At 47.8% G+C, this 57,160-nt stretch carries 58 protein-coding genes and 3 pseudogenes (1 of these 61 cut by a window edge); 33 read left to right on the top strand and 28 right to left on the bottom strand.

Annotation, left to right across the window (positions count from 1 at the left end; all coding sequences use genetic code 11):
• From ACYIA1_RS00305 to ACYIA1_RS00265, 9 genes and pseudogenes are all read left to right on the top strand, one after another.
• On the top strand, positions 1–537 hold the final stretch of the coding sequence (locus tag ACYIA1_RS00305) for a bi-domain-containing oxidoreductase (RefSeq protein WP_008675159.1). Its footprint begins 1,584 nt before the window's first position; 537 of the gene's 2,121 nt are visible here — the last part of the coding sequence; its start codon lies beyond the left edge, outside the window; its stop codon occupies positions 535–537.
• Between the two features lie 53 nt (positions 538–590).
• Positions 591–2,141: an alginate lyase family protein gene (locus ACYIA1_RS00300; protein WP_258919573.1), complete on the top strand. Its 1,551-nt coding sequence runs from the start codon at positions 591–593 to the stop codon at positions 2,139–2,141.
• Between the two features lie 8 nt (positions 2,142–2,149).
• Entirely contained in the window at positions 2,150–3,340 is a 1,191-nt protein-coding gene (locus ACYIA1_RS00295; protein WP_057088981.1) for a glycosyltransferase family 4 protein, read from the top strand.
• A gap of 17 nt (positions 3,341–3,357) precedes the next feature.
• Entirely contained in the window at positions 3,358–4,518 is a 1,161-nt protein-coding gene (wecB, locus tag ACYIA1_RS00290) for a non-hydrolyzing UDP-N-acetylglucosamine 2-epimerase (RefSeq protein ID WP_008675163.1), read from the top strand.
• A gap of 7 nt (positions 4,519–4,525) precedes the next feature.
• A pseudogene (locus tag ACYIA1_RS00285) lies at positions 4,526–5,020 on the top strand (hypothetical protein); the annotation flags it as partial.
• A pseudogene (locus ACYIA1_RS00280) lies at positions 5,020–5,196 on the top strand (YjbH domain-containing protein); the annotation flags it as partial. The pseudogenes ACYIA1_RS00285 and ACYIA1_RS00280, both read left to right, overlap by 1 nt.
• A gap of 570 nt (positions 5,197–5,766) precedes the next feature.
• Positions 5,767–8,028, top strand: coding sequence for a Helicase associated domain protein (locus ACYIA1_RS00275; RefSeq protein WP_057088983.1), 2,262 nt, complete (start codon positions 5,767–5,769; stop codon positions 8,026–8,028).
• Positions 8,029–8,357: 329 nt separating this feature from the next.
• A complete protein-coding gene (locus ACYIA1_RS00270; protein WP_480333991.1) occupies positions 8,358–10,733 on the top strand; it encodes a hybrid sensor histidine kinase/response regulator in 2,376 nt (791 codons plus the stop codon).
• Entirely contained in the window at positions 10,678–11,982 is a 1,305-nt protein-coding gene (locus ACYIA1_RS00265) for a sigma-54-dependent transcriptional regulator (protein ID WP_258919569.1), read from the top strand. The genes ACYIA1_RS00270 and ACYIA1_RS00265 overlap by 56 nt, the downstream gene beginning before the upstream one ends.
• 5 nt (positions 11,983–11,987) lie before the next feature.
• Here ACYIA1_RS00265 and ACYIA1_RS00260 read toward each other — a convergent pair whose 3' ends face one another.
• The 4 genes from ACYIA1_RS00260 to mobA all read right to left on the bottom strand — a co-directional run bounded on the left by ACYIA1_RS00260 (position 11,988) and on the right by mobA (position 16,429).
• The gene (locus ACYIA1_RS00260) at positions 11,988–12,482 is read right to left on the bottom strand and encodes a dihydrofolate reductase family protein (protein ID WP_008675170.1); all 495 of its coding nucleotides are present in this window, start codon (positions 12,480–12,482) and stop codon (positions 11,988–11,990) included.
• A 222-nt stretch (positions 12,483–12,704) separates the two neighbouring features.
• On the bottom strand, positions 12,705–14,741 hold the full coding sequence (gene mobC / locus ACYIA1_RS00255; protein WP_258919568.1) for a conjugal transfer protein MobC: 2,037 nt from the start codon (positions 14,739–14,741) through the stop codon (positions 12,705–12,707).
• A 33-nt stretch (positions 14,742–14,774) separates the two neighbouring features.
• On the bottom strand, positions 14,775–16,022 hold the full coding sequence (gene mobB, locus ACYIA1_RS00250) for a conjugal transfer protein MobB (protein ID WP_008675173.1): 1,248 nt from the start codon (positions 16,020–16,022) through the stop codon (positions 14,775–14,777).
• Positions 16,007–16,429 (bottom strand): conjugal transfer protein MobA, encoded by a 423-nt coding sequence (gene mobA / locus ACYIA1_RS00245; protein ID WP_005789997.1) that lies wholly within the window; start codon positions 16,427–16,429, stop codon positions 16,007–16,009. Before mobA ends, mobB begins: the two co-directional genes overlap by 16 nt.
• A gap of 725 nt (positions 16,430–17,154) precedes the next feature.
• Here mobA and ACYIA1_RS00240 point away from each other — a divergent pair.
• From ACYIA1_RS00240 to ACYIA1_RS00165, 16 genes are all read left to right on the top strand, one after another.
• Entirely contained in the window at positions 17,155–17,949 is a 795-nt protein-coding gene (locus tag ACYIA1_RS00240) for a ParA family protein (protein WP_005789995.1), read from the top strand.
• Between the two features lie 8 nt (positions 17,950–17,957).
• A complete protein-coding gene (locus ACYIA1_RS00235; protein WP_025830979.1) occupies positions 17,958–18,407 on the top strand; it encodes a DUF3408 domain-containing protein in 450 nt (149 codons plus the stop codon).
• Entirely contained in the window at positions 18,395–19,063 is a 669-nt protein-coding gene (locus ACYIA1_RS00230) for a DUF4122 family protein (protein ID WP_087332122.1), read from the top strand. Before ACYIA1_RS00235 ends, ACYIA1_RS00230 begins: the two co-directional genes overlap by 13 nt.
• 257 nt (positions 19,064–19,320) lie before the next feature.
• On the top strand, positions 19,321–19,623 hold the full coding sequence (locus tag ACYIA1_RS00225; RefSeq protein WP_025830977.1) for a DUF4134 domain-containing protein: 303 nt from the start codon (positions 19,321–19,323) through the stop codon (positions 19,621–19,623).
• Positions 19,624–19,628: 5 nt separating this feature from the next.
• Positions 19,629–19,955, top strand: a complete 327-nt coding sequence (locus ACYIA1_RS00220; protein ID WP_250706595.1) for a DUF4133 domain-containing protein — start codon at positions 19,629–19,631, stop codon at positions 19,953–19,955.
• Positions 19,952–22,486, top strand: coding sequence for a TraG family conjugative transposon ATPase (locus ACYIA1_RS00215; protein ID WP_025833201.1), 2,535 nt, complete (start codon positions 19,952–19,954; stop codon positions 22,484–22,486). Before ACYIA1_RS00220 ends, ACYIA1_RS00215 begins: the two co-directional genes overlap by 4 nt.
• Positions 22,483–22,839: a DUF3876 domain-containing protein gene (locus ACYIA1_RS00210; protein ID WP_005636939.1), complete on the top strand. Its 357-nt coding sequence runs from the start codon at positions 22,483–22,485 to the stop codon at positions 22,837–22,839. Before ACYIA1_RS00215 ends, ACYIA1_RS00210 begins: the two co-directional genes overlap by 4 nt.
• Positions 22,836–23,465 carry a DUF4141 domain-containing protein gene (locus ACYIA1_RS00205; RefSeq protein WP_025017638.1) on the top strand — a complete coding sequence of 210 codons (630 nt, stop codon included), beginning with the start codon at positions 22,836–22,838 and terminating at the stop codon, positions 23,463–23,465. Before ACYIA1_RS00210 ends, ACYIA1_RS00205 begins: the two co-directional genes overlap by 4 nt.
• A gap of 2 nt (positions 23,466–23,467) precedes the next feature.
• On the top strand, positions 23,468–24,481 hold the full coding sequence (traJ, locus tag ACYIA1_RS00200; protein WP_025017639.1) for a conjugative transposon protein TraJ: 1,014 nt from the start codon (positions 23,468–23,470) through the stop codon (positions 24,479–24,481).
• Between the two features lie 125 nt (positions 24,482–24,606).
• Entirely contained in the window at positions 24,607–25,230 is a 624-nt protein-coding gene (gene traK, locus ACYIA1_RS00195; protein WP_025017640.1) for a conjugative transposon protein TraK, read from the top strand.
• Positions 25,227–25,526 carry a TraL conjugative transposon family protein gene (locus ACYIA1_RS00190; protein WP_073314212.1) on the top strand — a complete coding sequence of 100 codons (300 nt, stop codon included), beginning with the start codon at positions 25,227–25,229 and terminating at the stop codon, positions 25,524–25,526. Before traK ends, ACYIA1_RS00190 begins: the two co-directional genes overlap by 4 nt.
• Positions 25,477–26,784, top strand: coding sequence for a conjugative transposon protein TraM (traM, locus tag ACYIA1_RS00185; RefSeq protein WP_250706596.1), 1,308 nt, complete (start codon positions 25,477–25,479; stop codon positions 26,782–26,784). The genes ACYIA1_RS00190 and traM overlap by 50 nt, the downstream gene beginning before the upstream one ends.
• A gap of 49 nt (positions 26,785–26,833) precedes the next feature.
• On the top strand, positions 26,834–27,748 hold the full coding sequence (traN, locus tag ACYIA1_RS00180; protein ID WP_175331376.1) for a conjugative transposon protein TraN: 915 nt from the start codon (positions 26,834–26,836) through the stop codon (positions 27,746–27,748).
• Entirely contained in the window at positions 27,745–28,332 is a 588-nt protein-coding gene (locus tag ACYIA1_RS00175) for a conjugal transfer protein TraO (RefSeq protein WP_005789969.1), read from the top strand. Before traN ends, ACYIA1_RS00175 begins: the two co-directional genes overlap by 4 nt.
• A gap of 21 nt (positions 28,333–28,353) precedes the next feature.
• A complete protein-coding gene (locus tag ACYIA1_RS00170; protein WP_005789966.1) occupies positions 28,354–28,815 on the top strand; it encodes a DUF3872 domain-containing protein in 462 nt (153 codons plus the stop codon).
• Positions 28,812–29,291: a glycoside hydrolase family protein gene (locus ACYIA1_RS00165; RefSeq protein ID WP_005789964.1), complete on the top strand. Its 480-nt coding sequence runs from the start codon at positions 28,812–28,814 to the stop codon at positions 29,289–29,291. The genes ACYIA1_RS00170 and ACYIA1_RS00165 overlap by 4 nt, the downstream gene beginning before the upstream one ends.
• A 68-nt stretch (positions 29,292–29,359) precedes the next feature.
• On the opposite strand, the gene ACYIA1_RS00160 is transcribed toward ACYIA1_RS00165, so the two are convergent.
• The 7 genes from ACYIA1_RS00160 to ACYIA1_RS00130 all read right to left on the bottom strand — a co-directional run bounded on the left by ACYIA1_RS00160 (position 29,360) and on the right by ACYIA1_RS00130 (position 35,088).
• A complete protein-coding gene (locus ACYIA1_RS00160) occupies positions 29,360–30,514 on the bottom strand; it encodes a hypothetical protein (RefSeq protein ID WP_005789963.1) in 1,155 nt (384 codons plus the stop codon).
• A 25-nt stretch (positions 30,515–30,539) separates the two neighbouring features.
• On the bottom strand, positions 30,540–31,421 hold the full coding sequence (locus ACYIA1_RS00155; protein ID WP_005789960.1) for a hypothetical protein: 882 nt from the start codon (positions 31,419–31,421) through the stop codon (positions 30,540–30,542).
• A 12-nt stretch (positions 31,422–31,433) separates the two neighbouring features.
• The gene (locus tag ACYIA1_RS00150; RefSeq protein ID WP_480333982.1) at positions 31,434–32,663 is read right to left on the bottom strand and encodes a hypothetical protein; all 1,230 of its coding nucleotides are present in this window, start codon (positions 32,661–32,663) and stop codon (positions 31,434–31,436) included.
• A 12-nt stretch (positions 32,664–32,675) separates the two neighbouring features.
• Positions 32,676–33,443, bottom strand: coding sequence for an N-6 DNA methylase (locus ACYIA1_RS00145; RefSeq protein WP_025017649.1), 768 nt, complete (start codon positions 33,441–33,443; stop codon positions 32,676–32,678).
• A gap of 1 nt (position 33,444) precedes the next feature.
• Complete coding sequence (locus ACYIA1_RS00140; RefSeq protein WP_250706598.1) at positions 33,445–34,251, bottom strand: DUF4121 family protein; 807 nt, start codon at positions 34,249–34,251, stop codon at positions 33,445–33,447.
• On the bottom strand, positions 34,238–34,516 hold the full coding sequence (locus tag ACYIA1_RS00135; RefSeq protein WP_250706599.1) for a hypothetical protein: 279 nt from the start codon (positions 34,514–34,516) through the stop codon (positions 34,238–34,240). The genes ACYIA1_RS00140 and ACYIA1_RS00135 overlap by 14 nt, the downstream gene beginning before the upstream one ends.
• 281 nt (positions 34,517–34,797) lie before the next feature.
• Positions 34,798–35,088, bottom strand: coding sequence for a DUF4120 domain-containing protein (locus ACYIA1_RS00130; RefSeq protein WP_005789949.1), 291 nt, complete (start codon positions 35,086–35,088; stop codon positions 34,798–34,800).
• 330 nt (positions 35,089–35,418) lie between these two features.
• Here ACYIA1_RS00130 and ACYIA1_RS00125 point away from each other — a divergent pair, with 330 nt between their 5' ends.
• Positions 35,419–35,763, top strand: a complete 345-nt coding sequence (locus ACYIA1_RS00125; RefSeq protein WP_025017651.1) for a hypothetical protein — start codon at positions 35,419–35,421, stop codon at positions 35,761–35,763.
• A gap of 58 nt (positions 35,764–35,821) precedes the next feature.
• Here the strand turns inward: ACYIA1_RS00125 and ACYIA1_RS00120 are convergent, their stop codons facing one another.
• The 11 genes from ACYIA1_RS00120 to ACYIA1_RS00070 form a co-directional block, all read right to left on the bottom strand.
• Entirely contained in the window at positions 35,822–36,532 is a 711-nt protein-coding gene (locus ACYIA1_RS00120) for a hypothetical protein (protein ID WP_250706600.1), read from the bottom strand.
• Between the two features lies 1 nt (position 36,533).
• A complete protein-coding gene (locus ACYIA1_RS00115; RefSeq protein WP_025017652.1) occupies positions 36,534–37,235 on the bottom strand; it encodes a hypothetical protein in 702 nt (233 codons plus the stop codon).
• A 10-nt stretch (positions 37,236–37,245) separates the two neighbouring features.
• Positions 37,246–38,265, bottom strand: coding sequence for an LPD29 domain-containing protein (locus ACYIA1_RS00110; protein WP_005789939.1), 1,020 nt, complete (start codon positions 38,263–38,265; stop codon positions 37,246–37,248).
• A 13-nt stretch (positions 38,266–38,278) separates the two neighbouring features.
• Positions 38,279–38,488, bottom strand: coding sequence for a hypothetical protein (locus ACYIA1_RS00105; RefSeq protein ID WP_005789937.1), 210 nt, complete (start codon positions 38,486–38,488; stop codon positions 38,279–38,281).
• Complete coding sequence (locus ACYIA1_RS00100; RefSeq protein ID WP_250706601.1) at positions 38,464–38,763, bottom strand: hypothetical protein; 300 nt, start codon at positions 38,761–38,763, stop codon at positions 38,464–38,466. The genes ACYIA1_RS00105 and ACYIA1_RS00100 overlap by 25 nt, the downstream gene beginning before the upstream one ends.
• On the bottom strand, positions 38,760–39,359 hold the full coding sequence (locus tag ACYIA1_RS00095; RefSeq protein ID WP_007219083.1) for a hypothetical protein: 600 nt from the start codon (positions 39,357–39,359) through the stop codon (positions 38,760–38,762). Before ACYIA1_RS00095 ends, ACYIA1_RS00100 begins: the two co-directional genes overlap by 4 nt.
• Positions 39,360–39,406: 47 nt before the next feature.
• On the bottom strand, positions 39,407–39,904 hold the full coding sequence (locus ACYIA1_RS00090; RefSeq protein ID WP_025017653.1) for a DUF4313 domain-containing protein: 498 nt from the start codon (positions 39,902–39,904) through the stop codon (positions 39,407–39,409).
• A 50-nt stretch (positions 39,905–39,954) separates the two neighbouring features.
• Positions 39,955–40,206, bottom strand: coding sequence for a hypothetical protein (locus ACYIA1_RS00085; RefSeq protein ID WP_025082009.1), 252 nt, complete (start codon positions 40,204–40,206; stop codon positions 39,955–39,957).
• 69 nt (positions 40,207–40,275) lie between these two features.
• Entirely contained in the window at positions 40,276–41,163 is an 888-nt protein-coding gene (locus tag ACYIA1_RS00080) for a hypothetical protein (protein ID WP_025017654.1), read from the bottom strand.
• 3 nt (positions 41,164–41,166) lie between these two features.
• The gene (locus ACYIA1_RS00075) at positions 41,167–42,309 is read right to left on the bottom strand and encodes a hypothetical protein (protein ID WP_413548794.1); all 1,143 of its coding nucleotides are present in this window, start codon (positions 42,307–42,309) and stop codon (positions 41,167–41,169) included.
• Positions 42,294–42,590 carry a hypothetical protein gene (locus ACYIA1_RS00070; RefSeq protein ID WP_250706603.1) on the bottom strand — a complete coding sequence of 99 codons (297 nt, stop codon included), beginning with the start codon at positions 42,588–42,590 and terminating at the stop codon, positions 42,294–42,296. The genes ACYIA1_RS00075 and ACYIA1_RS00070 overlap by 16 nt, the downstream gene beginning before the upstream one ends.
• A 26-nt stretch (positions 42,591–42,616) precedes the next feature.
• On the opposite strand from ACYIA1_RS00070, the gene ACYIA1_RS00065 reads away from it, so the two are divergent.
• Positions 42,617–42,811: a hypothetical protein gene (locus ACYIA1_RS00065; protein ID WP_005634939.1), complete on the top strand. Its 195-nt coding sequence runs from the start codon at positions 42,617–42,619 to the stop codon at positions 42,809–42,811.
• Positions 42,812–43,002: 191 nt separating this feature from the next.
• Positions 43,003–43,410 (top strand): hypothetical protein, encoded by a 408-nt coding sequence (locus ACYIA1_RS00060; protein WP_025017658.1) that lies wholly within the window; start codon positions 43,003–43,005, stop codon positions 43,408–43,410.
• 103 nt (positions 43,411–43,513) lie between these two features.
• On the opposite strand, the gene ACYIA1_RS00055 is transcribed toward ACYIA1_RS00060, so the two are convergent.
• From ACYIA1_RS00055 to ACYIA1_RS00045, 3 genes are all read right to left on the bottom strand, one after another.
• Complete coding sequence (locus ACYIA1_RS00055) at positions 43,514–44,749, bottom strand: site-specific integrase (RefSeq protein WP_025830972.1); 1,236 nt, start codon at positions 44,747–44,749, stop codon at positions 43,514–43,516.
• A gap of 735 nt (positions 44,750–45,484) precedes the next feature.
• On the bottom strand, positions 45,485–46,870 hold the full coding sequence (locus ACYIA1_RS00050; protein ID WP_480333975.1) for a hypothetical protein: 1,386 nt from the start codon (positions 46,868–46,870) through the stop codon (positions 45,485–45,487).
• A gap of 13 nt (positions 46,871–46,883) precedes the next feature.
• Positions 46,884–47,864 (bottom strand): virulence RhuM family protein, encoded by a 981-nt coding sequence (locus tag ACYIA1_RS00045; RefSeq protein ID WP_480333973.1) that lies wholly within the window; start codon positions 47,862–47,864, stop codon positions 46,884–46,886.
• A 161-nt stretch (positions 47,865–48,025) separates the two neighbouring features.
• On the opposite strand from ACYIA1_RS00045, the gene ACYIA1_RS00040 reads away from it, so the two are divergent.
• From ACYIA1_RS00040 to ACYIA1_RS00020, 5 genes are all read left to right on the top strand, one after another.
• The gene (locus tag ACYIA1_RS00040) at positions 48,026–48,244 is read left to right on the top strand and encodes a helix-turn-helix transcriptional regulator (protein ID WP_289753371.1); all 219 of its coding nucleotides are present in this window, start codon (positions 48,026–48,028) and stop codon (positions 48,242–48,244) included.
• A gap of 127 nt (positions 48,245–48,371) precedes the next feature.
• Complete coding sequence (locus ACYIA1_RS00035) at positions 48,372–49,487, top strand: ABC-three component system protein (RefSeq protein WP_289753369.1); 1,116 nt, start codon at positions 48,372–48,374, stop codon at positions 49,485–49,487.
• Positions 49,475–49,966 (top strand): ABC-three component system middle component 2, encoded by a 492-nt coding sequence (locus tag ACYIA1_RS00030; protein WP_177592738.1) that lies wholly within the window; start codon positions 49,475–49,477, stop codon positions 49,964–49,966. Before ACYIA1_RS00035 ends, ACYIA1_RS00030 begins: the two co-directional genes overlap by 13 nt.
• Positions 49,956–51,794: an AAA family ATPase gene (locus ACYIA1_RS00025; protein WP_480333970.1), complete on the top strand. Its 1,839-nt coding sequence runs from the start codon at positions 49,956–49,958 to the stop codon at positions 51,792–51,794. The genes ACYIA1_RS00030 and ACYIA1_RS00025 overlap by 11 nt, the downstream gene beginning before the upstream one ends.
• Before the next feature lie 53 nt (positions 51,795–51,847).
• Positions 51,848–53,149, top strand: a complete 1,302-nt coding sequence (locus ACYIA1_RS00020; protein WP_480333968.1) for an ATP-binding protein — start codon at positions 51,848–51,850, stop codon at positions 53,147–53,149.
• A 202-nt stretch (positions 53,150–53,351) separates the two neighbouring features.
• Here ACYIA1_RS00020 and ACYIA1_RS00015 read toward each other — a convergent pair whose 3' ends face one another.
• From ACYIA1_RS00015 to ACYIA1_RS00005, 3 genes and pseudogenes are all read right to left on the bottom strand, one after another.
• Positions 53,352–54,674 (bottom strand): sigma-54-dependent transcriptional regulator, encoded by a 1,323-nt coding sequence (locus ACYIA1_RS00015; RefSeq protein ID WP_480333966.1) that lies wholly within the window; start codon positions 54,672–54,674, stop codon positions 53,352–53,354.
• Complete coding sequence (locus ACYIA1_RS00010; protein WP_480333964.1) at positions 54,667–56,976, bottom strand: hybrid sensor histidine kinase/response regulator; 2,310 nt, start codon at positions 56,974–56,976, stop codon at positions 54,667–54,669. Before ACYIA1_RS00010 ends, ACYIA1_RS00015 begins: the two co-directional genes overlap by 8 nt.
• Positions 56,973–57,160 (bottom strand): annotated as a pseudogene (locus tag ACYIA1_RS00005) (CatB-related O-acetyltransferase); the annotation flags it as partial. The gene ACYIA1_RS00010 and the pseudogene ACYIA1_RS00005, both read right to left, overlap by 4 nt.

The raw sequence follows: 57,160 nt of genomic DNA, 5'->3' as shown, positions 1-57,160 counted from the left end.
CCTAAAAATATCGTTGCCACGATGAATGCAGGCTCTATACCCAAAGAGATGTGGGTGCATGATATGGAAGTTGGTGGTGGTAGAATCATCGGAGAGGCTTGCCATTTCATTGATTTGTGTTCCTACTTAGCAAATAGTAGTATTGTGAGTGTCTGTATGAATGCTTTAGGAGAAAACCCACAGGAAAATACAGATAACGCATCCATCATTCTACGATATGCAAATGGTTCGAATGCCGTCATTAACTATTTTTCTAATGGTTCTAAAAGCTATGCTAAAGAGCGTATAGAGGTATACAGTAATGAACGTGTATTCGTGATAGACAATTGGCGGAAATTGACCGCTTTTGGAGTAAAAGGATTCTCAAAGCTAGCAGGAAATATGGATAAAGGGCAAAAAAAACAGTTTGCTCTTTTAAACGACCGAATGCAAAATGGAGGCGAACCGTTAATCCCAATGTACAGTATTATAAATACGACAGAAGCTTGCTTCGCTGCCATTGAATCGCTTAAGCAACACTCTTGGATTAATCTTTAACTTCTATAACTGTACTAAACCGGTTGTGTAATAAAAGGATTATTGAAAGGAACATGTCTATTTTTTCTTTATTTCATACTATTCATTATTTAAAGATAAAGCAAATTATTTTCCAGATTATATATCGTTTATATATCCCTCCATTTATACAGCGATGTCAAGTCGGTGTTTCTATGCTTTTGAAAGATGACATAAGCAAATATACCTGTAACAATGACATGTGCTTTACATTCTTGAATCTGTCATCTGATTTCAAGGGATGGAACGATATATCTAAAGGTATGCTTTGGGCATACAATCTGAACTATATGGACTGGCTCTTGCAGGAAGGGATGAGTTATGAGAAAGGGGCGGAATGGATAGACCGATTCATAAGCGATTTGCCTGGCAATCGTATCGGGCTTGACCCTTATCCGATAGCACTACGAGGAATTAATTGGATAAAGTTTATTTCCTTGCGTAGGGAAAGCATTGATGAAAGGCATCTGAAGCAATGGAATGACAGCTTGTATTCGCAATATGTGTTGCTTTCTAAAAAACTAGAGTATCATCTGATGGGAAACCATCTTTTGGAAGATGCCTATTCTCTTTTCATAGCGGCTCTTTATTTCAAAGATGACAAGTTTTACAGAAAATCAAAAAAAATGCTCTGGCAGGAATTGAAGGAGCAGATACTCCCTGACGGTGCGCACTATGAGCAGTCACCCATGTATCATTGTATCCTACTTGATAGGCTGTTGGACTGTTACAACTTTTCCTCCTACAATATACGGTTTGTTGGTCAGGAAACTTTCAATGAATGCCTGAAAGAAAAAATCGTCCTGATGTTGGGGCATTTGGATAGCATCGTGTGGAAAGACGATACAGTTCCCTTATTCAATGATTCGGCATACGGTATAGCACCGACAGTTTCCGAATTGAGAGCATACGCCAAAAGATTGAAGTTGGAATGGAAGTCCTTACTAATGAATGGATGTGGCTATAGGAAGCTTTGTTCAACACGTTTAGAAGCAGTTGTGGATGTGGGTAATATTACCGCAACCTACCAGCCGGGGCATAGCCATGCCGATACATTTAATTATGAACTGCGAATTGACGGCAGACCGTTTATTGTTGATACAGGTATTTCTACTTACAACAAGACTGCAAGAAGGCAGTACGAACGAAGTACGTCAGCTCATAACACTGTAACTATCGGTAACAAGAATTCTAGTGAGGTGTGGGGAGGTTTTCGCATAGGTAAAAGAGCTAAAGTAAAAGTACTATCCGATACCGAGAGTGAAGTTATGGCAGAACACAATGGCTTTAAGGGATATATACATCAGCGAAAGTTCGCTATTAACGATGAGGTGTTTACGATAAATGATGAAATCATCGGTAATAATACAGCAGAATGTATCAGCTATATTCATTTTGCACCCGATATTGAGCTTCTAGCCATGTCGTCAACTGAAATAAGAACCAACAGGGCTAATATTGTTGTTTCTGGTGCAATTTCTATAGATATTATAAATGATTTTGTATCAATAGAATATAATCGTCTAAAACCTTCAAAAACGATAAAAATATTATTTGACAGAAGTTTAACATATCGAATATTCTAACATAAAATATGAAGATTTTAATTGTATCGTTCTACTATACTCCTGAACTTGGGGCTGCTCCTTCCCGTATAGCCAATATGGCTGAAGGGCTGAAAACTCAGGGAGCGGAAGTGGATGTGTTAACTTGTTTGCCGAATTACCCTCAAGGACAAATATTTGAGGGTTATAGAGGTTGCTTGTCAAAAAAAGAAAAGATTAATGGCATAAACGTGTATAGATATTGGACTTATGCAACCGTGTCCAAGAATCCTTTTAAGCGAGCAGTAAGTATGATGTCATTTGCGACCATGTTATGGTTGTTTGCTTTTAAGATAAAGAAGATCCAAAGTTACGATAGGGTGATCATCCAAAGCCCTCCACTACCAGTGGCTGGTTCGGCCATCACGCTTTTCAAAAAAATATTTGGGCGCAAGATTCTTGTGAACATATCCGATTTATGGCCACTTTCTGCTGTTGAGCTTGGAGCAATGTGTGAAGGTGGGAAGATATACAATATTTTCGCATGGATTGAACGTTATATTTATCGCAATGCAGACGGTATTTTCGGTCAGTCTGAAGAGATAATCCGGCATGTGAATCAATTTCCTTCGACAAAAAACAAGTTTGTATACCGTAATTTGCAGCAATATGCGGTTGCAGCTCAACTCAAAAGAAAGCATACGCCCTTTCGCATAGTATATGCCGGACTATTAGGTGTGGCACAAGATATATATTCAATTATCGAAAATATTCCGTTTAAGTCTATTGGCGCAGAGTTCCACTTATACGGTGGTGGAAATCAGGCAGAAAAAATAAAAGAATATATAAATAAGCATCCCGATTGCTTTGTATATTATCATGGTTACGTAAAGAAAGAACAAATAGCCAAAGAGTTATCAAAATACGATGCTTCAATTGTTCCACTTACCGTGGCAATCAGAGGAGCAGTGCCATCCAAAATATATGATCTTATACCTATTGGCATACCTATACTGTATTGTGGGGGTGGAGAAGGAGCTGAAATTGTGTCGAAATATTATTTAGGAATGGTTTCACAGCCACATGATTTCAAACAATTACACAGTAATATTATCAAGTTGATTAATCTTCCTGACGAAGAATACCGCACAATATCGAAGAACTGCTTGAATGCGGCAAAAAATGAATTCGATTTTAGCAGACAGATATATCGTTGTTATGATTTTATAAAATCAGTCTGATATAAAAAAATAATTCAATGAAGAAAATAATGTTGGTCTTCGGCACCCGTCCGGAGGCAATCAAGATGGCTCCGTTGGTGAAAGAATTCCAGAAGCAGCCGGAACAAGTGGAAACTGTAGTATGTGTAACCGGACAACATCGGGAAATGCTAGACCAGGTGTTAAGAATATTCGATATTCATCCGGATTATGATCTGAACATTATGAAGCAGGGACAAGACTTGTATGACGTGACGGCTCATGTACTAACAGGTCTGCGTGACGTACTAAAAGAGGTTAAGCCAGATGTGGTGCTGGTGCACGGTGACACGACTACTTCGACTGCTTCGGCTTTAGCAGCGTTCTATCAGCAGATTCTTGTGGCGCACATCGAAGCGGGACTGCGTACGCACAACATCTACAGCCCGTGGCCGGAGGAAATGAACCGGCTTTTGACAGGACGGTTGGCAACCTATCATTTTTCACCGACTCCGTTAAGTCGCAATAATTTGATTAAAGAGAGCGTTGATGACCGTAACATCATCGTTACTGGGAATACGGTGATTGACGCACTTTATTGGGTGGTGGATAAAATCAAGAATGACAAGGTCTTAGATAGTGAATTGGTAAAGGTGCTGGTTAAAGCTGGATATGACGTAAACCGTTTGAATGGTGGTAAGAAGCTGGTGTTGATTACGGGGCATCGTCGTGAGAACTTTGGTGATGGGTTTATCCATATGTGTACAGCCATCAAAGACTTGACAAGAAAGTACCCAGATGTGGACTTTGTCTATCCTATGCATTTAAATCCCAATGTACGCAAACCGATACATGAGGTATTTGGAGAAGACCTTTCTGGTCTTGGCAATATGTTTTTTATCGAACCACTTGAATATTTATCATTTGTATATCTAATGGAAAAATCTACCATAGTATTGACCGATAGCGGTGGTATACAAGAGGAAGCTCCGGGATTGGGTAAGCCGGTATTAGTGATGCGCGACACAACGGAACGTCCGGAAGCATTGGATGCAGGAACGGTAAAATTGGTGGGGACGGATTATGACAGGATAGTAAATGAAGTATCTGTTCTGATTGACGACAAAGTTGCCTACGAAAAAATGAGCAAAGCGGTGAACCCTTATGGGGACGGTCTTGCTTGTAAACGCATTGTAAACGCATTGCTGTATAGAATATAAAATGGACATGGGGTTGAACTTGAAACTCTGTTTGCTGGCATTCGGAATATTCATAGCCTCATCGGTTTTGCATGCTCAAGAAGTGGTTGAGCCAAAAGTGGAAGTTTTTGCCGGTGCAGAACTGCATTACCGGGATATCTTCTATGGCAAGATTTATGAAGTGCTTGTAAACGTGACTCCCGGTTTGAAATGGAATATGGGCAAGCAATGGAAACTGGCCGGACAAGCAATTATTCCGGTTTATAATGACTATGGCGACCGCTACAAGAAGATCCGCCTGAACATGGCGGTACTCTCGAAGGAATGGGACTGGAACGGAAAACAATTTCTGAAAGTCAGTGGTGGCCTGTTCGGTAAGGAACGTTATGGACTGGATACCAAATGGATGTATTTGGCAAATCGCTGGCTGGCATTGGATGCACAAATGGGCGTTACGGGGTTCTGCTCGATGGCAGTCGACTGGGAATGCAGCAAGATGGAACGGGTGACCGGACAAGCCGGGGTATTACCTATCAGCCCTCTTTTCAAAAGAACCTGCGTGTGATTGCCGAATATACGGGTGATGATGTGAACGTAGGCTTCGATTGGAAATTATGGAAACATCTGTTGATACAGTCCTCCCTGCAAAACGGGAAGTATTTCTCGGGAGGAGTGTGCTTCTGCATCAACCTGCTATAAAAGATAATATTGCTGTCCAGTAAAACTTTAGCATGATAGAAACTAGACGATTTTTATCCCATATAACATGAATTTGACTAGTATAAATGTTTTCTAAAGGCTTTTTATGCTTGGTACTATCAATTTCACACATGGCTAAAAGACAACTCTCTTTTTGCAAAATTGATGTAATTTGGTGTATTTGTGCTGGATATAAGATTGTGCCGATTTTTATCGGACAGCAATAAAAAGATAACAAGGATGCCTACAGTCGTTGTACGTTTTGAACCATGCAAGAAAGATCCCGTTCGTGGTACGATTTATTATCATATCTACCAATGGTTTAACTGCGTATAAAATTCTTCTCGCCTCCGTTTGCCGGCTTCTTCTTGGGATGAAACTGCAAGGACAGTCAGGATGGATCATCCTGATTCCTGTCGCTTCCATATCCAAATAGAGGCGGATCTCCGGCTTTTGAACCGGATTATAACGGAAAATGTTACGACCGGCTGACGATGGACGATATGATAACCCTCTTTAAACAGCAAAGGACGATAATCAAATGAACCTTTTGATTTGTAAGCGAATAGAATGGTGCCGTCTTTGACAGATTGCTATCGCCGTCTAGGCTTCTGGGTAACAAAATCTAAGGACGGACTGCAGATAGGCTTCAAGCCGGAAATGGTACATGCCATCGTGAAGGAGGTCTGGAACGAACGTCCTTTGACCCGTTCGGATGCTGAAAGGTTTTATGAAAAGCTTTCTTCACTGAACAAAGAGTATCGAAATCTCTATTTCAGGATCGTAGCGCACGGCGGATTTCTGCCGGAGGCATTGGATTTTGAACTGCACGGGCTGAGCGTTTCGGATGAAAATTATATTGAAAGCCTCTTGTCCGGAAGACATGTGGAGCTTTATCCGCATAACGAAGTGGCTTACAGGGCGATCACGCAGGGATTCAAACAGCACCGTATCGGTGCGGTCGTGCAGGCTACCGGAACAGGGAAATCCTATTTGCTGGCACGCTATATTACGGATCATGCGAAGGAGAAGATACTGGTCTTTGCTCCGAACATCACGATTCTGGATGAGATCCGGAAAGCCGTCGGATTCTCTGCCCCGCAAGTGACGTACCGGACATTCCAGTCACTGACCCGTAACAGAAAGGACAATGGGCTGTTACGGGCAGAGCATATCCTAATCGACGAGTTTCACCATTTCGGGGCGGAAATTTGGGGAAGCGCCTTGCAGGAAGTGATAGAAAACAATCCCTGTGCCTATGTCCTGGGAACGTCGGCAACGCCGATCCGTCCGGAGGGAATGATCGATACGGTGGATCTTTATTTCGAAGGGAATTTGTTTTATGAGCTTACCTTGCCGCAGGCTTGGTATTACAATATCTTACCGATTCCGGTTCTGGTACAGAGTGCTTACGGGCTGGACAACGAACTGGACCGGCTGCAAAGAAAGCTGGAGCGCAGCGGTTGTTCAAAAGGACGAAAAGAAAAGGTACAGAGGAAACTGGATCTGGCACGTGTGGATTTCAAAGAGGCTTTGGGAGCACCGGAGGTCATCCGGAAGTTCCTGCCGACAAGCGTACGCAAACTGCTGGTCTTCTGTCGCGACCTCACCGATTTGAAACAGATGGTGCCGGAAGTATGCGGATGGCTCACGCGAGCGGGACGTGCCATCACCCCATTCGAGATCCATCATGCCCAAGGTGAACGGCAGAACGGCCGGATACTGGATGCTTTCCGGGAAGAATCAGACCGGCTGCACGTATTGTTCTCCGTCAATATGCTGATAGAAGGACTGCATGTGGAGGGTGTGGATGCCGTCTTGTTCCTTAGGCGGACGGAATCATACATCGTTACCTTGCAGCAATTGGGCCGCTGCCTGGATGCCGGGGCAGGAAAACAGCCGGTCGTCTTGGATTTCGTCAACAATCTTTCAGGAAAATCAGTCTATGACGTGATGGCTCCCCACTTGGAGCGTCTATCTCTCCTTCCGTCACCCAAAGGATTCGAAGGGAACACCTCTTTTCTGGCGACGGGTTTCCTGTCGGACATACGGCTGCGCATAGAGGAGATATTGGCAGAACTGGAGCCCTGGCAGATTATGTATGAGAGGCTGATTGAATTCCGTCGGGAAGAAAACGACTGGCCGTCGGTCACGGAAGGAAAACTCGGCCTGTGGTGCAACACCCAACGTATCGCCTATAAACGGGGAAAATTGCAGGAGGAGCGTCGCCGCCAGCTGGAATCAATCGGCTTCGAATGGAACCAGCTCGACTCCAAATGGATGAAAGAATACCGTGCGTTGAAGTTTTTCCTCGATACCTGCGGACGCTGGCCCAAACGTGAAGACGGCCCACTTGCGACCTGGTGTTATACCCAGCGGGAAAGGCGGAAGGATGGACGTTTGAGCAAAGAGCGTATCCGGGCTTTGGATGAGATCAGCTTTGTCTGGAATCAGGACCTCCAAGGGGAATGGATGAAGAACTACGAGGAACTGAAGTCTTTTGTCGGAAAATTTCACCGTTTTCCTAAATCGACAGAAGGGAACTTGGGCGGATGGTGTCATACACAGCGAAAAATGCGCAAATTGGGGAAATTATCCTATGATCGCCGGATTCTGTTGGATAAAATAGGATTCGTTTGGTCGGCGGAACAGGTCTGGCAAGGTAACTTCGAACAATTGTGCCTGTTTTATAACCGACAAGGACGATGGCCGGGGTGCCGTGAAGGTGCTTTGGGACGCTGGTGTACCATTCAAAGACGGGATTACCGCAAGGGAAACATGTCAGACGAGCGAAAAGCACAATTGGAAAGAATCGGTTTCCCTCTTGCCTGATATGGAATATATTCGATTCTATCTGTTATGAAAGTTGTCTATTCAATTATAATCAACATTGGAACAGTGTCTGTCATTACCCGAACTTGGAACCGCCAGCATACGAGTGGAACCAACTGATAAAACCGGAATAAGACCAATCTCATAAAGTAAATCGTTATTGATTTATCCCAATATGGAAGCCCTTGTCTGAAGCCGGTTATCGGAGAAGACAGGGGCTTCTTCTATATTTTATAAATGAATTATAGATAACTATTACACTGGCTTGACGAATCCGTTACAAATCCTTGGTGGTTTAAAGTGAGTGTTTACGTAAAATGAAAATATTTATGGTAGCAAGGAAAGCTTCATTACAGCATAAGGTTCTTTTAGGGTATATGATATTGATCATGGCTGTTTGCGGCATGGTTTCCATCTTGTTATACGAACGGAGCCGCATGCGTGAGATAAAAACGGAAACATCGGAGATACGCAGGATACGCCATGACATCAGTACGGCGCATCGCTATATCACGGAGCTTGCCACCTATGGAGAGTCCGTCATTGTCTGGGAGGATACCGATTTTCGTGAGTATCGCAGAAAACGCTTGCAAACGGACAGCTTGTTACAAATATTGAAAGTGAGTTGTGGCACGTTCGTCCAGCCAAAGCAGATAGACTCCCTATGTCATTTATTGGAAGCCAAGGAGATACATCTGCTCCGCATTATGGAGACCATTACCAGACAGGGGGAAGCGGACAGCCTGCTCGCAAATCGTCTGCCTATTGTTATCAGGGAAGCGGTTCGTACCCGGACAGTCACTCAAAAGAAAAAAGGGATTGCCGGTTGGTTCGGTGGGAAAAGGAGCGTACAGGTCTTCGAGCCATCGAAAGGGCTGCAAGATTTGAATGACAAGCTGATCGCCATGCAAGAGGAACGTGAACGCCGGATAGACATGTATACCGACAGTCTGCGCATACAGAATAAGGCCTTGAACCAGAAGTTGCAAATACTCATCACCCATCTTGACGGGCAAGCGCAGGCGGCGTTCATCAGTCGTGAGGAAAAAATCACGGAAGCCGGAGATTTTTCTTTCAAACTGTTTGTCTTGGTAATCGTCTCCGCTTCCTCCTTGCTATTCATCTCGTTCCTGATCATACGGCATGACATCAGGAAAGAAAGGGAAGGGCGGGCACAGCTCCAAAGGATAAACCGAGAGAACGAGGAACTGCTCGGTATGCGTAAACAGATCATCCTGACCATCTCGCACGATATACGAGGACCATTGGGTAATATCAACAACTGCGTGGAACTGGCCTCGGAAACCCGTGAAAAGAAAAAACGGGAAGGCTATCTGGAGAACATCCGCCATTCCTGCCGCCATATACTGAATCTGGTGAACAACCTGATGGATGTTTATAAGATCAATGAGACCAAGGATACCCGTAACGAGGTTCCTTTCCGTCTAAACAACTTGCTTGACAACATATCGAAGGAATATGCCCGCAAAGCGGGTGGCCGGGCCTTGCTGTTCGAGCACCGGCATAAGAATGTCGGTGATATTACAGTGAGAGGAGACGCAGACAAATTGGAACAAATATTGGACAATCTGCTGACAAACGCCATCAAGTTCACCCTGTCGGGTACGATCCGTTTCCATACCGAGTACATGGCGGGAAGATTATATGTGGAGGTCGGTGATACCGGTATCGGTATGGACGAGGAGACATTGGAACGTGTCTTCCGTCCGTTCGAGCGTGCGGCGCAGGAGATAAACTCGGAAGGTTTCGGTCTTGGGCTTTTTATCACGAAAGCTCTTGTAAAGGTACTGGACGGAAGCATTGAAGTAGAGAGCCGACCAGGTAAAGGTACAACATTCTGCCTGTCGTTTCCCCTTTCGGAAACGACAGGAGAACCGGAAACAGAGGAGCTTCCGGTACAATCTGCGACGATACTTCCCAAACATGTACTGGTAGTGGATGATGACAGCATCCTTCTGAAAATAACGGAAGACATGCTCGGGCGCAACGGGGTGGAATGCACGACCTGTCAAAATGCAAAAGAAGCCATTCTAGCACTCGACCGCTTGGATTATGATTTGGTATTGACAGATATACAGATGCCCGTGACCGATGGTTTCGGCTTGTTGAGATTACTGCGTAACTCGGATATCGGAAATTCCCGTACCGTTCCGGTCGCTGTCATGACGGCACGGGGGGACGGGGACTCGGGCGTGTATATGAAGTCCGGTTTTTGCGGTTGCATACATAAGCCTTTCTCTTCAAAAGGACTGCTGGCCTTTATCTCCTCCGTTACGGAGGGCAGAAGTGCAGGCATGTCTCCGTTCGACTATTCCCGCCTGATGGAAAGTACGGACGACCGTCGTCATATGTTCGGTCTTGTCGCAAAAGAGTCAGAAAAGGATCTTGCCGAACTGGAGGAGGCTTTAAGAGAAAACGATCGGGAAGCCATGCGGAGGATCGTACATCGGATGGCTCCGGTCTGGGAGTTGTTAGGGGCCAACGATGTACTGTTCGGTTATCGGAAGCTCCTGCATGACAAGACCTCGAGTGACGAGACGGTCAGAGAGTACACGATGAGAATTATGAAACAGATACGGTTACTGATAGACGAAGTAAATAATGAATTAAGAAAGAAAAATGACGGGGATGAAAAAGACTTTATTGATCGTGGAGGACAACCTGATTCTTTGCGATATTCTTGAGAGATGGCTACAGAAAGCCGGTTACAGGGTATTGACGGCCATAGATGAGCCTTCGGCACGCCGGAAAATCAAGGGGAATAACGTGGCGCTGGTACTGACAGATGTCCGCCTTCCCGAAGGGGATGGCATCAGCTTACTGGAATGGAGCATCTCCCAAGGATTACATATTCCTTTTGTGGTGATGACCGAACATGCCTCCATTGCAGATGCGGTGCGTGCCGTCAAATTGGGCGCGAAAGACTACTTGCCCAAGCCTGTCCACGAGGAGTTGCTGATGGAACTGTTACGGGGATTGATCGGTCTGCCAGTTTCCGTTCCCCCGAAGAAATCATTAATGAAAAGGCTTAGCGGGGCGATCCGGGAGACCGAACGGATAGCTTGTCGTGTGGCTCCTTTGAATTGTTCCGTCATGATCCTTGGACCGAACGGTAGCGGGAAAGAATCTGTCGCACAGCTGATCCAACAGCATAGCGGGCGTAAGGACAAGCCTTTTGTGGCGGTGAACTGTGGTTGTATCCGGGGGGAACTTGCCGCATCTGAGTTCTTCGGCCACGTGCAGGGGGCGTTTACCGATGCGAAAAAGGATACTGCCGGGTATTTTGAGACGGCCAAGGGCGGTACGCTCTTCCTTGACGAGATCGGGAACATGCCTTCCGAAATGCAAACACTGCTGCTCAGGGTATTACAGGAAAGAGTGTATTGTCCAGTGGGCAGCCGCAAAGAACTTGAAGCCGATGTACGGATATTGTCGGCCACCAACGAGGATATGGAGCGTGCCATACGGGAGGGACGTTTCCGGGAGGATCTGTACTACCGTCTCGCCGAGTTTGAGATACGCCAGCCCTCTCTCTCCGAATGCCCGGAAGATATATTGCCTCTGGCTGACTTCTTTCGTGAGCAACATTCAGAAGAGATACGTGTGGAGACCTCCGGTTTTACCGAACAAGCCAAAATCTCCATGCTTTCCCACTCATGGCCGGGCAATGTGCGTGAACTTGACAACCGGATAAGACGTGCTGTCCTGTTGGCGCTATCTCCATTGTTAACCCATAAAGATCTGAATCTTAATGCGACCATCTGTAGGACAGGCGAAAAATGTAAAAAAGGCTTGATGGAAGAAGCAGAAGAGAAAGAACTAATAAGGAAGATTCTGGAAGAATGTGGAGGTAAGATCAGTCGTGTGGCGAGAATGTTGGGGATGAGCCGTCCGACGCTATACAAGAAAATGGAAAGGTATGGGTTGAGATAACATCTTCATCCGTTCCGTTTATACATAAGCCGGCAGATTCCGTTGGAGAAAGTTTTGCAACCAAGAAGTTTCCAGCGGACAGACCGGAATTCTCCCGTCAAGGGGATTCCACCACCATAAGAAAGAGGCAGCAGAAAAAGTACTGTCTCATCCACCAGATTATACCGAAAAAGTCCATCGGCATATTCCGCGCTTCCTCCATCTCCCACTCCTGCCAGATAAATACAATCCTTGTCGTGTTTTTCCTTTACATTCAGCAAGTCCATCAAACCGTAATGGGGGTAGATGTGGAATGTGGCCTGTCGCTGCCAGCGTGGGAAACCATGCCGTTTGTTTTCCCTCACCCATCGCATAAGCATCTCGTCTTCATGCGGAAGAAACCCGTCCAAAGTGAGTGCCATGATAACTTGAATTTTTGCCATACCTCTTGTTAAAAAAGCATGAAACCCATGCTTATTTCGAACAGAGGCTCTGACAAAGCCCAACACAGAAACCCGCATGGGCTCATGCTATAAGGTATAGCATAAGCCTCACGCAATAGCCTCTGTGTTTTTGAATTTGTCAGATTCCTATTCGAGACGTCTTGCGACTTATGTATAATAATGGCGATCCCAATTGTCGAGACCGGCCTTATTTCTCTATTTCAAGTTTCAAATATACGGCATCTTTTTCAATAATCCGATCAGTCGGGGTATAATTTCTTCAATTCCCCCCTCCACTTGTCATGATTTGTCGGGGTCATTTCCTTTTTCATCTTCCAGACCCAGTCGTTTACGGAGTTCAGGGTCATTTTTGATACGACGCATCTCCTCATTGATAATAGCCTGCGCGTCCGCCTTGATCTGGTCGTAATTGCGTTGTATCTGTTGCATCATGATGTCGTTACCGTTCCTGTCCTTGAAGTCGTTGATGACCGGGATTTTCTGATAAGCCTTTTCTTCCGCGCTGATCTTGGTATGGTCTACGACAATTTCGGCATGAAATATTTTCTGCTCTATCCTCTCATCAAAATTATCCGCCACTGCCCCGACAAACGTGCCTTGTGAGAGGTTGGCGATCTTTGATGCGGGAATGAGCGAATCTAGCTGCGTGTTGATAGAGGTGGATACATCCTGACGGTTGATGGATACGGACTGACGCTGCTGAAGCACCTTGCCGAAGCGCTCTGAAAGCGTTTTTGCGGTTTCACCGACCACCTGTCCGCTGAAAATATTCCCCACCGTGTTCTGGATGACCTTGGATTCTTTTTCTCCGTAGTCACGTGTCAATTGACTGAAATCCTGAAAACCCAGAAGCACGCCCACCTTGTTACTTCTCGCCGTCGCAATCAGGTTGTCAAGCCCACGGAAATAGATGGTGGGAAGCTCGTCGATGATAACGGCGCATTTAAGCTGTTTTTTCTTGTTGATAAGCTTGACGATACGGGAATTATATAATCCAAGCGCTGCCGAATAAATGTTCTGCCTGTCCGGATTGTTGCCCACGCAGAGCAGTTTGGGTTCTTTCGGATTGTTGATATCCAATGAGAAATCATTACCGGTCATCACCCAGTAGAGTTGTGGGGAGATCATGCGCGTAAGGGGTATTTTTGCCGAGGCTATCTGGCCCTGGAGCTGGTCCTGGGCATTTCCTTTCCATGCGTCCATGAAGGGGGAAAGGTAGTTTTCCAGCTCCGGATAAGAGGTCAGGATGGTGAACAGATCCGAGTAGGGTTTGTTGAGCAGTTCCACCGCATGGGGAAACGTGCAGTAAATACCGTTCTTGTAAATCTTTAAATACCAGATTATTGCCGCAAGAAGAATGATAGGGGACTCCACGAAGAAGTCGCCCTGTTTTTCGATCCAGGTGCGATTGAGGTTGAGCATTATCGTATAGCTCGCCTCATACGCATCGGATATGTCCGTCATGAATTCCGGATTAATGGGATTGCACCGGTGAGACCTGCGTGGATCGTCAAAATTTATGACATAGAACCGGGGCTTGACCTCGTACTTGTCCATATTCTTCAACAAAGAATTATAGGCGATGGTGGACAGGTCATCAAACTTGTAATCGTAGATATAAATCGCAAAGCCTTTGGCTATAAGCTGGCGTATGTAACTGTTGACTATCGCATAGGATTTGCCGCTGCCCGGTGTCCCGATAACCATGCAGGCACGGAAAATATTGACAATATTGACAAATCCGTTATTCCAGCGTTTTTTATAATAGAATCTCGTCGGGAGGTTTACCGAATACTCATTCTCCATCAGTCGGGTTTCCTGCATGAAACTCTCATTTTCCATATTGAACACATCTTCCATGAGGTTGTGCCTGTAAAGGCGGCTCATCCATAACCCCGACATCAACAGGGCGAGATAGCCTGCCGTAAGAGTAAAAATATAGAATGCGGTATTTGCCATGTGTGGCAATGGCAGTTCAAGAAGCCACCAGTTCAGAAAAAACAATGCGCATCCTGCCACCAACGCCGCATAAATTTTAGGCCAGGTTATCTTTTCACCTTTGACTCCGTGCGTACCCAGACAGGAAACGGCCAGCAGAAGCACTGCCAACAGTTTGCTCCAGAGAATACAGTTGAAAATTCCGGTCGTGTCGTTGAAGTTTACCAGAATCCGGTCTATCACCTCAAGGTTCAGGTGCCATGCGGTGATACTCGGATAGCAGTACACATAGACGTGTACCACCAAAAGAAAAATACTCACGGCCCTGCCGAATTCCATAATCTTGGCAAGTGCCCTCAAATCATCTTCCTGCTGCATAATTGTATATAAATGGGTTGATACTTGTTTTGTCTAAATGCCATGCTTGCGTCCAGCCTTCTTTTTTTTCTTCATGCGGCGTGCAAAGGCTTCCTCCTCGTAATCCCGCGGATTGGTTTCCAAGGAGAGAATGCCTGCCGCCAGTTCGAGCGTGCTAGAGGATTCGTGACGGTGATGCTGCCAAAGTTCTGTAGCGGAATGTCCGCCCCGTTCCTTTTCGGGTATGTTTTCCAACCATTTGAAATAGTCGTTGAACACATTGGCAGAAAACTCCTTGCCCATGCGTGAGCCGTTGAACACTTCCCGGCGGTTGTGGTCAATGAAGGTGACACCGTAGATACGTCCCCGCTCATTCTCGCGGAAAACCACATCAATACGCCTTTGCCCGAGCAGTTCCACAAACCGTTTCTGTGAATCTGCCTGCCGCAAGGCACGAACGATGTCCGCCTGTATGGAGGGTGCCCATTTCCCGTCTTTGAGAGCTTTCAGATTCATCAGCATCCGCTTTTCCAACTGTTCATTTCCGAAGCGTTTCCCAAATCGGGAACTCTTGAACGGTGGGCTGACCACCTTGCCGGTATCATCCGTGACCGAATAGACAATACCGGTATATGGTGTACCGTTGTATTCTCCCCTGACCTGTTTCGCCTCGATGTTGAGCGTGGACAGTAGCGCACTATATTCCCCGAAGGTTTGGAAACGATAGCTTTCCAATACGGCTTTAAGGGTATTACCTACCTGATGGCGGACATCTCCCAAGGAAGCGTCCACCTTTCTTAGTTCCGCTTTTGGATTCCGCTTTTCCGCATCCGCTCCGTTTCGCAGACCGAAATCCACTTCCAGTTCCCGACAGGCGCTCATGGAACGGCGGTGTTCGTAGACATCGCTGATCTTTTTCCCCTGTTCATCCACACAGACACTGACAATATGGATATGGGTATTGTGGGTATCGGTATGTTTGTAGGTGATGTAAGGCTGGTTCCCATACCCCATCTTCTGCATATAACGTTCCGCCAGTTCTGCCAGCCGCCCGTCGGTCAGCCGGTCTTCCGGTGCTGGGGAAAGGGAAATGTGCAGGACGGGCTTCTCCGTATTGCGGTTTGCCAGCAGGTAATTCTCAAAAGAGAGCAATGCCAGACGTATGTCCCCGCTCGGCAATCCGAGCCGGTCGGAAATCATACGGCTACCGGAAAGAATCTCAGCCGTACCTGCCGCTACCTTGTCGTAGTTATAAGCAAGCGCTCCGTAAAGACTCATGCCATGACTTATTTTTGCAACCATTTCCGCTCGTATTCCTGGGTTAGCGCCATGACTTTTTTACAGACGAGCATCAGCTCAAGACTCAATCTTTCCAGTTTATAAAGCAACGCTCTCGCCCGTTTCTCCCCGAAATTGTTCTTCAAGGCACGTACCACCTGGTTGTAGTTGTTTCCGACAGCCTGGAACTGTTTGTGGAATTCTGTCAGCCTGATGTAATAGTCCATCGTCGCCTTGTCTATTTTCACGACCTTTATCTGTCCCGAGAAGATAGATTTCTTGATGAACAGCGTGAGGTTGCCGGCTCCCGAATCCGCCAGCAACTTTTCAAATCTTGTGTTCTCCTCGGCGTTCAGGCGGAAACTGTACTTGTGGTCCGCCGGATCATTTTTAGACTTTCTGCCCGTCCTTGTCCCTGTTGTTTTCTCCATACACATGAGATTTTTGGTTTGTACTTTTTTCTCTTCCAGAATCCGCAACTTTGGAGCGGATTCCCCCGCCCCTCTGGGCGGGCAAGTTGGTTCTTGTCGGACAAAAGACTTTTTGTCGGACAAGGACACAACTTGCTCTGTTCGCTTGAACAGAGAATCCTCCTATGGTCGGATTGCCGCGCGACGTTCACGGTGTGCTGTGGTCCGGCGAAGTCAGTTCCTTTCCATTGTCTGATTCCGATTTTGCAAAATTAGACAGTGATAACCGATTGGTAAACAGCGTTTGATATGACATTTGATGACATCTGACGACATCTGATGTCAGGTAGGGGAAATGTTGGCGGAAGTTTCAAGAATAGCCGCTACTTTTGGCACAGTGCATGAGGGCATACATTGGAACATTGTCCTGTAAGATGTATTGCTTGCCTGCCACAGGTGGTGCATGACGCGAATGCGGTATCATCCATGTATGCGCAATGCCATATATGCCGCATGGCAGTCCTGCATGACGGAACACATTGCATCCGTGCAATGCAGTATGGGGTACATTGAGCTCCATATTACATGAATGCAATGCACCTTATACGGCAACACCCTCCGGCAACCGGCATTACACTGATGCAATATGGTATGCAATGTATTCATGCAAACAGGCAAGCAATGTGTCATTGCCATATACCAACGGATGCATTGCCGTGTGATGAAACGAAAAAATCCAGACAGATATGAAACAAGTTATACACTCTAAATTCAAGCCTATGAAGAGAGAACCTTTATTTGTCGCTTTGAGCAACCAGAAAGGCGGTGTGGGAAAATCCACGTTCACCGTGTTGCTCGCCAGTTATTTCCATTACCTGAACGGATATAACGTACTTGTGGTGGATTGTGATTATCCACAGCACAGCATCAGTGCCATGCGGGACTGGGAAGTGGGGAACATTGAAAAGAACGTGCATCTGCAAAACTTGCTGGTGGAACAGTTCGGAACAAGCGGCAGGAAAGCCTACAGCATCCTGAACTCCACCCCGGAGGAAGCCAGGGAGACGGCCGGCCTCTTTCTCGAAAAGTCGGAGCTGGATTATGACCTTGTCCTTTTTGACCTCCCCGGTACCGTGAATGTGCCCGGTGTCTTCCAATCCGTGATCAATATGGACTATGTATTCACTCCGATTACACAGGAAAGGATGGTAATGCGGAGCAGCATGTCTTTTGTCCTTGCCATCAGGGAATACATGCACCGGCATGCGGACGTACCCTTGCGTGGCATCCATATGTTCTGGAACCGGATGGACAAACGGGTGTCCAAAGGCCTGTATAACGGCTATACCGAAATTTTCCGCTCTCTGAAACTACCGGTGCTGGAGACCGTCATTCCCAGTGCGGAACGCTACAACAAAGATTCCGGGATGAAGGGGCCTCTGTTCCGCAGCACCTTGTTCCCTCCATCTTCCTCCGCACTGAAAGGCAGCAACCTGGACTTGCTAGTATCGGAGATGGAAACCATACTGAAACTTAAATAGATAATATTATGACTACCAAGAGAAGAATGGATTACCGGGTGGACGAGGATGCCTTGAAGCGCATGATGGCAGGGGATGTCACGGCATTGGAGGAAACAGTTCCACCGGCTGGGGCTTTGGAAAAAGAGGCCGTCCCTTTCCGGGAGACGCAAGATAAAAAGGCTTCTGTCAGTCCTTCTAAAAAGCAAACGAGGAAATTTCCGGATGAAGTAACCGGTACCAATGAATACCGGCTACGTTTTCTGGAAGCAAAGCTGGCGGGTACAAGAAGGCAGACCTATGTTAACGATACATTATACAGGACTGTTGCCAAAGTATTGCCGGTCATTGCTCCGGATATGTCCGTCCCGATGTTTTTAAACAGTGTCCTGTCAGACCATCTGGAAAGGTATCAGGACATCATCAACGAGATATATAACCAGGAAGCTACACAAAAACCGATAGAATGGAAGAAATAGTTTATTTATCGATACGGCTCGGCTGTACCGCTTATCTATTATATAAGGTATGGGAGCAGAAGAAGAGAATAGGTAAGATATGTGACCTGCTTTATACTCCCCGTAAGAAACCGGAAATGGAGAAGGGCCACCACCGGAATCCGGAAAATGCGGCAGATGTGATGGGTGCCACTCGTTTTGTCTATCTGGATGAGAATGCAGGAAAGACCGTTGCCCCTTACATGAGCCAGCAATTGGAAATGGGAAGCGACCTTATCGGCAAGGATGAGGATATTCCGGAAGATGAAGTGGAATGCAAACTGCCTTTGGAGGAGATGAGAATGCTGAAAGACGAACAGGAAAAACTGGACAGCCGTTCTCCCGAGACGGAAGCCATTGTTCCGGCAGTTACTCCCGCCGACTTGCTCAATGTAGGTGACGTGCTGTTCAATTTGGATGGTGCCGGTTCAGATGAGAACAAATCATACCGGGCCGCCATGACACTGCGTGCCATCCAGGAAACGGACATGTTCGAGTTGTTCTCCTCCCAGATGGAGAACAAGAAACTGATAGAGGAGCTGATGGAAAAGTATGTGGATGAGGAAGGGAATGCTCTGCCTTTAAAAAAAGAGAGGAACGTTTCCAAACCTGTCGCAGACTGGAGGAAGCTGGTCTGAAAAGGCAATATCATGTCCGGAAAATCCTGTACGCGTTGAAGTGTACGGGATTTTTTTATCATGTGCAACGGGGGTATCCTGAATTTGACCGGCTTTGCCGCCCATATCCTTCTCCATTCACTTTACATAAAGCCGTACGATGGATGACATTTGATGACATCTGGTGACATATGATGACACCTCTGAATCACAGCGTATTATTCCCTTTTATCTTCGCCGTCGAATTCAAATTTATGTCTTACCCAAACGATTCGACAATGAAGAAAAGAATCCTTTTTTCAGTGATGTGCGCGGCGATTGCCGCCAGTGCTTTCGCGCAGGGCCAAGGCCAGGGCCTTGCCGGTATCAACGAGGCGACCAGCCTCATGACCTCGTATTTCGATCCCGCCACCAAACTGTGCTATGCCATCGGTGCGGTGCTCGGCCTGGTGGGCGGCATCAAGACCTACGGCAAGTTCTCCAGCGGTGATCCCGACACCTCGAAAACCGCCGCCAGCTGGTTCTTTGCCTGCATCTTTCTGATTGTAGCCGCCACCATCCTGCGTTCCTTCTTCCTCTAAGCGGTATGGAGTATCCTATAAATAAGGGGGCGGGCAATCCCGTCGAGTTCAAGGGGCTCAAGTCACAATACCTGTTCGTCTTTGCGGGCGGTATGGTGACGGTGCTTCTGGCGGTGGTCATCCTCTACCTGGCAGGCGTGGACCAATGGATATGCATCCCTTTCGGGACCGTATCCGGCGGTCTGCTGGCATGGGCGGTGTTCCGGCTGAACGCCCGCTACGGCGAACACGGTCTTATGAAGCTGCTGGCGGAGAAACGCCATCCGCGCTACCTGATCCACCGCAAGAGAGTTTTCAGATTATTTGCAAAAAGAAAAAAACGACAATCATGAGAAATGTATTGAAAGCGGAAACGCTGGAACGCAAGTTCCCCCTGCTCTCGGTGGAGAACGGCTGCATCGTGAGCAAGGACGCCGACCTGACCGTGGCCTTCGAGGTGGAGCTTCCCGAGCTGTACACGGTGACGGCGGAAGAGTATGAGGCCATGCACTCCACCTGGATAAAAGCCGCCAGGGTACTGCCCGAACACAGCATCGTCTGCAAGCAGGACTGGTTCACCAAGGAGAGCTACCGTCCCCAAAACGGCGGGGAGGAACAGAGCTTCCTCTCGCGCAGCTATGAGCGGCACTTCAACGAAAGGCCGTACCTGAACCACCGCTGTTTCCTGTATCTGACAAAGACCACCCGTGAGCGCAACCGCCGGCAAAGCGACTTCAGCACCCTCTGCCGGGGATTCCTGCTGCCCAGGGAGATTACCGACAAGGACATGGCGGCCCGTTTCCTGGAAGCGGTGGAGCAGTTCGAGCATATCGTGAACGACTCCGGCCATATCCGGCTGCGCCGCCTGGAAACGGAGGAGATTACCGGCACGAAGGAACGTCCCGGGCTGGTGGAGAAATACCTCTCCCTCTCGATGGAGGACGAAACCGCCGTGCTGCAGGACATCTGCCTCAAGCCCGGACGGATGCGTATCGGGGACAAGCGGCTCTGCCTGCACACACTTTCGGATACGGAAGACCTGCCGGGCAAGCTCTCCACCGACATGCGCTACGAGCGTATGTCCACCGACAGGAGTGACTGCCGTCTTTCCTTCGCCGCACCCGTGGGGCTGCTACTCTCCTGCAACCACATCTACTCGCAGTACGTGTTCATCGACAACGCGCAGGAAATCCTGCAGATGATGGAGAAGAACTCGCGCAACATGCTCTCTCTGTCACGGTACAGCCGGAGCAATGCCGTGAACCAGGAATGGACGGAGATGTATCTGGACGAGGCGCATACCAAGGGAGTGCTTCCCGTCAGATGCCACTGCAATGTCATTGCCTGGGCGGAGGATGCGGAGGAGTTCCGCCGTATCAGGAACGACACGGGCAGCCAGCTTGCCATGATGGAATGCACTCCCCGGTACAACACCGTCGACACCCCGGTGCTTTACTGGGCGGGTATTCCGGGCAATGCGGGCGACTTTCCTGCCGAAGAGTCATTCTACACGTTCCTGGAGCAGGCGGTCTGCCTCTTTGCCGGGGAGACCAATTACAGAAGTTCGCCCAGTCCGTTCGGCATCCGCATGGCGGACCGGCAGAACGGCATTCCGGTGCACGTGGACATTTCCGACCTTCCGATGAAGCGCGGCATCATCACCAATCGCAATAAATTTATCCTGGGACCAAGCGGCAGCGGCAAGTCCTTTTTCACCAACCATCTGGTGCGTAACTATTACGAGCAGGGAGCGCATATCCTGCTGGTGGACACGGGCAACAGCTATCAGGGATTGTGCCGGATGATCCACGAGCGCACACGTGGCGGGGATGGCATCTACATCACGTATGAGGAGGACAATCCGATATCCTTCAACCCGTTCTACACCGATTCCGGACAGTTCGATGTGGAAAAGCGCGAGAGCATCAAGACTCTGATACTGACCTTGTGGAAACGGGAGGACGAGGCGCCGAAACGTTCGGAAGAGGTGGCGCTCTCGGGAGCGGTGAACGCCTATATCCGTAAAATTACCGGGAATCGGGAGGCAAGGCCGGACTTCAACGGCTTCTACGAGTTCGTTGACGGTGACTACCGCCGGATGATAGCGGAAAAGAAGGTACGCGAGAAGGATTTCGACATCGACGGCTTCCTGAACGTGCTGGAGCCTTTCTATAAGGGGGGCGACTACGACTTCCTGCTGAACTCCGACAAGGAACTGGACCTGACAAACAGGCGGTTCATCGTGTTCGAGCTGGACAACATCAGCGGCAACAAGGTGCTGCTGCCTGTGGTGACGCTGATCATCATGGAGACCTTCATCGCCAAGATGCGCCGTCTGAAAGGAATCCGCAAGGTAATATTGATAGAGGAATGTTGGAAAGCCCTTATGTCCGCCAACATGAGCGGCTATATCCAATATTTGTTCAAGACCGTCCGTAAATATTTCGGTGAGGCCGTAGTGGTGACCCAGGAGGTGGACGACATCATCAGCTCCCCGATTGTGAAGGAGGCCATCATCAACAACTCCGACTGCAAGATTCTTCTGGACCAGCGGAAATATATGAACAAGTTCGAGCATATCCAGCGGCTGCTCGGCCTGACGGAGAAAGAGAAAAGCCAGATACTCTCCATCAACCAGGCGAACCATCCCGGACGTTTTTACCGTGAAGTCTGGATAGGGCTTGGTGGCACCCGTTCGGCGGTCTATGCTACGGAAGTGAGCGCGGAAGAGTATTTCACGTTCACGACGGAAGAGTCCGAGAAGCTGGAAGTGCAACGGCTTGCCGAGGTGCTGGACGGCAACCTGGAACTTGCCATCCGCCGGATGGCAGAGAGAAAACGAGAGGAACAAAGACAAGTATCAACCCCAAAAAGAGAACAATGAGAAACAAATCCCTTATGAGACTGGCGGTGTGCCTGATCGGTATGGCCGCCATGGTATTGCAAGGCTGCTCGGAGAGCGGCACCGACCGTGACAAGCTCTGCGGCTCGTGGAGCAGCGTGGAAGGCAAGCCGGACGTGCTGGTATATAAGGAAGGGGAAGCCTACAAGGTGACGGTGTTCGCCCGCAGCGGAAAGATGCGCCGTCTCAGGCCTCAGACCTACCTGCTGGTTGAGGAGAACGGGAACCTGTTCATCAACACGGGGCACCGCATCGACATCTCCTACAACGAGGCCGCCGACGTGCTGACCTTCTCCCCGAACGGTGACTATGTGCGGAAGGAGGAACGCCCATGAAAGCGAAGTCACTCCTGATCGGAACGGTACTCGCCCTGTGCGGCACCGGCGCCAATGCCCAGTGGGTGGTGACCGATCCCGGCAACCTTGCCCAAAGCATCATCAACATGTCTGACAACATCGCCCATACCTCGAAAACGGCGGTCAATACGGCCGACAGCTTTGCGGAGACGGTGAAGATTTACGAGCAGGCCAAGAAGTATTACGACCAGTTAAAGGCGGTGAACGACCTGATACAGGACGCCCGCAAGGTGCGTGACATCATCCTGATGGTGGGCGACGTGTCCGACATCTATGTAACGAACTTCGGCAAGATGATGAACGACGGGAACTTCTCGCCCCGCGAGCTGGACGCCATCGCCTTCGGCTACACCCGCCTGCTGGAGGAGAGCAACGGCGTGCTGCAGGATCTCAGGCAGGTCATCAACGTGAGCACGCTCTCCATGACCGACAAGGACCGCATGGACGTGGTGGACCACTGCTACTATGAGATGCGCCGCTACCGCAACCTGGTAAGCTACTACACGAACAAGAACATCGCCGTGAGCTATCTCCGTGCCAGAAAGAAGAACGACCTGGACCGGGTGATGCGGCTTTACGGGAATGAAACCTCCAAATACTGGTAGCCATGATGCCGTTGTCGATAGATTTTGCCAACCTGCATACCATACTGGCGACCCTGTATGACGATATGCTGCCCCTCTGCAAGGACATGATGGACGTGGGAAAGGGACTTGCCGGGCTGGGTGCCCTGTTCTATGTCGCCGTCCGCGTGTGGCAGTCGATGGCCCGTGCCGAACCGATAGATGTCTATCCCCTGCTGCGTCCCTTCGCCATCGGCATCTGCATCCTGCTTTTCCCCACGCTGGTGCTCGGCACGCTGAACACCGTGCTCAGCCCGATAGTACAGGGTGCGCACAAGATGCTTGAGGGGCAGACGCTGGATATGGAACAGTACAGGGCGCAGAAGGAGGAACTGGAAAGGGAGGCCATGTTGCGCAATCCCGAAACCGCCTACCTGGTGAGCGACGAGGAATTCGACCGTCAGCTGGACGAGCTGGGCTGGTCAACGGTGGACACCGCCTCCCGCCTGGGCATGTACGTGGAGGTGGGGATGTACAATCTGGAGAAGAAAATCCGTGACGCCTTCCGCAGCCTGCTGGAACTGATATTCGCGGCGGCATCGCTGCTGATAGACACCGTGAGGACCTTTTTCCTTGTCGTGCTCTCCATACTGGGACCGGTGGCGTTCGCCTTCAGCGTATGGGACGGTTTCCAGTCCACGCTCGGGCAGTGGTTTACGAGGTACATATCCGTTTATCTCTGGCTTCCGGTCAGCGACCTGTTCAGCACCCTGCTCGCCAAGCTCCAGGTGCTGATGCTCCAAAATGACATTCTGGAATTACAGAACAACCCCGACTACTCGATAGACAACTCAAATAGCGTCTATATCATATTCATGCTGATAGGGATTATCGGGTACTTCACCGTCCCGACGGTAGCGGGCTGGATCGTACAGGCGGGCGGAGCCGGAAACTTCAGCCGTAACCTGAACCGCACGGCCACGAAAGCGGGCGGTTTCGCTGCCGGGGCGGGCGGTGCCGTACTGGGGAATATCGGGGGAAGACTGCGGGGCAAATAGGCTCTATGGCAACCCGTTTCCGTGAGTCGGGCAACTTGGATTACCGGGTTGGGCGACTTGTCGGAAGGAGCCGCCCGGTCATACCGGAAACATTTATTTATTCATTCAAACCAATCATTCGCTAAATGGAATTCAAGTCATTGACCAACATTGAGAGCAGCTTCAGGCGTATCCGGTTGATGCTGGCTGTCTTTACCGGCTGCTGTGCGCTCGTCACCGGCTATGCGTTGTGGAGCTCGTACCGTTTCGCCGAGAAGCAACGGGAAAAGATCTATGTGCTGGATAAGGGCAAGTCGCTGATGCTCGCCCTCTCGCAGGATCTTTCACAGAACCGCCCCGCCGAGGCGCGGGAACACGTCCGGCGCTTTCACGAGCTGTTCTTCTCGCTCTCCCCGCAGAAGGACGCGATCGAGCACAATATAGGCCGTGCCCTGCAGCTGGCGGACAAGAGCGCCTATCACTACTATGTGGACTTTGCCGAAAAGGGATATTACAACCGGCTGATTTCGGGCAACATCAACCAGGTGGTACACGTGGACAGCGTGGTGTGCGACTTTGCCGCCTATCCCTACAAGGCGCATACATATGCCCGGCAGCTGATCATCCGTGAGAGCAACGTGACCGAGCGGAGCCTTGTCACCTCCTGTTCGCTCCAGAATACGGGACGTTCGGACGACAATCCCAACGGGTTCATCATCGAGCAGTTCACCATACTGGAGAACAGGGATATAAGGAGTGTGGAACGATGAGAAGGAAACCTGCCGTCTTAAAACGTGCGGACAGCCGTATCCGGCTGTTCTGCCGCCGGCTGACCGGAAAGCAGCGCATTGTCTTGACAAGTGTCGTCTCGCTTCTGTTCACGGCAGCCTGTCTGTACTCGGTTGTCTCTTCCGTGTCCCGTTTGGGGGAACGGAAGGGCGACATGAAATCCGGGCATATCCGGCCCGTCATGTTACGGCCGGAAACAACAACCATTCATTCAAACATCCAGAAACATGAAAATGGACTTTCAGAAAATCAGGGAACGGCTGGGGCTGTCGAGTGACAAGCCGCTGACTCCCGAAGAGAAGCGCCGACGCGCGAGGTATATTGTCTATCCGTTCTTCTGCCTGCTGTGCGCCGGATTCCTCCTGCTGGTATTCAGCCCGTCGGAAAAGGAGAAGGCGGAAAAGGAAAAGGGCAAGGGATTCAACGTGGAGATGCCCTCGCCGAAAGATTCGGAAATGGAGGGCGACAAGGTAAGTGCCTACGAGCAGGAAGCACTGGCGAAAAAGGAAAAATGGCGCAGGGGAACCTTCCAGGAGATGTCCGAACTGCTCAACAAGGACAGTCAGGATACTGCCGGCCTTACCGCAGGAAAAGCCAACACGGAACTTCCGCCGGAACTGGAAACGGGGAAATCCCCCGGCTCCGTCCATTCCTCTGCGGAAGCCTACCGGAATATGAACCGCTCGCTAGGTGCTGTATATACCCGGAATGAAAATCAACAAGATGCCGATCTGCTCCGCCGTATAGAGGAACTGGAAAAAGAAAAGAGAACGGCGGAAGGACAGCCGGAAGGACAGACCCTGGAAGAAAAGATGGCACTGCTGGAAAAGTCTTACGAGCTGGCCGCCCGGTACAACGGGAAGCAGCCGGATGCCCCGGCTGCCGTGAATGGCCGGAGCGCCCGGAAAGACAGGACAGCCGTCCGCCCGGTGAAACAGGTACAGAATCAGGTGGTGTCATCGCTTGCACAACCTATGGGCAATGAGGATTTCATCGCCGAATTTGCGGGAGAGAGGAATACCGGTTTCCACACCCCTATAGGCAGGACACTCCCTTCCGGCAGGAATACCATCGCCGCCTGTGTACATGGTACGCAGACCGTATCGGACGGGCAGGTGTTACGCATCCGGTTGCTGGAGCCGATGGCGGTGGACGACCGGCTCATTCCCCAAGGGACGGTATTGACCGGCGGTACACGCATCCAGGGGGAGCGGATGGACATCCTTGTAGAGACGGTGGAATACAAAGGCACGCTGTTTCCTGTGGAACTGGAGGTATATGATGTCGACGGACAGCAGGGAATCCTCGTGCCGAACTCGATGGAGTATGACGCAGCTCGTGAGATAGCCGCGGGTATGGGCACCTCAATGGGGAGCCGCATCAACATCTCGACGGATGCCGGGGCGCAGATTGCCTCGGACGTGGGCAAGGGGGTAATACAGGGCGTGTCGCAATATGTGGAAAAGAAAATGCGTGCGGTGAAAATCACCCTGAAAGCCGGACACCGGCTGTTGCTGCACTCTCCCGAAAAATGAAAAGAGAAAAGAAACCAACCATTTATTCACCAACCAATCAAGAACGCACATGAAGAAGATTCTGATGATGTTTGCCCTGATTATGGGCGCAGTGGCTGCATACGCGCAGCAAAGCAGCGGGGATTATTACGAGGGATTGAGCCGCAAGATCGGCTTCAGCCAAATGATTCCCCCGCATGGTCTGGAAATCACGTATGACAAGACCGTACATATAATTTTCCCCTCTCCCGTAAGATACGTGGATTTGGGTTCCCCCAACCTGATAGCGGGCAAGGCAGACGGTGCGGAGAACGTCATCCGTGTGAAGGCGACCCGGAAACATTTCCGCAGTGAAACCAATATGAGCGTGATAACCGAGGACGGCAACTTTTACACATTCAACGTCAAGTATGCCGACGAGCCGTTGCTGCTGAACGTGGAGATGTGCGACTTCATCCATGACGGGGAGTCGGTTAACCGTCCGAACAATGCGATGGAAATCTACTTGCAGGAACTCGCCGGGGAGTCTCCCCGTCTGGTACGGCTGATCATGAAATCCGTGTATAGGCAGGACAAACGCAAGGTCAAGCACATCGGCAGCAAGCGGTTCGGGGTTCAATACCTGCTCAAGGGGCTTTACGCACATGGCGAGCTGCTCTATTTCCATACCGAGGTGAAGAACGCCACACACGTGCCTTTCGATGTGGACTTCGTAACTTTCAAGATTGTAGACAAGAAAATCGTGAAGCGTACCGCCATGCAGGAGCAGATCATCTATCCGCTGCGTGCCTTCAACTATGTGACCCGTGTGGACGGGAAGAAGAACGAGCGGACGGTGTTCGCCCTGCCCAAGTTCACCATCCCCGACGGCAAGAAGCTGGTCGTGGAGATGTACGAGAAACAGGGTGGCCGCCATCAGTCGTTTGAGGTGGAGAACGAAGACCTGGTACGCGCCGGGACTGTCAATGAACTGAAAGTAAGATGAGTGCCATGAAAAGAAACTTCATCTTTATTATCCTCCTGCTTGCCCTCTTTACGGGGCAGGCGGAAGCCCAGCGCCGGCTGCCGGGGATGAAAGCCGTCCGCTTTACCGCTGAAATGGCCGACGGCTTTTACAGCCGGGCAGACCGCCATGATGCGGGCTACGCCTTTTCGCTGGCTGTTGCCACTTACACAAAGAAGGGGAACCAGTGGGTGTTTGGCTGTGAGATGCTACAACGTAATAACCCTTATCGGAACACGTATGTCCCACTGTCGCAGTATACAGGGGAAGGCGGTTATTATCATACAATCCTTTCCACATCCGGCAAGTCTTTCTTTCTGAACCTCGGCGCTTCCGCCTTGTTGGGCTACGAGGCCGTGAACAACGGAAACCGCCTGTTGGATGACGGAGCCGCCTTGCGCAAGTGTGAGTCCTTCATCTATGGAGGCGCGGTGACACTGGAAGCGGAGGGATACCTGTCGGACAGGATAGCCCTGCTGATACGCCTGCGTGAGCGTTTCATGTGGGGTGGCGCATCCGGCCGCTGCCATTTCCAGTATGGAGCCGGAATCAAATACATTTTCTAACCTTAAAAAGAACAGATACCCATGAAAAGAAGAATCCTTGATATGGTGATGGCCGCCTGCTGCATGGCGGTTTCCTTCCTTGGTCTTGCCGCTTGTGACAATGAACTGGACATTCAGCAGGAATACCCGTTCACGGTGGAGTCCATGCCGGTGGCGGATGAGATAGCCGGTGATGAGACGGTGGAAATCCGTCTGGAAATCAAGCCGTCTGGAAATTTTACCGGAACGGTCTATACACTGAGGTATTTCCAGCCTGACGGAAAGGGCAGTCTGAAGATGGAGGACGGCACGGTACTGAAGCCCAATGACCGTTACCTGTTGAACGAATGGAAATTCCGGCTCTACTATACCTCGCAGAGCGACAAGGAGGCGCAGACCATTGACCTCTATTTTGAGGACAACTGGGGAAACTTGCAACAGCTGACGTATGATTTCAATGGAAAGGAAGCGGAGGAAGACAATAATAATACGGAGGCCGCATGAAAAGAATACCGGTTATTATGATTTTTCTGTCACTTGTTCTGTATGGCAAGGCAGAAAATCCCCCGTCTGACAAGGATAAGGCAGTAGCCTGCATCAAGCGGTGGGAAGGCTGGCACCGGGGGAAAATGCCTTACATCGGTTACGGACACCGCCTGCTCCCCCATGAGAAGCTGACCGAGAACCTGAGCGAGGCACAGGCGGACTCGCTTTTGAGATGCGACCTTGAACGGTGCCTGAAGGTATTCCGTAAATATGGAAAAGACTCGCTTCTTTTAAGTCTGTTAGGCTTTAATGTGGGCTGTTACCGTCTGGTTGGAGACGGGAAGATACCCAAAAGCAGACTGATTCAAAAACTGGAAAGTGGCGATCGGGATATTTACAGGGAATATATATCGTTCCGCTGTTATCGGGGAAAAGTCATTCCAAGCATAGAGAGAAGAAGGAAAGAGGAGTTTGAACTGTTCTATATACCCTAGATTGAAATTATGCAAAGCCGTGAACGGACGCTTGCCATCGCCGTTCACGGCTTTAGTCTTAGCCACTCTTAATTTACCTTTACCCGGTTCATCAGCTGCCCCGATATTTCGTGCAGCTCCCGGCAGCGTTCCGGCTGCTGTTCCCTCGCAAAGGCGGTGATTCCCTGTGTCAGTTTCCAGAGCGTGGCCCCGCCTGTCACTCCGTCGTCAGGATTGTTGTTCATAAGCAGTTTTTCCACCTCGCGTCCTTCGTTTTTCAACAAGGCTCCTTTCTGCACCAGATTCTTCAGTTCCTTGTCGAAATCCACGTCAATTTCCGATGCGCCTTGAATTTCGATGGCCTTCTGCATGATGGTGTCTTTGCTGTACAGCCCTTTGGTCAGGTCGGAAACTGCCGATACGGTGGTCTGCGTGTCCAGTTCATAGGTCTTTTGGGAAAGGGACAGGGAATCCGGCAGTCTGCCTCCAAGGTGCACCTGCCGCATGACGGATTCCCGGACCATCCCGTTCAGGCACGCCCCGTTGAGCAGGAACGACCGCATGTCCACCGAGCCGTTGCCATAGTCGGATGTGGAGAAGCGTGCTCCTGCGAAGATGATGACCGTCCCGTTCTTACGGGTGGGTATCTCTATCGGAGTGGGCAGGATCGTTTCGCACCATACTTTCGTGTCGCTCATATAGGCGTCGGACACGACCGCCCCCTGTCCTCCCGCCTCACGGATGAAAGCGGTCAGGATGTCCACCGAGTTGAGCCGGCGGTAGGAGTCCGACAACACGCCCCGGACCTCCATGCCTACCGCACGTATCAGTACCCGTGTGCGCTCGGTCCATCCCGAATGTTCGTTCAGGATGGTGGCGCACAACTGTTTCTGCCAGGCATCTCCGGCGGAAAGCTCGCGCAGGTATTTGGCGGGAATGCCCATCTTCTCCGAAATCTGGCTTATGGCGTTGCCGTGCAGGTTGAAGTTCCCTTCGGGCATTGCCATCTGTACCCTTCCTTCCGCTTTGAAGGAGATAACGGGGCGTTCCTTGCTACGTTGGCTTACCCCGATGGGAGCGATGAAATCCTGTGCGATCCGCCCCTCACTGAGCAGACGGTTGATGGTGTCCATGACATCCCCCTGCCTGCCTTCTATCATTCGCCGTACCTTGTTGATGACTACCTGGTTGAGTCCCTGCTGTTTCTGTACCGGTGCAGTGGCCGGCATGACTGTTGCTTCCATATTTTTTGTTTTTAAAGTTGATAAATCACAATTTGTTCTTATGGCTTGTCTTGCTTGTTTTAGTAAATTCAGATCTGTACTCTTCTGACAGACGGATATAATCCTTTTCGCTATATCCGGCCGGTCCGAACAGTTCATAATATCCGGGGAAGGGTTTTCTTTCCGTTTCCGGTATATGCGTGCTGGTTTCCTTATGGCAACAGATGATGTGCCGGACAAACCGGTAGCACTTGCAAAGATCCGCCAGGATGGTGTACTCGTTGTCCGTATGAGGTTCATAATATCCGCAGGAGAGATTGACGCAGGATACTTCCAGCCCGTTCCTTTTCAAGGCCGCCACATCCGTAGCCAGTCCCTGTGCCGGCTTGTAGCCGTACCTCCGGAAATCTATAGCTGAAATGAAGTCATTGGAGCAGAGCTTCATTCCGTTGATTTGTGTTACCATATCCCCGTTCCCTTTCCGGTCACACTGAATCACGAAACGGCAGTCGGAAAAGAAGGACATATCGGCATGGCCGCTGCCTATGCATCCCACCTCCTCCTGTACGAAGAAGGCGCATTTCACCGCCTTGAAATCCTCCAGGCATTTCAGGCAGATCCAGATGCCGTTCTTGTCATCCGCGCCGATTCCAGTCATCCGTTTACGCTTGTGATCATAGCCGACAATCATCGAGTCCGCCACAAGATGGGCCACATAGGAGCCTGTCTTGCGCCGGTGTACCTCGTCCATGTGCGCCACGACACAGGGGTAGCTTTCCCGGTTGCCTTTGACCGCGTAGATGTTTCCGTGCCGGTCTTGCCGGAAAGGAATCCCCATCCGCCTGAGTTCCCCGATGATGAACCCGGCTATCTTCCCCTCCTTGCCGGAGGGGGAGGAGATGTTGTAAAGAGCCATTAATTTTTCCATGATACTGACTTTTTAGGAGATGAACAACTTTTCGATTTGCAGGTACCGTCTGAACTCCGGTACGGGACGTCCCTTCTTGAAGAGGAAGGACGGATATTTCTTTCCCTTGTATTCCACCGACGTGCCTTTCAGTACTTTTCCGAATACGGTGAATATATAGAACATGTCCTGACAATTCTTGCAGAATGCCATATCCGGAAAGGGATGTATTTTTCCGCATTTGGGACATACATATTTTCTCCTGTTTGCGCACCCTTCCGTGCTCCGGCAGGAGGCTATGCTCGTGTCGCCCTCCGTATTTCTCAGTTCCAGGTTGCCGTCCGTTAGATGGAGGCTGTAGAACGTGTCGAGGTAAGGCACCCCTTTCTTGTGCCACCTGCAGGCGGGCACTTTCACCGTCAATGAAACCTGTATATTGTCTCCGGCCGCCCATTCCTGCCCCTCAATGGGATTCAGTACGGTGAAATCTGTTGTATGTGTATAATCGTTGTATCTGCGTCGCAACAGGATGCCCGCCTCCTGCGCCTGCTTGCGGATCAGTTCGGCGACGAATGCGTGTGAGGAATAGATGCGGTCCAGCAGGGAGGCGGCAATCGGTGTGTTTATTGATTTCCACAAGGTTACCTCGTTCCATACGACAGCCCGTCCGAGTATGTTGTTGCTCTCGTCCCTTGCCACAAGGATTTTAGCGCCGGCGAAGTTGGTATAGAAGTCAGCGGCGTTGCGTGCCTTGTCCTCATACCGCATACAGGAACTGTGCAGGCTGGATGTGTCACTGTCGGCGATGGGGCTGTAGTTGCTTTCCAGATAGGCTTCCATGAAGTCGTTCATGCTTTCATGCAGCCTGACCGTGACCTTACTGTCCAGTGAGATGGCGCTACAGAAATAGCTGATCTCATCGGGCTGGTACGGTCCTAGGTTTTTGAACAGCTCGGCAAACGTAGACGGTTCCAGATCTGTTCGGTTCTCCGGAAACCAGGGTGCCTGCGGATTGTTCCGGTCCGGGAAATTGGGATGGCCCAAATCCTTGCTGCATGCCGTGAACACGATCCGGATTTTCTTGAACGTGCCGGCTTCCGTCCGTTTGCGTTTGGTGGAGAAGCAGTTGTAGGTACCGCGTATGATCTCTTCCACCGGTACGTTCTTTTTTACTTCCAAAAGGATGTCTTTGGCTATCACACTCCCGTTTTCCGCCGCATGCATCAGGCGGGATTTCAATTCATTGCTAACATTCAGTTTCATACATCATTCGGTTTATTGTTTATAAATTCTGCCATGTTTATATGGCGATTGTTTCTTGTCCGGCTGCATTTGGCGCAATTTCTCTTTCCGCTTTCTGAGCAGGTCAACGGACATGTTCCTGCTTGTCCGATATTCCTCCTCGCTCATCCGGCGAATGGAAGGAATGCCCGTCTGAGTCAGTGTATGGTTTACCATCCAGCCGTCCATGAAGTTTTCGGGGAAGAGGCTGTCATGGTGGATGACCTCACCTATGCAGCCATGTACGAGCATGTTGCAAACGGTCATCAGGCAACAGGTACGGTTGACATCTTCTGCAACCAGATAATTACCCAGGTGGCGTACATGATATGCCAGCAGTAGCCTTCCGCTTCCGCATGTCGGGTCACAGATACGTTTTCCTGTCGCTGTCTCCCCCGAATCGGTACATAAGACCATCAGGTCGCAGATATCCGGCGGGGTAAAGAACTGTCCGTTCACCTGCCGACCGATTTTGGAAGATATTGCCATGAAGAGGTCACCGAACGCATCAAACCATCCGCCGGATTGCAATTCCCGCTGCATGAGCCGTATCCATCCGGTAAGCATCTCCATAAAATGCCTGTTCTGCTGCCGTTTGTATTTCCAATCCATAAGGGGCGGTGCGCCGGGAGAGAACCCGTGAATGACATAACGCAGGAAATCGTTGAAAACGGATATCGGATCGTAGCCGTTCGAATAGGCGAAATCACAGATCGTTTTCTCAAGCGGACGTATCGCCTGCGGTGTGTTGTATGGTGCCATATTACTCTGATTTTTTATAGATTGTTACTATATGTCTTTTATGGTCAGTCTGTATCCTGACGGGAGAAATGTCAAGGAAAGAGAGATGGGTGTCCGCTTTCAGCATGTTCCATTCCCATGCGGGAAGTTCCTTCCATTCCATACGGTATGCCCAGAGTATGAACAGACCGGGACGGAATCCGTTGAAAAGTTCTCCGTGCAGAATCCCGACCAGCCGCTCCAGTTCTTCCCGCGAGTAAAGGGTGAATGACTCATTCCGATAGACAAAGGCATCAGCCGGTTCAATATCCGGCTGACACTCGATGATGTATCTCGTCCATTCTTTTGTGGTGTACTTTCCGTACAGAGGATCGGGTTCCGTGTATTTCCATGCCCTGACGAATGTGTGGAAGAGGACGGCACCGTTCTTGTGCCTTCCGGTATGCCCCCACATCCGGAACTGTTTGCCGCGTATGCCATCGGGAAGCAGCAATTCCGGACCGGTTATAACCCAAGGGCCTCCTTCCGTATTGTAACCGGTACACTTTTCATTTTCATGGCAGAAAGGTGTCTGTGGGAGAAGGCAAATATGGACTTCCCGGTCATCGCCCCTTTCAATGTGTGCCTGCGGATAATAGTCACCGCCACGGGTGATATAAGTGACAACATCTCCTGCGGTCGGTAAACTGACTCTTTCCCTGTCCTCCCGCATCCTTGAAATCAGCCGGTTCACTTTCTCCACATCACATTCCTTTATGGAGCAGGCACACCCTTCATGCCTGTTGAGCCGGGTCAGACTTTCCAGGTCATAAAAATTAGCGTACTTCATATTGAGATCGTTTTTGTTGATACAATTTGACCTGACGGGCAACCATGTCGCAGAACTTCTGTCCGTTCTCCTTCTCACTTCTGAAATAGGCAATCATGTCCCAGAGATTCTGCTTGAAGCAGCCGGTCCATTTTTCGTAATAGTGACCTCCATAGACCTTTCCGAACGTTTCCTCGAAAAGTGCGGGAGTCTGCCCTTCATCCCCATGGTGGTTGTATTGCCACAGGGAGACAAGCAGCAGCCGGTTATAATCCAGTGTTTCCATTTCTGTTCTTTTTTAAGTAAAACATCGGCCTACATGGGTAGGCATTTTTATTTCTTGATGTCTTTTCAGTCTGTTTTCCGGGGATTGCGGCAAGGCTTGGCGAAAGAAAATACCGCAGCGAAGCGAGGATGATTTTCTTTCAGCCAACCCAGCCCCTGAAAGGGGCCGCCTTGCGCAATCAGCCCGGGAAACAGCTATCTTTACAGCAAGAAATGAAAAAGCAGACCTCGGATTCTCTGTTCTGAAGTCTGCTTTTCGGTCATTGTCGAGTCTCATGTTTTTCAGGTATGTATCTGCCATCCGTGGAACGGCTGCAATGTCACGGCAAACGATCTGTCAGGTATTCCATGATAGAGCAGGCCGCCCACGATACCTGTCCTTCCGTCGGGATAGCGCTGTGTGAAGCCGAACGAGTACGGGGCATGGTCATAGTAGAGTGAGATTTCGCAGGGATAATCAGGGTTTTCTTCCCAGCTTTTCAACCGTTCCAGACATTTTTGAAGCGAGGTGTCACCGATGGATTCGGCATAACGTCTTACATTCTCGAAATGTTCTTCATTCAGGATTTTCATGACTTTTGTATTCTTATCTGTTAAACACGTCCGGCTCCGGGAGCCGGTATTTTTATTTCTCGCCTGCCTGACAGTCCCGTGGCCGTACCCGCAAGGTTTGGCGAAAGAAAATACCGCAGCGAAGCGAGGATGATTTTCTTTCAGCCAACCCCGAAGGGGCCTGACCTTGTACGGGTACACAGGACGCGGGACTACCTTTGCAGGGTGGGAAATAAAATATACGGTTGTTTTTTGTTGTGGGATTTTGTGTGGATTCCTTAGATAATCTTCCTGATTTGTTCGCCATTGCCGGACAAATGCTGTATTTTTGCAATTTCTAATTTCAGGATTATGGAAAACTATCTAAAGAAAGCGGCGGATGCTTTCCTTGTGGAGCGTCCGTATGGTATGCGTGTGGATTACAGGAAGAAAGGGTTCGTGCTGTTTAACCGCAACCTAAACGTATTGGGCAATGTGGAGCATGCCCGTCTGGAAGAGCTGCCTCTGGAGCGGTTCAATGTGGAGGAGATTCCGTTGGATGGTGAAATTGTGGAGGAACACGCGGGATTTACCGACGTATTCTTCTATACCGATCTGACCAGTCCCTATGCCGGATATGTGCTGAACCTACAAAAGCTTAAAGCCTATAACCGGTTGATGTTTCCGCTGGCGATGGCGCTGAACCGCGAATTGTGAGGCCGGAAGATGGCAGCGGTAACAGCCGCATGGAGCAGGCCGTTACCGCCAGGTTTTATTATTTGCCCTCTCTTGCTGTTATAAATGCAAGATAATCGTCCACGGCCTTATGACATCCGGTAAAGTCCGGAGTCCGGTGGCCTTTGATTTTCCGGTAGCTGATGGTTCCGTCCTTATTTATGTCCCTCACATGCCTGTAGAGTGTCCCTTTGGTTCTGATATGGATGTCAAAACCGTCCCTTCCGGTGATTTCAAGGAATGTTCCTCCCGTGATCCATTCCCCGTCCAGGAATTTCTGTTTCTGTTCATCGAGCAGCCGCTGATGTTGCTCTTCCCGCGCTCTGCGCTCTTCCGCCTCATTCTCCTCCCGCTCCCTGCGTTTCTGTTCCTGCCTCCTTTTGTATGCCTCACGGGCTTGCATCAAGGGTGCGGTGTCAAGTCCGAGAGCCTCGAACACGCGGACGGAGATCAACCTGACGAAGGCTCCTCTTTCCGCTCCCTGAAGCGTATCCGCGATCCAGTTCCTGCAATAGGCGGCGGCTTCCTCCCTGCGGTTTTCTCCGTTGAGGAACCGGCGTGAATACTGCCCGCTGGAAAAATAAACGTTTTCAATCCGGCAGACCACATGGAAACAGTCATCGTCCTCATTCCCATATTCGTTCTTTCTCGACAGGGAGAGATATACATTCTCCGCGTACGGCTCCAGTTCCATATAAGGAGCCACGACGGTATTCCCGTCAGACTTGTACTTGAATACTTTTGCTTTCATACTATCGCTCAGTTTGTCGGTTGTTGCATATTTCATCTATGATCTCTTTCCCGCTTCTTTCACCCTTCAGGAAAGCAAGGAAGCGCCTCAAAAAGAGCCGGGCACAGTCAGTTCCCAGCTGGGAGCTTTCACCGTCTTTGGTAGCGCATACCGCAAAACGCCCCAGTCCGAAACTGTCCTGTTGCGGTACGATGTGGTAAGACAGGTCCTCGCTTGCGTTGATGTGCAAACCACGACGGAAAACATAGAAAGTTTTCGGGATTCTTCTGTCGGTATCGATTCCCATACGCTTGTAACCGTGATGTTCCAATAACCGGACCAGTTCCCTGTTTGTCGGAATTGTATGTCCGATCCAGTCCGGCCAGCTTATATTTTCTAGTATGTGTCCGTAATTGTCATATAATATATTGAACTGATCCTGGTATTCATCGTAAAATTCCCCGCTCCCGTTGCACATTTCCTCCAACGCGATGCCGTTTTTACGGACAAGGGCAAGGTCGCCCAGTCCGCACGCGATTTCATTGAGCAGCGTGCGTTCCCCGTCCCTGTCCTTTGCCGTTCCGTAAATTCTAAGCAGGGAATACCGGTGTAGCGCCGAACGGGATGGCATATCCAATTTTTCCCATATCTCATCGTTTCCTATAGCCTGTCTGGTGTTTTCCGGAAGTCCGTACCACCACTTGTCCAAATTGTTTGTATCCATAATTTCTGAATCAGATTGTTTTCAAATTCTGTTTTGAGTACCATGCCTGATACGCGGCGGCATACTCCTGACGTTCCCGCTCCAGGGAATCTCTCATCTCAGGGGTGTACCCGAGCAGGCGGATGTATCCTCCGTTATAGCCGGTGAGTTCGCACCTTATTCCGGCTTCCTCCAGTTTGTCGATGCGTTTTTGGGCCATTTTTGCGCTTGAATATTCCTTCGGCCAAAAATAGAGTTCGCCCCGTGAGCCGAAACAGTCTTCCCCCAGAATTATTTCCCCGGCATACTTCCGGCTTTCGATGAAGCCGAAACGCGCTTTGCCCAATGCCCGGCGCATTGCCTTGTGTGCCGGACCTTCCGGATGCTTGAATACCTCCGGCTTGTCTTTGCTGCCGAGTTTGGGTGGTTCCACCTTGTACGGCTGTTTGTAACTTCCGATTCCGAGCGTCAGGTAAAAGTTGGTATGGAAATAGTCCGTCATGGGGTCGCTGTCATCGAAATTGTATGACATGATGAAATCGTAGATATTCATCATTACTTCTTTTGTCCTGTCCGTCAATGATTTGTCTGAAGCGATACGATAGTGGTTGACATCACCTTGAACTTTTCCGGACTCTTTGGTGAACGCCTCGAAATCCGCTTTCATCAACCGGATATGGATGGAGAGGTAATTCTCCCGTCTGACAGAGAACTTGTATCCCGGATAGGTCTCCTTGAGCCATGCCCGTACCAGTTCCACGATTTCCGGTGCGTGCTGTCCCTTGTAATTGCGGCCTTTCCAGCGATATTCGTTATACACGTACTCGGTGTATTCCTTTGCCGTGGCTCCCGGATAGTCATATTCATATCCGGTTGAAGTCGCAAAGACATCCGGTTTGTCTTTCCAAGCCTCAAAAAGCCTTTCAAACTCGGTGTTCACCCGTTGCATGATTGCGGTGTCGCCACCCTTGTCCGGGTGGTGCTGCAATGCCAGTCGGCGGTACTCCTTCTTCAAGTCCGCCAGAGAGTGTATGTTCTGAAAATAGGTCATAGCCATAAGTTTTTTATGCCCCTGCGAGGCGGTTGATAAAATATTCCCGGTAGTCAAGGTCAAGACCGAGGTTGAGACAGGCCGTTTCCATGTCATCTTCCCTCAAATCATCTGCCTCCTGCAATTCGCGCAGATACCGGATTTCGGAGTCCAGGTATTCCCGTGCTTCCGTTTGACTGCAACCGCATGAGCTGCCGATCAGACTGATAATGTTTCCTCGCATACTGTTTGATTTTTGGGGTTACTGTTCCTTCTTCTGAAGCGTCGTCCGTCATATATCGAGACGGCCCGTTCCACCAGAATCCTGCGGTTGTCTTCCGAGAGTTCCAGGTAGAACCGTTCCGCCGCGCCGAATGTGCCCTTGTCTGTCGCCACGCACCATTTTTCCCAGAAATGCGGGTACATGCCGCCATACACGGCTTTGCATTCCTCCTCGCTCCAGGCGTTCCACATGTAGTAGAAGAAACTGGAGACGGTATTTTCCGCTTGATATTTCATGGTTCTTCTATTTGTGATTCTACATTGTTTGTTTCTCTCAGTTGATGCCACACAGCCTCATACATCTCATGAAGCCAGTCTATGTTCTTTGCGCCGAGTTCAAACGGGCTGTGACACTGCACCTCGTCACCGCTTTCTTTCTCTTCGGCAAGGACGGTCAGGCTGTCCGCCGTTACCCGGAGTCCTGTCACCCTGCATTCATATGGTTCTCCGTTCTTGCCAAACCATATCACCCAGACCGGATCATAATCCTCTTCCGGAAGACGAATTTCTTTCATGCAGTGAGCATGGAGCAACTGCCGTATCGCGTCGATGATGTCCCCCCGCAGTTCCTTGATCCTGCCGCTGAAATCAACGGCTTCTGACGGTAAACTTCCTTTTCCGCCTCTTTCCTGCAAGGAGAGAATCCGCGTGTCGGGATGGATACAGAAATCCCAGTCCAACACTTCATCGTCATCGCGTGTCGTGTGGATATCGCCGCCCAAAACAAGACCGCAATCGTCATTTACCATTCTTTTTGCTTCATCGCGGTCTTCTGCCGCTACCGTGTAAGTGCCCTCGAAGGAATACCTTACTCTTATGTCATATCTTTTCATGATTCTTTCCATTTGATTGTTGATACCAGATTCATTGCCCGGAAGGATTACCGGATATTCAATATTGCGCTAAAGGCATGTGGGTCAAGCCTGTAAAACGTCGGAAGGTTAAGTGTGACCATCGGGTAGCTTACCCAGCCGCTCTGACGTCTATAACCTGTATCCTCAGCCAATTTGTTGGACAGAAGGAACTCCATGGCATCAGGATTGTTGTTGATGTCCACGAATGCCCTGTCAGGTAGTGAGAATGCCGCCTTATCTTCTAAGTTGACCGTCAGGACCGTGTATATCTCATGGGTCACGGGATCTTTCAGAGACAATGCCGGCCAGCCGTTATGGTACATTTCAATCACGATTGAGAGACGGCTTTCCTGATACAGGAAAGTCTCTTCCATGGACGGATGGTCGCATTTGACAATTTCAAAATCATCCTCCCCTTTGGTAAATGTCACCATCGGATAGGATACATCGACAAAACATTCCTCTTCCCGGTAACAGAGATGTTCTTTTCCCTCTGAACGGATTATAGCCAATCGGGTGTTCATATTCGTAACTGGTTTTAAAATTATTGACTTGCAAGTTAATTGGCCGGCATTCACCTGCCTGTTTCTTTAAACGTGTGATTGTCACCGCCTGCGGACATTTGGGAGAGTTGCAGTCTCACCGCCTTGATTTTCCCAATCAGTTCGTCCTCCCTTCGGAATGAGGGGGTACATTTGGTACGCCTCATCCCGGCTCCCCAGGGGATGCCGCCGCATACTTTTCTCAGGCGTGCCTTTTCGCTTTCCAGGGCCGACTCCAGACGGGCCGGCCTGCGTCGCAACGATTCTTCGGTCACAGTTCTCATGATCTCATTGTTTTTTTTGTATGGTGACGGGTCGGAAAGACAGTCACCATACCGTCGTTATGTGTCACGTTATATTTTAGCTTTTTCCCTTTTGATGCCTCTCAGGACGTACAACAGGTGCAGGAACAGCTCCCTGTCGTAAATTCGGAAGAAGAACGGCTCGCCTGTTTCCCTGACCGTTCCGGTAAACGACACGGACTCCCGGTTCACGGGATATTGGAGGAAGTTGCCATTTGCCAGCAGGATGTGCTTTTTCTTCATCACTTCGCCTAGGAACTTGTCCATATCGTCGTTTTCCTCATAGCCGGAGAAGTAGAGGAAATGATGACGGCGCAGGCTTCGCAGGATTTTGGCGGTTTCCAGCCTTACATCCCTGCCTGACGATTCGTCCGTTCCTCTCATCAGGTTGCAGATGAACTTCTTCTCGCCATTTATGTCAAGAAACAGATAAGGAACTATAATTATAGAGGCATGCCGTGCGTGGTCAGAGATGACCATCGGCTTTTCTTTCAGGATGTCTCCTTTGAAGGTAATGTTCCGGTAATGGTTGTCCATCTGCCGTTCCAGTTCCTTTCTTGGCGTGGTAACGGAGCGGAGTCCCGTGAAGTAGCGTCCGCCCGCCCGGAAGCAGAACCGGTAGATGTCCGCATGATAAGGCTCTCCCAGGAAAAAGAAATTCCGGGTATGGCGGATGGGGGGCAAGACATCCATGTAGTCGAAATATCTTTCTTCCGTAATCTCACTGAACGGGGCGCAGAGGGATTGCAGGTGGATGCGTATCATCTTGCGGACGGTATTTCCGGACACGGCTATGAGGTACGGGTTCTTTTCCCTGTCCCTCAGTTCCTCCAGTGTCTCATGATGGTAGTCGCCGTGTATTCCGTCAGACATGGTGGTCACGCAGCTGCCGTCAAAACTGCGTGAATCGACTACGAATTTCAGTTTGTCGTTATTCATGGTTCAGATGTTTTGAAGGTTCAACACTCTCTTGGCGGCACTGAGGGCGTTGGAGGTGAGCTGCCGTTGCCATGCCTTGTTTCTGGGTGACCAGCGGAATCCGGAGGATTTCAGCTCCTTTCGTCTGTTGTCTTCGGGAATCCTGTCAAACAGGATCTGAAGGCGGTCTTCCCCATAGTTCCATACAAGTGTCCCGCCCTCGAACGGCACTTCCTTGTTTTCCCGGCTTTGCACCGCTTTCAGCCTTTCGCGCATCCGTTCCGCAAGTTCCGGCAATTGGAAGAATTTGTTTCTTGGGGTGATGACGGGTTTCCTTACCCTTGCGTTATATTCGGAAATGAAGTCCACGGCCCTGCGGACGATTTCCACTTCCCCGTGATTGGCGAAGGTGGATACCTTGTTCAGGATGCTGCTGACGAACAGGGCACGGTTATAACCCCGGCATTGTCCGGTGTCAATCCCGTGGATGGTGTCGGCGCTGCTCTTGATGTCGCGTTTGAGCGTCTGCCATGCCTTTTCCAGTTTTTCTTCCTCCGGTCGTGCGGCTTCCTTTTTCCGTCTGACGGCTTCAAGAACCTTTTGCCGCCAATTGCGGAACTCCTCGTAGCGGTTCTGATAGCTTCTGTTCGTATTCTCCTGCCTGTGGTAATCAAATCCGCCCCGTCCCGTCACCATCGGGTTGGCGCAGCGTGAGAGGGCCGAGAGCTGGGCGGATAGCTTTTTCCGGTAGGCGGCGATGTATGTATCCCGTTCCTCTTCCTGCATGAGTTGCAGGTCGTTGTGCAGCTCCTCCCCGTAAATCATGATGTCCGTCTCGCCACGAATCTCCGGGTCGAAGGAACTCCATGCGTATGCGTCGCAAGCCTGTTTCCATATATCCTCCAGATAGCCAGGATGTTTGAACGCTACGGCTTCCCAGTCTTTGAAGTCCCTGGAATGCAATTCATTCCGATCTTCCGGATTTCCGTACAGGTGTACATAGTTGCCCGTTCCATGATGCTCCTTTCTGAAATGGAACGGTACGGGAGGATGGTCCGTACCCTTTTCCCGGATCATCGTGACCCGGTGCGCATTCTCTGCGGTAAGGCCCGTTACTTGTTCTTCCCGGACCTTTGCTGTTGTTGTTTCAGTCATAACCGTTGCCATTCATAAATTATTTCTACCAGTTCTTCGTCCGCCAGTTTTTGGATTTCCTCGTCCGAGCAATAGCAGGCGATTTCCTCGTCCAGCTTGAAAGCTGCCGGGTCAAGGCTTCTGATGCCGTCCAGCAGTTCCGGCACCAGGCTGTCTGCGGCAATCGTATAGCTTCCGTCCCTGCCTTGCACCTTCCGTGCGGGATAGCTCCTTTCCCGATAAACCAACATTCTCATTTTCGGATTGGCACCCTGCTGTCCTTTGTGGACTTTGCTTGTTGTCTCTCTGTTCATACCTTCATTTTTTTAGTTTGTTTGACATGATCGGCTCCGTGGAGCCGGTTTTTCGGTTTCTTACTTGCCGGACTGTCCTTTGCCGGGGATTGCGCAAGGCTTGGCAAAAGAAAATACCGCAGCGAAGCGAGGATGATTTTCTTTTAGCCAACCAGCCCCTGAAAGGGGCCGCCTTGCGCAATCAACCCGGCAAAGGGCTATATTTGCAGGTAAGAAATTGAAAGAATGGCTGGGATTTTCAATTTGTCGGATACAACATGTAATAAGTGTAATGAGCAAATTTAAAAGCATACAACGAAGGTTTTTCAAATATTTTCCAAACTATCGGATATCAATATCATATCGTAAAACAAGCGAAGGCGTGGCATTCCGGAATAAATACATATCTTCGCGTCAAAGGTGATTGATTGAAATGAATACATTCTCTGCTTTTGATACGGGTGTCATGGTAGCTCTCTTGCTGGGTATTGAGTTTCTTAGGAGTGATATCCAAACAATTCTCTATTGTAAAAGAAACGATCCCGGGATTTTTAAGAGCTGCCTGTATACATTGTTTATATTGTTGGCAAGTCTTTATTCCATTGTGGCCGGAGCCATGCTTAACCCCGAGCCCGTACCCGTTTATGAATTGATGCCCGGTTTTCAAATAGGAGTTTATGGTTCTTGCTTTTTGTTTATATTTCTTGTCATCGCCGGTCTTTACCGTAAAATATTACCTCTCGTCCTTTTGGGGTACGCTATGGTATATGTAATCGGTGTACTGATACCGTTACTTGGATATGTAGTGTCCATGATGAATTATTTCGCCAGTACAGGATGATTATGAAGACCAAAGATGTTTTCCAGAGAAAATGGATAACAGACAGTATAACAAAAAGAAGGTATCCTTTTCAGATACCTTCAATGACGGGCCGGTTGCATATTTACCATTCCAGACGTTCCTTCACATTGTTCATCGCCTCTTTCAGGCTGCTGTTCATGACCCGCGCATAATGCTGCGTCATGCGTGTGGAAGCATGTCCGAGCATGACGGACACGTCCTGCAAGGGTACATTGTTGGCGAGCGTGACGGTGGTCCCGAAAGTGTGCCTGGCAACGTGCGTGGTCAGATTTTTCTTTATGCCGCAGAAATCGGCGATTTCCTTGAGGTAGCTGTTCATTTTCTGGTTGCACATGACAGGCAGGCAGCATCCTTTCTTTACGCAGATCGGATGTTCCCTGTATTTCTCCAATATGGCCAGTGGAACGGGCAGCAGCGGGATGTTGCTGATGGAAGACGCTTTTCTGCGGTGTTCCAACTTGACCCTTCCCTTCCTTATCCACCAGTCCCCGAGATTGTCCTGTACCAGGTTTTCACCACTCAGAGTGGCGACATCGGAGAACGCCAGACCAGTGAAGCACGCGAAGACAAATATGTCCCTGACCAGCTCGAGCCGTGGGATGGTGAATTTCTTTTTCATGACGGCCTGCAACTCGTCGTAGGTCAGGAATACCGGATCGGTCTCGTCCTGTTCCATCTTGTAACCGTAAAAGGGATTCTTGCGCATCCATTCCTTTGCCAATGCCATGTTGGTGAATTTCTTGAAACATTTCATGTAGCGGACTATCGTGTTACGGCACAGTCCCCCCTCCGTTTTCAGGTAAATGTCAAACGCGCGGATGAACTCCGGTGTCAGCTCATGGAAGGTGATATCCTCCTTGCCGTAATAAGAGGGGATAAGCCGCTGCAATTTCTTCACCACGTTCTTGTACCGGTTGATCGTAACGGGAGAGTAGTCTATGCCTGCCAGTGTTTCCATTTCCTTGATGCCATCCTGCATGGAACCGAGCAATGTACGCATTTCGGTGTCTTTCCCGAAAACACGTTTCAGGATCAGTTTCGGGGTAATCAGGGCCTGTTCCAATACCAGTTCCTTGTGTTTCTCAAGGGCACGTGCGTGTAACTCCGCAATATAGGTATTCAATGCGATGGATGCCCTGTCCCTGCCCTTGCTGCATCCTTTGGCCGCATTCCATAAGTTCAGAGGCACGCTTCTTTGGATACGGGCATCGTCGTAGCTCCCGTTGATGGTTATCCGCATCAGTACGGGGGCCTCACCGTTTTTCAACAATTTCGTTTTGAGCACGAAAAAAAGAATGTTCATTGTTCCTTGTTTCATCACTTTTGTTTTTTTAGAGGTGTTACATCCAATTGTTTCGTCAAAACCGGATGGCATGAGGACGTGAAACGAAATGTTAAATTCGGTGGCTTTTTTGAGGGACTTGTGGAATAGCCATAAAAATCCCATTTTTATCAGGTTCGAATTGCCTTTTGTATCCCGGGTTCGATTCCTTTTTTTATCCCGATGGGAAATACCGAATTTTTAAATTTCTTTCACATTTCTAACTCCATCCGGTCATGTGTGCAAAATTACTTTTTCACACCGGAGATTAAAATTGTCAAATAGTTGAAAAACAATGAAGTATGATGCATATTTATGGCTTTTTCAAAAGCCTTAAAAAAAGCCACTGAATTGGCGAAATCCAACTTCACAAATATGTAATGAAATGCGTAGCGAGGGTAAAAAAAGAACCCTTGAACTATCTCTAATTCAAGGGTTTTCATGCGTTAGAAGCAACTATGTACTTTGCTTTGGTGGTGCCACCAGAAATCGTAATTTATTTCCAAGTGGTTGAATATCATTCTTTTCTAAAAACTACTCAACTGTAATCTCCTCCGTTTGCTCCACCAATGACTTGCGTTGTTCTGCGCAAGGTTGCGTGAAAGTTTCCGAATACAAAGGTAGTGAATAAGTTTGATAAATTAGTATGCTTGGGGTGATTTATTGATGAATATGGAAATAAAAGGGAAAATGTAGGTCGTGTAAAGGATGTCCAATTTTAGATAATGCTTTTTACGATTGAGTAGATATAGGCTGCTTAAGTTTTATCCATAAACAAAGCATAGAGGGTTCTTTGACTTTTGTTAGACATATATCTACATCATTTAATATTAGAATTTTATTCCAATTACCTGTCTGTATTTGAGGAATTTCCAATTCTCTATTGAATAAAGCGAATGTTGCTCCCAAATTATTAAAAACATATACGAGCCTATTAACAATAATCTCTATTTCTTGAATAAGTAAAAGTTGGTTTGCTTTTTTATTTTTCACGAGCATTATTACAGTTTCATCTTTTGATGTTCGTTCCAGCATATAATTGAAATATCCAAAATACATGTGAGATGTGCCCAAATATGTCAAGGCATATGGAGGAATCGTTTCTGTCTTTGTAACAATTCTTCGTTGGTAATCACCACAAATTTCATTAAAGTATTCAGAAGCAGATTTTTGATTATTCTTTATAGCTTCATCAAATACTTTTATAAATTCGTCTATTGAATATATTTGAGTTTCAATATTAAAGAGCTTATATAACGTTTTACTTTTTTTGAGTATACCCGCATCGTCACTTACAAAGCAATCACAATATCCACCAAAGAAGCTATGCATGCTGTCAGTTTGCATATTACGGAACTTAACTTTTCTTCGAGTTTCCTTACTAACTCCAAGTAAATCAAGGAGCATATAGGATACATAATATACAATAGTCGCATCAGATGATTTAAGCCCAAATTGGTTTATGACAGCTTTAATCGTTTCTATAAAAGATAATCCTAATGGGGCCGCTTCCAATTGATCGTTGAAAACATTCTCATTGTCTGAAGTTATTGATGTTGGGTTGTAATTTTTGACAGCATTATCCCTGATGTTTTTATATGAATTTTTGTCCTTGTAAAAATTATCTTTTACAAACTTCACGAATGAGATAAGATTTCCTTTATCTATTGTTAGTTCTTTTGAGTGTATTGGAGTCCTTTTCTTTAACCAATCAAACTCCAATTCTCCTCTTAAATCTTTGATGGCTATGTCTATTGTATTATTAATGGCATCACATTGTTCTTCTGTAATCTGTGACAAATCAAGATCGTAAAGCCAAGAAAAATCATCCGCTTTTGCTACGTTATTAAATGCGGAACGTGGTGATTCTTTTGCTACGCCAATATTAGGAGATTCATAAAAGATATGATTACCGTCCACAATCGATTGCATGAAATCCATCTCGTCATACTTAATATCAGTCGTATCCTGCTGAAGATCGAATAAATGAGCATTTGAATACAGGAAAATAAACTCGTCACGATGTGACAGTATTTTCTCACGCAAAACAAGATATTTTTCTTCTTGCGATTTGAACAGATGACTAAAAAGTTGTTTGTCAAAATATATGGTAATCATGTGTGTGCTGAAATTATTTATCTTTCAACTTCTTGATTTCCCTATCAAAATCACTTTCAAGCAGTTCCATTTCGCGTTTGCGGTAGATAGCGAACTCTTTTTCTGCCTTTTCAATCGCTTGTTTATGCGAAATGTTTCCCTTACCGATCAAAACCTTTCGTTTGTGTGCTATAATTTGGTTGTCCAGTGCTTCTATCCAATCTTTCATTGTCATAGGATTCATTTCCAATGCTTGGAACTCGGCAAAGTCCAAGAAACTGGAAACAAGCAGGTTCAAACGTTGGAGTTCAATCTCAGACAAATAGTTCTTGGCTATCTTTACATCATCCTTGGTCACATAGTTTCCCTTGAAGTTCGTCATGCCCACAAACGGCTTCTCGTTGTCCACACGATTGTAAATAACCTCAGCTGCCGTATTCTCGTGGACAGCGTAATGCAACTTGTTCTGTACGGTTGCGAAAAACAATTTCGTCATCTCATCGCGTGGGTCATAATCCGTGGCCGTAGCATAAATATCTGTGACTTGTTGGTAAAAGTTGCGCTCACTACTACGAATATCCCTGATGCGCTGTAAGAGTTCACGAAAATAGCGATTGCCGCCTTGCTTCAATCGTTCATCATCCATTGCAAACCCCTTTTGAATATATTCGTGAAGCCGTTGTGTTGCCCAACGTCGGAAACGGGTTGCAACCTGAGACTGCACACGGTAGCCCAAGGCGATAACCATATCAAGGTTGTAGTACTCCACTTCTCGTTCAACCTTACGAGAACCTTCTATTTGAACTGTTCGGAATTTCCGAACAGTTGCTTCCTTTGTTAGCTCTCCATCTTCAAATATATGCTTAATATGCTCACTTACATTCGATTTGCTTGTTTGGTATATCTCAACTAATTGCCCCTGAGTCAGCCACAAGTCTTCATCAGCAAAGCGCACAGACACACGAGTTATATCGTTATCGTCTTGATAGAGTATTATTTGGTTTTCTTTGTTCATTAGCTTGTTTCTCTTCTCTTTGAATGCAAATATACTCAATATACTTGGTTTTAAGGGCGTTTATGCTACTTTTCTGAGACTTAACACCGTATTTTCAGATAATATCGTTAAATTTGCATAGTAAATCAAAGTATTGTAATTAACAGGCAAAATCAAGACGTATGGAATCGCAAAAAATAAATAGGTTGAAAGTTGTGTTAGTTGAGAATGGTAAAACTGGGAAATGGTTGGCAGAGCAAGTCGGTAAGAACGAAGCAACTGTTTCGCGATGGTGTTCCAACAAGATGCAACCCTCTCTTGATATGCTCGTGAAGATTGCTGGACTTTTGAATATCGACGTTCGTAGGCTGTTAAATCCAACAGAAGATATGCCTGTTTAGTTACAACTTATAAATCCTGCAACTTGAATGATGACTAAATTACGCGATTACAATTTGTTAAATGAAGTTGTCCGTAATACGAATAATTTCATCACAAATGTTCCGAAATCTCAAAGAAAGAAATTTCATGAAAAGTAGAACTAATTTGAGGCTTGACACGGATGTAACATTTGCGCCACTACAGGATGTTGAACGTAAACATTATCTAACAGAACAACAAATGTTTAATCAGAATCGAACAGATAAAGAGATTCTATACGCTATGGATGAAGATACCTATGAGGAATTGGTAGCTTCATGGGCATTTTCGTGTCTAAGTGGCAAATATGAGCAAACTTATCGAATTGGAGGTGCCGGAGATAATGGCATTGACATTTTAGCTGTCATATCTAAGTCGAATAATGAATATGACATTTATCAATGTAAACATTACGAAAACAGTTTAACTCCATCAGTGGTATATCCCGAAGTTTGTAAAATTCTATATCATATATTCAATGGAGTAATACCTCTTCCTAAGTCGTATTTTATTTTAGCTCCAAAGAATCTTACCTCGGGCTTAATAAGATCATATACAAATAGTAACAACCTTAAAGAGGCCATTAAATCAAATTGGGGTAGCTATTCTAAGAATATAATAAAAGGGAAAACAATCCCTATGAATTCGGAACTATCAGCCTTCATTGATTCTTTAGACTTTTCTATCTTTAAGTATATTTCTCCAGATGATTTTTTAACTAGGTTGCGTGAGAATAAGCATCTGTATGCACAATACTTCGGAATTAGGAAAGAGTTGATTTCCAGAATGCCAATAACTCCACCAGATACGGTGCAAGTTCAAGAATCTAATTATATAAATCATTTGGTTGATGCTTATAATGATTCAGAGGAGGCAAAGTCAATAACGATTGAGAATGTTTCACATTCTTCTTATGCTCATCATTTTGATAGAGCACGTAATTGTTTTTGGATATCGGAATCATTGCGAAAAATGAGCGAAGAAAATGCTCCCGGAGATACTGACGAATTTGGCGAATTTAAAAAAGATATGGAATATCATGTTGCTGATACCTATGAGGATTTCTTTCCCAATGCTCTAGCGAGAAATAAAGCTGTAATAAAAGAGGCAACAACCTTCTCTCCAAAAGCAGACAGAGTAATTAGCGGAGAAATTAGCTCTGGAGAAAAGATAGGCGTTTGCTACCATTTATCAAACGATAATAAATTAATATGGAAGCAGTAAAGATTCTAAATAGCACTTTCGATATTGCAATGAGATTCCTTGCAATCATGTCGAATTGTTCACTCCAATTCTCAGAAGAGAGATTGCGAGCCTATTCTTATTTATCAATACATATCTCAGATTTAGATAGCTCAAAAATTAGTACCCATCCAGATTTGCCATATCGATTCAATAATTATATTGGGATCAAAATGGTTATGCATCCTGCTATTCACCTTTTGTTAAGTAAGGGTCTATTGGAATGCCATAATACTCCAACAGGTTTCCGTTTCTCTGTTAATGAATTGGGCAAGAATTGTTTTAATCTACTTACTGGATCATATAAAGAAAAATTATCTCAAGCGATTAAAGAAGTTGATTCAATCTTCCATGATGAAGATGACTTATATATTTTATCTAAGCTCTCTCCTGCCGTAGATTTATGGGGAAGTGAGTTTGAAAATGAGTATTTGCTAAACAGTTATGACGATGAAGAATAATGGATTTTACATAACAGCCCTTATTGCAACCGGTAAAGGAGTTCCCGATTCACGAATCGATTTCGAGAAAAGATGTAATCTAATTTTTGGAAAATCAGAAACAGGCAAGACTCATGTCCTTCATCTTATAGAATTTTTGCTTGGGAAAAAGAATCGATCTAAGGATGGAACAAATCCCCAAATGGTTCCCGAGGGAAAAGGATATGATTGCTTCTATTTGGAAATAGCCAAATATGAAAATGACGAACCATATACTATTCAACGAAAATTGAATAGCAAATCGGTATATGTCAAGCCAGTAAAATACACGTCTTTTTCTGACCCTGAAATTAGAAGCGATGAATATAGTACTGTGAGCAAGAAGAATGCCTATTCCGATTTTCTTCTTCGCTTAATTGGCTACGATAATAAAGTTGAGGTAAAGAAGAGTGCAACCGATAAAGCCCAATTATCATTTAGTACTATTAGACATCTTATTTTAGCCAGCGAAAATAGAGTAATTGCAGAGACGCCTATTTTTAATCCCACTAGCCAATTTGCTGAGGCAACAAGAGAAAAAAGCCTTATTTATTTATTAACATCAGGGGAGGATGATTCGAATTTTGAGCCCGAAGACAAAAAAGATATTCAAAGGGCGAAGATTCATGGAAAAATGGAACTTCTTAATGATGTTATTAAACAGAAAGAAGAGTTGATTTTCAAAATAGGTGATGTCAATTATGCAGATTTTACGGACGAGGCTTTTGTAAAACAGTACAAGACAGAATTAGCTAAAACAGACAGCACATTGAATGATCTATATCAGAAACGGAATGAGCTTGAAAAAAGGCGAAGTAAGTTGATGTCAAAGCAAATGTTTGTTGAGGCTTTTTTATCTCGCATAAAGCTATTAAATCAACACTATACTTTGGATATTGAACGATATGACTTTCTCTATCAAGGACACCAAATTTTTGAGGCACTTGGAGATAATGCAATTTGCCCATTGTGTAAATCCCACCTTGACCCTAAGCACTTTACTGAAGCAGGATTCGCAGAGTCGCTAAAAGCAGAATACGAGGCGATATTACAGAGAAAGGCTGAATCAGAGCAGTTAATCACGGTTAAAGAGGAGGAACTGTCAAATTTAAAGTTGGAGATTGATAAGATACATAGCGAAAAACTGTCTCTTTTTGAGGAAATTAAAACTATTGAGATTCAGATTGGCAATATACGTTCCATTTTAGAACGCTATCAGGCCAATATTGAGTCAAAGACTCGTTTGACAGATTTACAGGAAGAAACGCAAAGACTTCGCGCAGACTATAAACGTTTAGCAGATGAATTGAAAAAAGTTGGACAAGTAGCATCGCGCTATATCAGAGAAACTAATATTAAAGACGAATTTTGCGATTTGCTACAGAAGAAACTGGCAGGTTGGGAAGTCGGAGATTCTCAAACTGTTGTTTTTGATGAGCAAACCTTTGATTTTATTCTTGGAGGAAAACCACGCTTATCCTGCGGAAAAGGGACTAGAGGAGTAACTTGTACTGCAATACTAATGACTCTTGTAGAATATTGTATCCTGCACGATATTCCTTTCACAAGAACACTTATCATAGATTCTCCTATTACGGCTCATTTTTCTGATGTAAGTCTAAAGCCAGAGGAAACTACACAAAACAAGTTTTTCCGCTACTGTAATGATAATATAAAAAATTATCAACTCATTATAATTGACAACAAATCTCCAAACGAGGAAGAGCGTGAAATTTTGTCAAATATTCATTATATTGAATTTTCGGAAAGTGGAAGGTCGGGATTCTATCCAGCTAAGCCAACAATGTAAAGATAATAAGCCAAGAGATAACTGACAAAACGCAACAAGAGAACGCTCAGGCTTTGGTAGGGCTGGAACCTACGGTAAATGTATGGGTGGCATATGTCGATGTTCCTGAGCAACCTAGCAACCACGTAATTGTCATGCACTTTGACGGTTGGGTATGGGGCGAGCGTCCGCATACATTCCACGGTTGCCCCTATTACAAAGTTGAGAGCACCACGAAAGTGATGCCACAAGATATGTATGACGAGCGTATCCGTGCGCATCAACCTCAGTTGTATGCGTGGGAAAGGTTAGCTGCTGATGGTGTGACTTTGGCAGACCTTAACGAGAATCTAATCCGTAATTGCATCCGTCGAGGTATTGATGGCGGGCGTATTCCGGAATCTGCATTGTATGAACCGACTAGAGATATTCTTTCAAAATGGAAATTGCTTAAGAATGGCGTGCCGACTAATGGTGCGGTATTGCTGTTTTCCAATAACATAGACGAGTATCCACAATTTACGCTAAGAATGGTGCGGTTTGTAGGTACGAATAAAAATATGTTCCGTGATAATCAACGTGCTGAAGGTAATTTCTTCCAACTTTTAGATGCCGGAGTTGCATTCTGTTTTAAACATCTTTCTCTCAGTGGTAGAATCACCAATCATAGTTTGGAACGGGAGGAACAGCTTGAAGTGCCTTATAATGCGTTGCGTGAGGCTCTTATCAATGCCCTTTGCCACCGTCATTGGAAAAGATATAATCTGACTATCAGTCTTGCCATATATGATGACCGTATAGAAATAGCAAGTCCTGGTACATTTCCACCTCAGATAACACCTGAAAACATAAAGGAGCCTCATGAGTCATATCCGCATAACCTGAAAGTGGCGGAAGCACTTTATCGAATGACTTATCTGGAAAACTGGGGTAGCGGTGCAAGGCGTATCATGGATGCTTGCCAGGCGCAAGGTGTGGAAACTCCCACATGGTCTTCGGATGGAGGTTTCGTTACTATCACGTTCAAACGACCTGATTTCAAATCCGATATCATAGAGAATGATAAAGAGGACAAAAAGATAACAGAGGAGGGCAAGTACCCCCTAAGTACCCCTCAAGCACCCCCTAAGCATCCCCTAAGTACCCCTCAAGTGAAATTGCTCATTCAAAAAATGGAAGATTCTTACATGACAATGAGGAATATGGCGGATGTATGCGATATTAAAGACTTAAAGTATTTTCGTGAGAGCTATATTACCCCAGCATTGCAAGAAGGATTGATAGAACGGCTTTATCCAAATCAGCCGAAGCACCCCAAACAACAATACCGACTAACAGAAGTGGCTAAGGAATGGCTGACGAATAATGTCAAATAGAATTATTACAGTCGTAACGTAATATAACCGCATCGGAATGGCAACCTCATTCCGATGCGAAATTTTATAGTCAGTATTTAAAGACATTTACTGAATGTCTCTCTTTTAAGCTAAAACTTCCAGTATATGCTGTTGATTCTTTTCATCAATATCGAATAACCTGTAAAATTGAGCATTCATTTCACTATTAATAAATTACCGGTTATGGTTGCTGAAATTTATACTTCAATCCATATTCTTCTAGTTTGTTGTACAGCGTTGTACGTCCTATTCCGAGCAGTTCGGCGGCAACCTTGCGGTTCCCGTTCGCCTGCTTCAACGCGCGTAAGACACGCTCCTTGTCTTCCGCATCGCTGCGCAGGGCGAAGCTGACGGGTGAGGTCGCCCTCGTCACGGCAAGTTCCAGATGCTCTTTCGTGACAAGACCCGTCTGTGCCTGCAACACCGCTCCCATGATTTTCTGACGAAGCTCGCGGACATTGCCCGGCCACGCATGGGTCAGCAATGTCTTACGGGCTTCTCCGTCAAAGCCGATGACATCACACTCCAGTTCCCGGTTCGCAATTTCACGGAAGAACTCAGCCAGCGGCATGACGTCCTCCTGACAGTCGCGCAACGGCGGGACGGTTATCTCGAAGTCATGCAGGCGGTACAACAAGTCCTGCCGGAAACGCTTTTCACAGACCGCCTTTTCCAGATACTCGTTGGTGGCGGCGATGATGCGGACGTTGAAACTACGGTCTGACTTGTCGCCAACGGGACGGAACCGTCGTTCCTGTATGGCACGCAGGAGCATCTGCTGTGTTTCCGGTGCGAGGTTGCCCACCTCGTCCAAGAACAGCGTGCCGCCTTCCGCCTCATGGAAATAACCTTTCTTGGCACTGTCCGCACCCGTGAACGCGCCTCTGACGTGTCCGAAGAAAGCCGACGGCGCAAGCTCTTTGGTGAGCGAACCGCAGTCCACAGCCACAAACGGCTTTCCTGCCCGCTTGCCCTTGTCGTGCAGCAAGTGGGCGATATGCTCCTTGCCCGTGCCGTTCTCCCCGAATATCAGCACGCTCATGTCGGTGGGGGCTACCAGCCTTATCCGCTTCATGATGGTTTGGAACGCCGAGCCGTCACGCGAGAACAGGGGCATACGGCTTCGTCCGGTGTGCCGTTCCTTCAATATGTTCCGTAGCAAAGGGACGAGCTTGTCTTCCACAAGCTGCTTGGGTATGTAGTCCAGCGAGCCGAGTTTCATGCTTTCAACAGCCGTATGCACTTCGGCATAGTCGGTCATGATGATGAACGGCTGCATCATACCTTCCTTGCGCATCCAGCGCAAAAGGTCGATACCGTTGCCGTCGGGCAGGCGCAGGTCGGAAACCACGATGTCCCCGTCTGCGGCCTGTTGCAGATATTTCTTCGCGGTCGAGAGGTGGAAAGCCTGCACGGTGCGGAATCCCTCGCGTGCCAGCAGGTTGCAGACAAACTCGCAATACACGATGTTGTCCTCCACCACGATGATTCTTGTCTTATCCATTTTCGTATTTTCTCCTTTTTTCTTTTGCCAGCCGGATGATTTCCGAACCCTTATCCAGCACAGCTTTTACAGCATTGCCAATTGTTTTATCGTCAGGCGTGCCATCGCTATGAAGCAATTTGTATAGTTCCTTTAACGGTTGGTCGGCACGGAGTATCTCCCACGAGCTGCGCAGGTGATGTGTAAGTGCGTCCAGTTCTTGAAGGTCTTTCTTTAGACCCGATTCCCTGATTGCCTGCATTTCCTTTTCGGTTTCCGTTATCAGTTTCTCCAGCATAACGACTTCATTGCCGTATGACAGCAGGGAGGTGAAATCCGGCTTTTCATTCCGGTTGCCTTTCATGGCGCATTTGTCTGAAACCTCCATCAGTTCCGATATAGAAAACGGCTTGAACAGGCAATCGGCGAATCCACGTTCCATTAGCTCCTCCTTGTCGCAACTGCCCGAAGCGGTTGTCACGACTACCGGGATTGTCTTTGAGTTGCCCACATTGGAGGTGCGCAGCAGTTCCAACAGCTCGAAGCCGTTAATTTCCGGCATATTCAGATCCGTCAGAAGCAGGTTGTATTCTTTCCGGCGTATCATTTCCGTCAGTTCCGCAGCATCGGTGCAGGTGTCGCAGTGTATCCCTTCCTGTGCATACATTTCTTTAAGCATCAGGAGAAGTACCTCGTCATTGTCGATGGCAATGACATCATGGAATGTACGGTCATGATGAATCCGTGTCTGATTTATCCTTTCCGGCAGTTCCCCGGCTGTCTGCATGGGTATTTTCACCGTGAAACGGCTGCCTTTGCCTTTCTCGCTCTCCAGCCGGATTGTACCGCCGAGCATTGCCACGATACGCTGCACAATGGACAGTCCCAGCCCGAAACCGTCTTTTGTGGCGGCGTTTGACAGACGTTCAAACGCGCCGAACACCCGCTGCTGTTCCTCTTCGGTCATGCCCGTACCCGTATCTTCAACGATAAGTGTCAGGACGCCATTATCGTAGTCCGTTGTCAGATAAACGCCGCCGTTCTCCGTGAACTTGATGGCGTTTGACAACAGGTTGTTGCCGATTTGCAGGATACATTCCTTATCGGTCAGGATGACTGCATTCGTCTGATTGGTTATGGTAAGAGCCAGTCCCTTGTTCATGGCGATGGGCGTAAACTCCGTTTCAAGAATGTGCGTGATTGCCGAAATCCGGCAAGGAGAGAAATTCGGCTGCTCCTTGCCGTTGTCCAGACGGAAAAAGTCAAGCAGTGTGTTAAGCATTTTGCGCATACGGTCGGAAGATTGCCGGATGTTACGGACATACACTTTGATTTTGTCCGTGTTACAATCTTTCTGCATCAACCCAGCATAGCCTGTGATTGCCGTCAGCGGTGTGCGCAGCTCATGGGTGATGGTATGAACCGCTTTCTTGCGGGAGGCTATCAGTGCCTCGTTTTTCTCTACCGCTTGTTGTAGCTGTTTGATTAAATTTGTCGTTTCCCGTTTGTACCGCTTGATACGGTTAGTATTTCGGTGAATTATGATATATGAAATGATTAACAGAAGAAGAACGAACCCTGTCAAGCCACCGATTTGTATAAATGATTGCTCACGCATTGCGGCTATCTCTGTTTCTTGCTTTTGAAGGTCGGCTTGTACTTTCCTGTCTATTTGACAAATCAAACCTTGTAACAGACGGTTAAGTTCTGCATTCCGTGCAGCAAGGCTGTCGGTGTGTTCCGACAGACGGCGGCTTTGCGCCCGTTGCTCGGCTATCATGTCCCGGTCAAGGGAACGGAGCATTGTTGTGGTCACGGTTGGCTTTGGCTTTTCTTTCTTGCCGAATATGCCGAGAAATCCTTTCCGCTTCGGTTTTTGCGGCTGTTCCTGCACACTTTTCTGTACGATTATGGGTACTTGACGAGTGATCTTATCGTTGATGGCTTGTTGCTGTTCAAGTACCTGCACGATTTGACGCATTTGTCGTTCCTTATCTTCAAGAAGATGGCGTACACTGTCTATACGCTTTGTCGGATAAATCGTTTTGAAACGGCATAGCATACTGTCCATTGCCATTCGTTGATAATGGTAATGTTCCAAATCTGCATATTCCCATTCCAATACTGTCTCGCCTGATAAAGAAAGTTCAATAAGAAAAACAAATATTTTGTGCGATTCTTGGCGAAAAGTATCTATATGATGATTTTGAACTTCCAATTTCTCTAAATCGCACCATTCTTTATACCAAATATACATTATGCCGATAACCAATAATGCCATCAGCAAATATCCGAGCGAAATTAGATTCTTAATAGATTTCATACTGCCTGTAATTTATCCCAACGTCCACCTTTCAGATAAGGCAAAAACTCCCGTATCTTATCTACCGGCCAGTCCCACCATTTCAAAGCCTGCATCTGTTCTATTATATCAGGACTGAACCGCTTTCGTATCTCCTTTGCGGGGATACCACCTACAATGGTATAGGGCGGCACATCTTTCGTCA

The sequence above is a fragment of the Parabacteroides sp. KHUB-02 genome (assembly GCF_056640955.1).
The sequence above is the reverse complement of the archived record's forward strand: the minus strand, read 5'-3'. Positions and strand labels throughout refer to the sequence as shown.

Coding starts and splice junctions, on each gene's coding strand:
- ACYIA1_RS00080 (WP_025017654.1), bottom strand. CDS start 41,163: ATGAATAACGACAAACTGAAATTCGTAGTCGATTCACGCAGTTTTGAC.
- traK (WP_025017640.1), top strand. CDS start 24,607: ATGGAATTCAAGTCATTGACCAACATTGAGAGCAGCTTCAGGCGTATC.
- ACYIA1_RS00160 (WP_005789963.1), bottom strand. CDS start 30,514: ATGGAAGCAACAGTCATGCCGGCCACTGCACCGGTACAGAAACAGCAG.
- ACYIA1_RS00010 (WP_480333964.1), bottom strand. CDS start 56,976: ATGAAATCTATTAAGAATCTAATTTCGCTCGGATATTTGCTGATGGCA.
- ACYIA1_RS00275 (WP_057088983.1), top strand. CDS start 5,767: ATGGTGCCGTCTTTGACAGATTGCTATCGCCGTCTAGGCTTCTGGGTA.
- ACYIA1_RS00165 (WP_005789964.1), top strand. CDS start 28,812: ATGAAAAGAATACCGGTTATTATGATTTTTCTGTCACTTGTTCTGTAT.
- ACYIA1_RS00155 (WP_005789960.1), bottom strand. CDS start 31,421: ATGGAAAAATTAATGGCTCTTTACAACATCTCCTCCCCCTCCGGCAAG.
- ACYIA1_RS00045 (WP_480333973.1), bottom strand. CDS start 47,864: ATGAACAAAGAAAACCAAATAATACTCTATCAAGACGATAACGATATA.
- mobA (WP_005789997.1), bottom strand. CDS start 16,429: ATGGAGAAAACAACAGGGACAAGGACGGGCAGAAAGTCTAAAAATGAT.
- ACYIA1_RS00265 (WP_258919569.1), top strand. CDS start 10,678: ATGAAAAAGACTTTATTGATCGTGGAGGACAACCTGATTCTTTGCGAT.
- ACYIA1_RS00050 (WP_480333975.1), bottom strand. CDS start 46,870: ATGATTACCATATATTTTGACAAACAACTTTTTAGTCATCTGTTCAAA.
- ACYIA1_RS00015 (WP_480333966.1), bottom strand. CDS start 54,674: ATGGATAAGACAAGAATCATCGTGGTGGAGGACAACATCGTGTATTGC.
- ACYIA1_RS00225 (WP_025830977.1), top strand. CDS start 19,321: ATGAAGAAAAGAATCCTTTTTTCAGTGATGTGCGCGGCGATTGCCGCC.
- ACYIA1_RS00220 (WP_250706595.1), top strand. CDS start 19,629: ATGGAGTATCCTATAAATAAGGGGGCGGGCAATCCCGTCGAGTTCAAG.
- ACYIA1_RS00070 (WP_250706603.1), bottom strand. CDS start 42,590: ATGAACAGAGAGACAACAAGCAAAGTCCACAAAGGACAGCAGGGTGCC.
- traM (WP_250706596.1), top strand. CDS start 25,477: ATGAAAATGGACTTTCAGAAAATCAGGGAACGGCTGGGGCTGTCGAGT.
- ACYIA1_RS00040 (WP_289753371.1), top strand. CDS start 48,026: ATGGAATCGCAAAAAATAAATAGGTTGAAAGTTGTGTTAGTTGAGAAT.
- ACYIA1_RS00215 (WP_025833201.1), top strand. CDS start 19,952: ATGAGAAATGTATTGAAAGCGGAAACGCTGGAACGCAAGTTCCCCCTG.
- ACYIA1_RS00120 (WP_250706600.1), bottom strand. CDS start 36,532: ATGAAAGCAAAAGTATTCAAGTACAAGTCTGACGGGAATACCGTCGTG.
- mobC (WP_258919568.1), bottom strand. CDS start 14,741: ATGCAGCAGGAAGATGATTTGAGGGCACTTGCCAAGATTATGGAATTC.
- ACYIA1_RS00110 (WP_005789939.1), bottom strand. CDS start 38,265: ATGACCTATTTTCAGAACATACACTCTCTGGCGGACTTGAAGAAGGAG.
- ACYIA1_RS00030 (WP_177592738.1), top strand. CDS start 49,475: ATGGAAGCAGTAAAGATTCTAAATAGCACTTTCGATATTGCAATGAGA.
- ACYIA1_RS00130 (WP_005789949.1), bottom strand. CDS start 35,088: ATGAAAATCCTGAATGAAGAACATTTCGAGAATGTAAGACGTTATGCC.
- ACYIA1_RS00210 (WP_005636939.1), top strand. CDS start 22,483: ATGAGAAACAAATCCCTTATGAGACTGGCGGTGTGCCTGATCGGTATG.
- ACYIA1_RS00295 (WP_057088981.1), top strand. CDS start 2,150: ATGAAGATTTTAATTGTATCGTTCTACTATACTCCTGAACTTGGGGCT.
- ACYIA1_RS00270 (WP_480333991.1), top strand. CDS start 8,358: ATGGTAGCAAGGAAAGCTTCATTACAGCATAAGGTTCTTTTAGGGTAT.
- ACYIA1_RS00095 (WP_007219083.1), bottom strand. CDS start 39,359: ATGAAAAGATATGACATAAGAGTAAGGTATTCCTTCGAGGGCACTTAC.
- ACYIA1_RS00205 (WP_025017638.1), top strand. CDS start 22,836: ATGAAAGCGAAGTCACTCCTGATCGGAACGGTACTCGCCCTGTGCGGC.
- ACYIA1_RS00060 (WP_025017658.1), top strand. CDS start 43,003: ATGAATACATTCTCTGCTTTTGATACGGGTGTCATGGTAGCTCTCTTG.
- ACYIA1_RS00055 (WP_025830972.1), bottom strand. CDS start 44,749: ATGAAACAAGGAACAATGAACATTCTTTTTTTCGTGCTCAAAACGAAA.
- ACYIA1_RS00300 (WP_258919573.1), top strand. CDS start 591: ATGTCTATTTTTTCTTTATTTCATACTATTCATTATTTAAAGATAAAG.
- ACYIA1_RS00125 (WP_025017651.1), top strand. CDS start 35,419: ATGGAAAACTATCTAAAGAAAGCGGCGGATGCTTTCCTTGTGGAGCGT.
- ACYIA1_RS00105 (WP_005789937.1), bottom strand. CDS start 38,488: ATGCGAGGAAACATTATCAGTCTGATCGGCAGCTCATGCGGTTGCAGT.
- ACYIA1_RS00025 (WP_480333970.1), top strand. CDS start 49,956: ATGAAGAATAATGGATTTTACATAACAGCCCTTATTGCAACCGGTAAA.
- ACYIA1_RS00145 (WP_025017649.1), bottom strand. CDS start 33,443: ATGGCACCATACAACACACCGCAGGCGATACGTCCGCTTGAGAAAACG.
- ACYIA1_RS00260 (WP_008675170.1), bottom strand. CDS start 12,482: ATGCGGGTTTCTGTGTTGGGCTTTGTCAGAGCCTCTGTTCGAAATAAG.
- ACYIA1_RS00170 (WP_005789966.1), top strand. CDS start 28,354: ATGAAAAGAAGAATCCTTGATATGGTGATGGCCGCCTGCTGCATGGCG.
- ACYIA1_RS00115 (WP_025017652.1), bottom strand. CDS start 37,235: ATGGATACAAACAATTTGGACAAGTGGTGGTACGGACTTCCGGAAAAC.
- ACYIA1_RS00235 (WP_025830979.1), top strand. CDS start 17,958: ATGACTACCAAGAGAAGAATGGATTACCGGGTGGACGAGGATGCCTTG.
- ACYIA1_RS00065 (WP_005634939.1), top strand. CDS start 42,617: ATGATCGGCTCCGTGGAGCCGGTTTTTCGGTTTCTTACTTGCCGGACT.
- ACYIA1_RS00175 (WP_005789969.1), top strand. CDS start 27,745: ATGAGTGCCATGAAAAGAAACTTCATCTTTATTATCCTCCTGCTTGCC.
- wecB (WP_008675163.1), top strand. CDS start 3,358: ATGAAGAAAATAATGTTGGTCTTCGGCACCCGTCCGGAGGCAATCAAG.
- traN (WP_175331376.1), top strand. CDS start 26,834: ATGAAGAAGATTCTGATGATGTTTGCCCTGATTATGGGCGCAGTGGCT.
- ACYIA1_RS00135 (WP_250706599.1), bottom strand. CDS start 34,516: ATGGAAACACTGGATTATAACCGGCTGCTGCTTGTCTCCCTGTGGCAA.
- ACYIA1_RS00100 (WP_250706601.1), bottom strand. CDS start 38,763: ATGAAATATCAAGCGGAAAATACCGTCTCCAGTTTCTTCTACTACATG.
- mobB (WP_008675173.1), bottom strand. CDS start 16,022: ATGGTTGCAAAAATAAGTCATGGCATGAGTCTTTACGGAGCGCTTGCT.
- traJ (WP_025017639.1), top strand. CDS start 23,468: ATGATGCCGTTGTCGATAGATTTTGCCAACCTGCATACCATACTGGCG.
- ACYIA1_RS00190 (WP_073314212.1), top strand. CDS start 25,227: ATGAGAAGGAAACCTGCCGTCTTAAAACGTGCGGACAGCCGTATCCGG.
- ACYIA1_RS00140 (WP_250706598.1), bottom strand. CDS start 34,251: ATGAAGTACGCTAATTTTTATGACCTGGAAAGTCTGACCCGGCTCAAC.
- ACYIA1_RS00090 (WP_025017653.1), bottom strand. CDS start 39,904: ATGAACACCCGATTGGCTATAATCCGTTCAGAGGGAAAAGAACATCTC.
- ACYIA1_RS00150 (WP_480333982.1), bottom strand. CDS start 32,663: ATGAAACTGAATGTTAGCAATGAATTGAAATCCCGCCTGATGCATGCG.
- ACYIA1_RS00035 (WP_289753369.1), top strand. CDS start 48,372: ATGAAAAGTAGAACTAATTTGAGGCTTGACACGGATGTAACATTTGCG.
- ACYIA1_RS00230 (WP_087332122.1), top strand. CDS start 18,395: ATGGAAGAAATAGTTTATTTATCGATACGGCTCGGCTGTACCGCTTAT.
- ACYIA1_RS00075 (WP_413548794.1), bottom strand. CDS start 42,309: ATGGCAACGGTTATGACTGAAACAACAACAGCAAAGGTCCGGGAAGAA.
- ACYIA1_RS00240 (WP_005789995.1), top strand. CDS start 17,155: ATGAAACAAGTTATACACTCTAAATTCAAGCCTATGAAGAGAGAACCT.
- ACYIA1_RS00085 (WP_025082009.1), bottom strand. CDS start 40,206: ATGAGAACTGTGACCGAAGAATCGTTGCGACGCAGGCCGGCCCGTCTG.